The 57,005-nt window shown below is 71.2% G+C and carries 49 protein-coding genes, 1 tRNA gene and 1 pseudogene (2 of these 51 cut by a window edge); 32 read left to right on the top strand and 19 right to left on the bottom strand.

The genetic code is table 11. The annotated features are described in order from the left end of the window. On the top strand, positions 1-1,662 hold the 3' portion of the coding sequence (gene uvrA / locus LY625_RS11475) for an excinuclease ABC subunit UvrA (RefSeq protein WP_233740343.1). Its footprint begins 1,236 nt before the window's first position; the window shows 1,662 of its 2,898 coding nt (coding positions 1,237-2,898); the start codon falls outside the window, past its left edge; it ends in the stop codon at positions 1,660-1,662. Between the two features lie 305 nt (positions 1,663-1,967). After that, positions 1,968-2,342, top strand: coding sequence for a thioesterase family protein (locus LY625_RS11470; RefSeq protein ID WP_233740354.1), 375 nt, complete (start codon positions 1,968-1,970; stop codon positions 2,340-2,342). Between the two features lie 59 nt (positions 2,343-2,401). On the opposite strand, the gene LY625_RS11465 is transcribed toward LY625_RS11470, so the two are convergent. The 5 genes from LY625_RS11465 to LY625_RS11445 form a co-directional block, all read right to left on the bottom strand. Then, positions 2,402-3,499 carry an ABC transporter permease gene (locus LY625_RS11465; RefSeq protein ID WP_233740342.1) on the bottom strand — a complete coding sequence of 366 codons (1,098 nt, stop codon included), beginning with the start codon at positions 3,497-3,499 and terminating at the stop codon, positions 2,402-2,404. Continuing rightward, positions 3,496-4,701 (bottom strand): ABC transporter permease, encoded by a 1,206-nt coding sequence (locus LY625_RS11460; protein ID WP_233740341.1) that lies wholly within the window; start codon positions 4,699-4,701, stop codon positions 3,496-3,498. Before LY625_RS11460 ends, LY625_RS11465 begins: the two co-directional genes overlap by 4 nt. Next, positions 4,683-5,753 (bottom strand): efflux RND transporter periplasmic adaptor subunit, encoded by a 1,071-nt coding sequence (locus tag LY625_RS11455; protein ID WP_233740340.1) that lies wholly within the window; start codon positions 5,751-5,753, stop codon positions 4,683-4,685. The genes LY625_RS11460 and LY625_RS11455 overlap by 19 nt, the downstream gene beginning before the upstream one ends. Next, a complete protein-coding gene (locus tag LY625_RS11450) occupies positions 5,750-7,150 on the bottom strand; it encodes a TolC family protein (RefSeq protein ID WP_233740339.1) in 1,401 nt (466 codons plus the stop codon). Before LY625_RS11450 ends, LY625_RS11455 begins: the two co-directional genes overlap by 4 nt. Positions 7,151-7,270: 120 nt before the next feature. Then, entirely contained in the window at positions 7,271-7,708 is a 438-nt protein-coding gene (locus LY625_RS11445; RefSeq protein WP_233740338.1) for a copper chaperone PCu(A)C, read from the bottom strand. Between the two features lie 37 nt (positions 7,709-7,745). Between LY625_RS11445 and LY625_RS11440 the strand changes: the two genes are divergently transcribed. The 4 genes from LY625_RS11440 (at position 7,746) to LY625_RS11425 (ending at position 11,180) form a co-directional block, all read left to right on the top strand. Then, positions 7,746-9,305: a DUF4139 domain-containing protein gene (locus LY625_RS11440; protein WP_233740337.1), complete on the top strand. Its 1,560-nt coding sequence runs from the start codon at positions 7,746-7,748 to the stop codon at positions 9,303-9,305. Further along, on the top strand, positions 9,302-10,060 hold the full coding sequence (locus tag LY625_RS11435; protein WP_233740336.1) for an enoyl-CoA hydratase/isomerase family protein: 759 nt from the start codon (positions 9,302-9,304) through the stop codon (positions 10,058-10,060). Before LY625_RS11440 ends, LY625_RS11435 begins: the two co-directional genes overlap by 4 nt. 12 nt (positions 10,061-10,072) lie before the next feature. Further along, positions 10,073-10,258: a DUF1289 domain-containing protein gene (locus LY625_RS11430; RefSeq protein WP_233740335.1), complete on the top strand. Its 186-nt coding sequence runs from the start codon at positions 10,073-10,075 to the stop codon at positions 10,256-10,258. Positions 10,259-10,322: 64 nt separating this feature from the next. Further along, the gene (locus LY625_RS11425) at positions 10,323-11,180 is read left to right on the top strand and encodes a sulfurtransferase (RefSeq protein WP_233740334.1); all 858 of its coding nucleotides are present in this window, start codon (positions 10,323-10,325) and stop codon (positions 11,178-11,180) included. A gap of 90 nt (positions 11,181-11,270) precedes the next feature. Here the strand turns inward: LY625_RS11425 and LY625_RS11420 are convergent, their stop codons facing one another. Further along, the gene (locus tag LY625_RS11420; RefSeq protein ID WP_233740333.1) at positions 11,271-11,960 is read right to left on the bottom strand and encodes an FKBP-type peptidyl-prolyl cis-trans isomerase N-terminal domain-containing protein; all 690 of its coding nucleotides are present in this window, start codon (positions 11,958-11,960) and stop codon (positions 11,271-11,273) included. Positions 11,961-12,165: 205 nt separating this feature from the next. Here LY625_RS11420 and LY625_RS11415 point away from each other — a divergent pair, with 205 nt between their 5' ends. The 3 genes from LY625_RS11415 to nth are packed head-to-tail and all read left to right on the top strand — an operon-like array spanning position 12,166 to position 14,044. Further along, complete coding sequence (locus tag LY625_RS11415; RefSeq protein ID WP_233740332.1) at positions 12,166-12,963, top strand: enoyl-CoA hydratase-related protein; 798 nt, start codon at positions 12,166-12,168, stop codon at positions 12,961-12,963. Between the two features lie 17 nt (positions 12,964-12,980). Then, positions 12,981-13,346, top strand: a complete 366-nt coding sequence (locus LY625_RS11410) for a hypothetical protein (protein ID WP_343223487.1) — start codon at positions 12,981-12,983, stop codon at positions 13,344-13,346. 8 nt (positions 13,347-13,354) lie between these two features. Continuing rightward, positions 13,355-14,044, top strand: a complete 690-nt coding sequence (nth, locus tag LY625_RS11405; RefSeq protein ID WP_233740331.1) for an endonuclease III — start codon at positions 13,355-13,357, stop codon at positions 14,042-14,044. Between the two features lie 129 nt (positions 14,045-14,173). Here the strand turns inward: nth and LY625_RS11400 are convergent, their stop codons facing one another. Further along, a complete protein-coding gene (locus tag LY625_RS11400; protein ID WP_233740352.1) occupies positions 14,174-15,025 on the bottom strand; it encodes a 2OG-Fe(II) oxygenase in 852 nt (283 codons plus the stop codon). A gap of 218 nt (positions 15,026-15,243) precedes the next feature. Between LY625_RS11400 and LY625_RS11395 the strand changes: the two genes are divergently transcribed. The 20 genes from LY625_RS11395 to rnt all read left to right on the top strand — a co-directional run bounded on the left by LY625_RS11395 (position 15,244) and on the right by rnt (position 36,577). After that, on the top strand, positions 15,244-16,713 hold the full coding sequence (locus tag LY625_RS11395) for a hypothetical protein (RefSeq protein WP_233740330.1): 1,470 nt from the start codon (positions 15,244-15,246) through the stop codon (positions 16,711-16,713). A gap of 113 nt (positions 16,714-16,826) precedes the next feature. Beyond that, positions 16,827-19,457: a TonB-dependent receptor gene (locus LY625_RS11390; RefSeq protein ID WP_233740329.1), complete on the top strand. Its 2,631-nt coding sequence runs from the start codon at positions 16,827-16,829 to the stop codon at positions 19,455-19,457. 231 nt (positions 19,458-19,688) lie between these two features. Then, on the top strand, positions 19,689-20,492 hold the full coding sequence (locus tag LY625_RS11385) for a type II secretion system protein N (protein WP_233740328.1): 804 nt from the start codon (positions 19,689-19,691) through the stop codon (positions 20,490-20,492). A gap of 71 nt (positions 20,493-20,563) precedes the next feature. Further along, positions 20,564-22,519, top strand: coding sequence for a type II secretion system secretin GspD (gene gspD, locus LY625_RS11380; protein ID WP_233740351.1), 1,956 nt, complete (start codon positions 20,564-20,566; stop codon positions 22,517-22,519). Beyond that, positions 22,516-24,012 carry a type II secretion system ATPase GspE gene (gene gspE, locus LY625_RS11375; RefSeq protein ID WP_233740327.1) on the top strand — a complete coding sequence of 499 codons (1,497 nt, stop codon included), beginning with the start codon at positions 22,516-22,518 and terminating at the stop codon, positions 24,010-24,012. The genes gspD and gspE overlap by 4 nt, the downstream gene beginning before the upstream one ends. Next, complete coding sequence (gene gspF / locus LY625_RS11370; RefSeq protein WP_233740326.1) at positions 24,005-25,204, top strand: type II secretion system inner membrane protein GspF; 1,200 nt, start codon at positions 24,005-24,007, stop codon at positions 25,202-25,204. The genes gspE and gspF overlap by 8 nt, the downstream gene beginning before the upstream one ends. Positions 25,205-25,213: 9 nt before the next feature. Beyond that, the gene (gspG, locus tag LY625_RS11365; protein WP_233740325.1) at positions 25,214-25,675 is read left to right on the top strand and encodes a type II secretion system major pseudopilin GspG; all 462 of its coding nucleotides are present in this window, start codon (positions 25,214-25,216) and stop codon (positions 25,673-25,675) included. Then, a complete protein-coding gene (locus tag LY625_RS11360) occupies positions 25,675-26,124 on the top strand; it encodes a GspH/FimT family pseudopilin (RefSeq protein ID WP_233740324.1) in 450 nt (149 codons plus the stop codon). The genes gspG and LY625_RS11360 overlap by 1 nt, the downstream gene beginning before the upstream one ends. Continuing rightward, on the top strand, positions 26,124-26,480 hold the full coding sequence (gene gspI, locus LY625_RS11355) for a type II secretion system minor pseudopilin GspI (RefSeq protein WP_233740323.1): 357 nt from the start codon (positions 26,124-26,126) through the stop codon (positions 26,478-26,480). The genes LY625_RS11360 and gspI overlap by 1 nt, the downstream gene beginning before the upstream one ends. Then, the gene (gene gspJ, locus LY625_RS11350) at positions 26,477-27,094 is read left to right on the top strand and encodes a type II secretion system minor pseudopilin GspJ (RefSeq protein WP_343223486.1); all 618 of its coding nucleotides are present in this window, start codon (positions 26,477-26,479) and stop codon (positions 27,092-27,094) included. The genes gspI and gspJ overlap by 4 nt, the downstream gene beginning before the upstream one ends. Beyond that, entirely contained in the window at positions 27,091-28,062 is a 972-nt protein-coding gene (gene gspK, locus LY625_RS11345; RefSeq protein WP_233740322.1) for a type II secretion system minor pseudopilin GspK, read from the top strand. Before gspJ ends, gspK begins: the two co-directional genes overlap by 4 nt. Further along, positions 28,044-29,201, top strand: a complete 1,158-nt coding sequence (gspL, locus tag LY625_RS11340; RefSeq protein WP_233740321.1) for a type II secretion system protein GspL — start codon at positions 28,044-28,046, stop codon at positions 29,199-29,201. The genes gspK and gspL overlap by 19 nt, the downstream gene beginning before the upstream one ends. After that, positions 29,198-29,689 carry a type II secretion system protein GspM gene (gspM, locus tag LY625_RS11335; RefSeq protein ID WP_233740320.1) on the top strand — a complete coding sequence of 164 codons (492 nt, stop codon included), beginning with the start codon at positions 29,198-29,200 and terminating at the stop codon, positions 29,687-29,689. The genes gspL and gspM overlap by 4 nt, the downstream gene beginning before the upstream one ends. Before the next feature lie 103 nt (positions 29,690-29,792). Next, positions 29,793-30,926, top strand: coding sequence for a porin (locus LY625_RS11330; RefSeq protein ID WP_233740319.1), 1,134 nt, complete (start codon positions 29,793-29,795; stop codon positions 30,924-30,926). 208 nt (positions 30,927-31,134) lie between these two features. Then, complete coding sequence (gene pstS, locus LY625_RS11325) at positions 31,135-32,208, top strand: phosphate ABC transporter substrate-binding protein PstS (RefSeq protein ID WP_233740318.1); 1,074 nt, start codon at positions 31,135-31,137, stop codon at positions 32,206-32,208. Positions 32,209-32,381: 173 nt separating this feature from the next. Then, positions 32,382-33,338, top strand: a complete 957-nt coding sequence (pstC, locus tag LY625_RS11320) for a phosphate ABC transporter permease subunit PstC (protein WP_233740317.1) — start codon at positions 32,382-32,384, stop codon at positions 33,336-33,338. Beyond that, positions 33,338-34,213, top strand: a complete 876-nt coding sequence (pstA, locus tag LY625_RS11315) for a phosphate ABC transporter permease PstA (protein WP_233740316.1) — start codon at positions 33,338-33,340, stop codon at positions 34,211-34,213. Before pstC ends, pstA begins: the two co-directional genes overlap by 1 nt. A 31-nt stretch (positions 34,214-34,244) precedes the next feature. Then, positions 34,245-35,027 carry a phosphate ABC transporter ATP-binding protein PstB gene (pstB, locus tag LY625_RS11310; protein ID WP_233740315.1) on the top strand — a complete coding sequence of 261 codons (783 nt, stop codon included), beginning with the start codon at positions 34,245-34,247 and terminating at the stop codon, positions 35,025-35,027. Further along, complete coding sequence (gene phoU / locus LY625_RS11305) at positions 35,027-35,731, top strand: phosphate signaling complex protein PhoU (RefSeq protein WP_233740314.1); 705 nt, start codon at positions 35,027-35,029, stop codon at positions 35,729-35,731. The genes pstB and phoU overlap by 1 nt, the downstream gene beginning before the upstream one ends. Positions 35,732-35,911: 180 nt before the next feature. Further along, positions 35,912-36,577, top strand: a complete 666-nt coding sequence (gene rnt / locus LY625_RS11300; RefSeq protein WP_233740313.1) for a ribonuclease T — start codon at positions 35,912-35,914, stop codon at positions 36,575-36,577. Here the strand turns inward: rnt and LY625_RS11295 are convergent. The 4 genes and pseudogenes from LY625_RS11295 to LY625_RS11280 form a co-directional block, all read right to left on the bottom strand. After that, entirely contained in the window at positions 36,537-39,587 is a 3,051-nt protein-coding gene (locus LY625_RS11295) for a ligand-binding sensor domain-containing diguanylate cyclase (protein WP_233740312.1), read from the bottom strand. The two genes, rnt and LY625_RS11295, sit on opposite strands and share 41 nt — an antisense overlap. Before the next feature lie 21 nt (positions 39,588-39,608). Next, entirely contained in the window at positions 39,609-40,367 is a 759-nt protein-coding gene (rlmB, locus tag LY625_RS11290; protein WP_233740311.1) for a 23S rRNA (guanosine(2251)-2'-O)-methyltransferase RlmB, read from the bottom strand. A gap of 55 nt (positions 40,368-40,422) precedes the next feature. Beyond that, positions 40,423-42,666, bottom strand: a pseudogene (gene rnr, locus LY625_RS11285) (ribonuclease R); the annotation flags it as partial. A gap of 193 nt (positions 42,667-42,859) precedes the next feature. Continuing rightward, positions 42,860-42,946, bottom strand: a tRNA-Leu gene (locus tag LY625_RS11280). 214 nt (positions 42,947-43,160) lie between these two features. On the opposite strand from LY625_RS11280, the gene rnk reads away from it, so the two are divergent. Continuing rightward, positions 43,161-43,544 carry a nucleoside diphosphate kinase regulator gene (gene rnk, locus LY625_RS11275; RefSeq protein WP_233740310.1) on the top strand — a complete coding sequence of 128 codons (384 nt, stop codon included), beginning with the start codon at positions 43,161-43,163 and terminating at the stop codon, positions 43,542-43,544. A gap of 24 nt (positions 43,545-43,568) precedes the next feature. Further along, on the top strand, positions 43,569-45,812 hold the full coding sequence (gene parC, locus LY625_RS11270) for a DNA topoisomerase IV subunit A (RefSeq protein ID WP_233740309.1): 2,244 nt from the start codon (positions 43,569-43,571) through the stop codon (positions 45,810-45,812). Between the two features lie 3 nt (positions 45,813-45,815). On the opposite strand, the gene LY625_RS11265 is transcribed toward parC, so the two are convergent. From LY625_RS11265 to asnB, 3 genes are all read right to left on the bottom strand, one after another. Then, a complete protein-coding gene (locus LY625_RS11265) occupies positions 45,816-46,280 on the bottom strand; it encodes a hypothetical protein (RefSeq protein ID WP_233740308.1) in 465 nt (154 codons plus the stop codon). An 82-nt stretch (positions 46,281-46,362) separates the two neighbouring features. Beyond that, positions 46,363-46,833, bottom strand: coding sequence for a hypothetical protein (locus LY625_RS11260; protein ID WP_233740307.1), 471 nt, complete (start codon positions 46,831-46,833; stop codon positions 46,363-46,365). 154 nt (positions 46,834-46,987) lie between these two features. Continuing rightward, the gene (asnB, locus tag LY625_RS11255; protein WP_233740306.1) at positions 46,988-48,706 is read right to left on the bottom strand and encodes an asparagine synthase B; all 1,719 of its coding nucleotides are present in this window, start codon (positions 48,704-48,706) and stop codon (positions 46,988-46,990) included. Positions 48,707-48,909: 203 nt separating this feature from the next. On the opposite strand from asnB, the gene LY625_RS11250 reads away from it, so the two are divergent. Next, entirely contained in the window at positions 48,910-51,180 is a 2,271-nt protein-coding gene (locus tag LY625_RS11250; protein WP_233740305.1) for a M28 family peptidase, read from the top strand. A 69-nt stretch (positions 51,181-51,249) separates the two neighbouring features. Here LY625_RS11250 and dapE read toward each other — a convergent pair whose 3' ends face one another. The 5 genes in view from dapE to map are tightly spaced (each overlapping or abutting the next) and all read right to left on the bottom strand, a layout consistent with a single transcriptional unit that may run on beyond the window. Continuing rightward, on the bottom strand, positions 51,250-52,383 hold the full coding sequence (gene dapE, locus LY625_RS11245) for a succinyl-diaminopimelate desuccinylase (protein WP_233740304.1): 1,134 nt from the start codon (positions 52,381-52,383) through the stop codon (positions 51,250-51,252). Next, positions 52,383-52,742 carry a Spx/MgsR family RNA polymerase-binding regulatory protein gene (locus LY625_RS11240; RefSeq protein WP_233740303.1) on the bottom strand — a complete coding sequence of 120 codons (360 nt, stop codon included), beginning with the start codon at positions 52,740-52,742 and terminating at the stop codon, positions 52,383-52,385. The genes dapE and LY625_RS11240 overlap by 1 nt, the downstream gene beginning before the upstream one ends. Beyond that, a complete protein-coding gene (dapD, locus tag LY625_RS11235) occupies positions 52,739-53,605 on the bottom strand; it encodes a 2,3,4,5-tetrahydropyridine-2,6-dicarboxylate N-succinyltransferase (protein ID WP_233740302.1) in 867 nt (288 codons plus the stop codon). The genes LY625_RS11240 and dapD overlap by 4 nt, the downstream gene beginning before the upstream one ends. Further along, complete coding sequence (gene glnD / locus LY625_RS11230; RefSeq protein WP_233740301.1) at positions 53,602-56,274, bottom strand: [protein-PII] uridylyltransferase; 2,673 nt, start codon at positions 56,272-56,274, stop codon at positions 53,602-53,604. The genes dapD and glnD overlap by 4 nt, the downstream gene beginning before the upstream one ends. After that, positions 56,271-57,005, bottom strand: the 3' portion of a protein-coding gene (gene map, locus LY625_RS11225; protein ID WP_233740300.1) for a type I methionyl aminopeptidase. The gene runs 42 nt beyond the window's last position; 735 of the gene's 777 nt are visible here — the last part of the coding sequence; its start codon lies off the right edge, out of view — the gene reads right to left on this strand; its stop codon occupies positions 56,271-56,273. The genes glnD and map overlap by 4 nt, the downstream gene beginning before the upstream one ends.

Genomic DNA, 57,005 nt, shown 5'->3' with positions numbered 1-57,005 from the left:
GGCACCCGCCTCAACCCGGCCGCGCGCAACGTGTTCGTCGCCGACCGCACCCTGCCCCAGGTGGTCACCCTGCCGGTGGGCCAGTCGCTGGCGCTGTTCCGCGACATGGAACTGCCCGGCTGGCGCGGCGAGGTGGCGGCGCGGATCCTCAAGGAAATCACCGAGCGCCTGCGCTTCCTGGTCGACGTCGGCCTGGACTACCTGACCCTGGAGCGCCGCGCGGAATCGCTGTCCGGCGGCGAGGCCCAGCGCATCCGCCTGGCCAGCCAGATCGGTGCCGGCCTGGTGGGAGTGATGTACGTGCTCGACGAGCCGTCGATCGGCCTGCACCAGCGCGACAACGAGCGCCTGCTGGGGACCCTGGAGCGGCTGCGCGACCTGGGCAACACGGTGATCGTGGTCGAGCACGACGAGGACGCGATCCGCATGGCCGACCACATCGTCGACATCGGCCCCTACGCCGGCGTGCATGGCGGCGAGCTGGTCGCCCAGGGCAGCCTGCAGGACATCCTGGATGCGCCACGTTCGCTGACCGGCGACTACCTGTCCGGCCGCCGCCGCATCGAGGTACCCGCTACCCGCCGTGCGCCGAACCCGGACATGATCCTGAAGCTGCACGGCGCCAGCGGCAACAACCTCAAGGACGTGGACCTGGAGATCCCGGCCGGACTGTTCACCTGCATCACCGGGGTGTCCGGCTCGGGCAAGTCGACGCTGATCAACGACACCCTGTACCCGATCGCCGCCAACGAGCTCAACGGCGCCTCGCGCACGGTTGCCCCGTTCCGCGACGTCGAGGACATCGACCTGTTCGACAAGGTGGTCGACATCGACCAGTCGCCGATCGGCCGCACCCCGCGCTCCAACCCGGCGACCTACACCGGCCTGTTCACTCCGCTGCGCGAGATGTTCGCCCAGGTGCCGGAGGCGCGTGCCCGCGGCTACGGCCCGGGCCGCTTCAGCTTCAACGTGCGCGGCGGCCGCTGCGAGGCCTGCCAGGGCGACGGGCTGATCAAGGTCGAGATGCACTTCCTGCCCGACGTCTACGTGCCCTGCGACGTCTGCGACGGCAAGCGCTACAACCGCGAGACGCTGGAGATCACCTACAAGGGCTACAACATCAGCGACGTGCTGGAGATGACCGTCGAGCAGGGCCTGGAACTGTTCGAGAAGATCCCTTCGATCTCGCGCAAGCTCGAGACGTTGATGGACGTCGGCCTGAGCTACGTGAAGCTGGGCCAGAGCGCGACCACCCTGTCGGGCGGCGAGGCCCAGCGCGTCAAGCTGGCCAAGGAACTGAGCCGCCGCGACACCGGGCGCACCCTGTACATCCTCGACGAGCCGACCACCGGCCTGCACTTCCACGACATCGAGAACCTGCTTGCCGTGCTGCACCGCCTGCGCGACGACGGCAACACCGTGGTGGTGATCGAGCACAACCTGGACGTGATCAAGACCGCCGACTGGATCATCGACCTCGGCCCTGAGGGCGGCCACCGGGGCGGTACCATCATCGCCACCGGCACGCCCGAGCACGTAGCCTCGCTGGACGACTCCTGGACCGGCAGCTTCCTGCGACCGCTGCTGGAGCGCCACAGCCCGGACGCCCAGCCGGCCACCGTCGCCCCTCCCGCCGCCCGCAAGGGCCGCCGCAAGAAGTGAGTCCCATGAGCGAGAACGACAAACCCGCGCAGGACACCCCGGCCGGCACCGCCGCCCGTGATGCCGGCAGCGCCGCGGACACCGGCGCGGCCAGGAAGGCGACCAAGGCCGTCCGCAAGAAGCCGCGCAAGGCCGCGGCGAAGAAGGCGCCGGACAAGCCCACCGGCGATGCCCCGGCCGGCGCCCCTCCCGCGGCTGGCAAGCCGGAGCCGGTGAAGGCGAAGAAACCGCCCGCGAAGAAAAAATCCTCCCCCGGGCCCCGGGCCGCCCCACCGAATCCGCCCCACCCGCTCATCCGTGTTCCGATGCCGGTGCGCTGGCGTGACCTGGACGCCTTCAACCACGTCAACAACTCCAAGTACCTCAGCTACCTGGAGGAGGCGCGGCTGCACTGGATGATGAGCGTGCCCGGGATGGGCATGGACGACCACGTCGCTCCCGTCGTGGCCGCCGCCCAGCTGAATTACCGGCGCCCGATCACCTGGCCCTCGCAGGTGCTGATCGAACTGTTCGTCGAGCGCCTGGGCAACACCAGCCTCACCGTCGGCCACCGGATCGTCGATGCGGAGGACGCCGACGTGATGTATTGCGATGGCCACGTGGTGATGGTCTGGATCGACCGCGACAGCGGCGCGGCCGCGGCACTGCCCGAAGCCGTGCGCGAGGCGTGCACCGCCTAGCATCCGTCGGACCCGACACCCCCACCGACCGAAGCGGGCCGGCTTGCGCCGCCCTGTTGTCACGGTCGATAGCGCCACACTGCCAGTGCGCCGTACAGCACCGCCAGCACGGCCAGGTTCACCAGCTCCGGCGCGGCCTCCGCCAGGCTGGCGCCCATCTGGTTGAGCTTGACCATCGCGTTGATGCCCGGGGTACTCGGCAGCAGCCGCGCGCTCCAGGCCAGCAGGCGCGGCATCGCCTCCACCGGCCAGGGCAGGCTGGACAGGAAGAACATCGGCAGCGAGGTCACCACGATCAGCTGGAAGGCACGCTCGCGGGTGCGGAAGAAGCTGCCCACGAACATCGCGAACCCGACCACCGCGAGCACGAACAAGGCCGCGCCCAGCAACACGCCGGCCGGGTTGCCGCCGCGCGGGTAATCCTGCAGCCAGAACACGAAGCCGCTGAAGTACAGCAGGCCGAGCAGCCCGAACACCGCGAATGCCGCGGCGATGCCCGCCAGCCGCGGCCGGCTGAAGCGCAGCCGGCCCTCGCGCTCGCGGCGCGTGCCCGCCATCACCACCACGCCCAGCCACAGCGTCTGCTGCACGATCAGCGCCGCGACCCCCGGCACGACGTAGCTGCCGTAGCCCTCGGCGGTGTTGAACAGCGGCCGCTCGACCAGGGCCAGCGCCGGGGCCGCGGGCGCCCCGGCGAAGCGCGCCTGCGTGGCCGCCAGTCCACGCGCCTCGGCGGTGATCGCCAGGGCCGCGCCCTGCAGCACCGTACTGGCACGCCCCAGCATCGCGCCGTTGCCCAGCAGCGCCAGCCGCCCCTGCCCGCCGCGCAGGATGTCGCGCTCGAAGCCGGCGTCCACCAGCAGCACCGCCTCGGCGTCGCCCTGCTCCACCGCCACCCGCGCCTCGTCCATCGAGCCGGCCATCCCCGCCACCCGCACCGCGCGCAATGCCTGCAGGCGGCGCACCAGCGCGCGACTGGAGGCGCTGCGGTCCTGGTCGACCACCACCAGCGGCAACTGGCTGGCGACCTGATGGTGGTAGGCGGCCGGATAGAAGAACGAGTACAGCACCACCGCCCCGACCAGGGTGGTCAGCGCCGCGCGGTCGCGGAACACCGCCCGGAAGGTGTCGACGAATGCACGGGCGAAGCCGCTCACCGGCGACCCCAGGCAGCCGGATCGCGCGCCGCGCGGGCATACAGCAGCAGCCCGGCGGCACCGACCAGCACGGTGTACAGCAGCATCGCGAAAACCGGCCGGGCGGAGACCGCGAGTGGCGAGCCGACATCCATCTGCTGCGCCTGCAGTTTCAGGTAGGCGGTGAACGGCAGCAGTTCGCTCCACAACCGCACGAACAGCGATCCGCCGGCGGTCGGGAAAGTCGCGCCCGAGTACGCCAGCGAGGCGCCGGCATACAGCCCGGCCAGCGACAGGGCCGAGGCCATGTTGCGGGTAGCCGCCGCCAGCAGCAGGGCCACCGCGGCGTACGCCAGGTACAGCAGCAGTTGCCCCAGCACCAGCGCGGCGGCGCTGCCGGCGACCCCACCACCGCGGATACCGGCCAGCCAGACCAGGCCAAGGCAGCCGTACAGCGTGAACAGCAGCAGGTACGGCGCCAGCTTGCCGGCCGCCGATGCCAGCAGCCGGCCGTGCCCTGCACCCAGCCAGGCCTGCACCGTGGCGTCGCGCAGCTCGCGGCCGAACGCCCCGACCACCGCCACGCACAGCGCCAGGTGCAGGATCGCCGGGAACAGCAGCGCGAGCAGGAAATGCTCGTAGCTGCGGCCCGGGTTGAACAGCACGCCGGTCTGCGCCGCCACCGGCGCGGCGCGCACGCTGCCGGGCCCGCGCACCGGGGCAACCGCGGTCAGCGCCAGCCGCGCCGAGGTGGCCTGCACCGCGTCGGCGATGTCGCGTCCGGCGGCCTGCCCGGCGACCTGGTAGCTGGCATTGAACCAGCTGAAGACGGTGGCGCTGCCGCCGCGCAGGACGTCCCGTTCGCTGCCGGCGGGGACATGCACCACCGCGTACACCCGCAGCGCCCGGGCATCGGAGAACGCCGCCTCCAGCGACACCGGCCGGGCCGCCACCTCCAGGCCGGGCGAGGCCTGCAGCCGCCGCACCAGCTCGCGGCTGGTCGCACTGTGGTCCAGGTCGACCACCGCAATCGGCAGCCCGCGCGGCACCCCGGCGCTGAACAGCCAGGCCACCAGCACCAGCAGGGCGCACGGGATCCAGGTCGCCAGCGCCAGGTCCCAGGGGCTTCCCAGCAGGAACCGCACCTCGCGTGCGGCCGACGCCAGCAGCGCCTGCACCGGCGTGCCCCCGGCCCCCCGCCCGGTCAGTCCTCCTGCGGCCACGCGAACAGCACGCTCATGCCGGGCCGGAAGCCCTGCACCGGCTGCGACGGCCGGGCGCGCACCTCGAAACTTTTCACGTCGTAGCCGCTGGACTGGCGGGTCGAGCGCCAGGTCGCGTAGTCACCGGCCGGGCTGACCAGGTACACCTCGAACGGCACCCGTTCCAGCTCCAGCGCGGGAATGTCACCGTGCAGGACCCGCCCCGGCACGATGCCGCCGAACTGGTCCTCGCGCAGGTTCAGCGAGACCCAAATCCGGTCGATGTCGACCAGGGTGAAGACCGGATAGCCGGCCGGGACCAGTTCGCCGACCTCCACCAACCGCTCGCCCACCTCGGCGGCGAGCGGCGAGCGGCCCTCGATCTCCGCCTGCGCGGCCTCGACCTCGGCCACCGCGCCCCGGGCCTGCTCGACCTGGGCCTGCGCCGCGGCACGGTCCTCGCTGCGGGCACCGGCGCGGGCCATGTCGTATTGCGCACGGGCCGCGGTGGCCAGCGCGTCGGCGCTGCGCTGCTGGGCGAGCGCCTCGTCGCGCTTCTGGCGGGTCATCACCCCCTCGCGGTAGAGGTTCTCGACCCGGCGGTAAGTCGAGCGGGCCAGTTCGGCTCCGGCCTCCGCGCGGCGCCAGTTGGCCTCGGCGGCACGGATGTCCTCTTCGCGGGCGCCCTCCTCCGCCTTCCCGGCCACCGCACGGGCGGCCTCCAGCGCCGCGGCGGCCTGGCGCCGCTTGGCCGCGACCTCGGGGCTGTCGAGCTCGAACAGCAGCTGGCCGGCCTCGACCCGGTCGCCCTCGCGCACCAGCAGCTTCGCCACCCGGGCGCTGATCTTGGTCGACACGTTGATGCTGTCGGCATCGGCCATCGCCTGCACCATGCCGGGCGGGGAGCGGAAGGCCAGCCACAGCCCGCAGACCACCACCGCGACGGCGATCGCCAGCGCAAGCCAGATCAGGCGGCGCACGCGCGGCGTGGACGCAGGCGGGCGGGGCGGCGGCTGGGACGGCGGCTCGGGCGGCGCCACCGGCTGCGGATCTCCGGGTCGGGTCGTGCTCATTGGTCCAGCACCTTGTCCGCGCGGCGGACGTATTCCTGATATCGGTCCAGCTGGCCACTGACCTCCAGCAGAGTGGCCAGGGCGGTGTCGTACCCGTAGGCCGCATGGGCCCGCTCGACCAGCGCGCCGCCAAGCTGCAGCCGGGCGTCGATCACGTCCAGCGAGGTGGCCTGGCCCTCGCGGAAGGACAGCTCCTGCAGGCGCAGGTTCTCACGTGCCAGGGCGATCGAGCTGTCCAGCAGTTCGTATTGCTGGCGCGCCGACTCCAGCTCGTTGTAGGCCTTGCGCACGCCCATGGCGACCTGGTTGCGGGCCTCGCGCAGCCCGGCCTCGGCCTGGAACTGCTGTTCGCGGGCGGCGTTGACCTGGCGCGGCCGGTTGCTGCCCGACAGGAAGGTGTACTTGATCCCGACCCCGAACGCCCAGTCCGGGTCGGTGAGCATCGCGTCCTCGCGCCTGAGGTCGTATTGGCCGAAGGCATACACCTGCGGCTTGAGCCTGGCCTGCTGGACCCTGAGGGCGGCACCGGCCTGCTCGCCCAGTGCCTGCAAACGCAGGATCTGCGGGTGCTGCGCCAGTGCGGCCTCGCGGAATGCCTCCTGCGGTTCCAGCATGCCGGTGATGACGAACAGCGGAGTACTGGTCGCGACCGGCCGCGGGCTGCGCAGCAGGTCGGCCAACGATGCGCTGATGGTGTCGAGCTGGTTGCGTGCCTGCCGGTAGTCACGCTCGGCCTGGTCGCGGGCGACGGTCGCCTGCAGCCGCTGGGCGCGGGTGGCGAAGCCGGCTTCCTCCAGCCGGATTGCATCATCCAGGTGGCGCTGCAGGCCGTCGCGCACCTCGCGGCGGACCTCCAGGGTCTGCTGCGCCAGCTGCTGGCCGAAGTACATCTGCACCAGTTGCAGCGTCTGGCCCTGCGCCTCCTGCTCGCGTTCGGCATCGGCCTCGCGCACCGCGGCGGCAGCGGCCTGCCGCGCCGCGGGGATCTGGCCGCCGCTGTAGATCGGCACGGTGGCGGTGACGATCGGCCGCAACCGCCAGTCGCGCTCGCGGAAGCGCAGCGGACTCGGGATGCCGAATGCCCCGGCCACCGGAGCCAGCGAGCCCAGCGGCAGGGTCAGGGTCTTCTGGAACTGCATCTGCCGGGTATCCAGGACCAGTTCCGGGAGCCGCAGCGAACGGCTGGCGGCGGCCAGCTCATGCTTGGCCCGGACGTTCGCCTCGGCGGCGGCCAATGCATCCGACTCGCGGCCCAGCAGCAGCCGGGCCTCCTCGAAGCTCAGCGCCTGCGGCAACACATCCTGTGCCGCGGCAACGCACGGCAGCGCACCGCCGAGCAGGCATGCCAGGCCCAACAGGGTCCTGCGTACCGGCCAGCGGCCGGGCGTCCAGGCCATCACTCACCCTCGTCCAGCGGTTCCCCGGCCATCCTAGCCATCACCCGGGCACGCGGCGTGTAGGGCGCATCAGCCGCAGGCGTATTGCGCCGCAATGGCAAACCACGACACGCACGCCGGCTAACGGACTTCCAGGCGCGCGCTCACGGTCGTGCCGTCGGCGAACTCGAAGCCCAGCTCCACCTCATCGCCGGCCACTAACGCACGCACCGGACGCATCAGCATCAGGTGCAGCGCACCCGGCGCGAGCGCCACCGATCCGCCGGCGGGGATCGCCAGCGAACCGACCTCGCGCATGCGCATCATCCCGTCATCCAGGCGCGTCTCGTGCACCTGCACGTCCTCGAAATCCGGGCTGGAGGCGCCGGTCAGCACCATCTCGGAATCGCAGGGGTTGTGCAGCGTGCCGAAGCCGCCGAGCACCGGCATTTCCACCGGCGGAAGGCGGGCCCAGCCGTCCTGGAAGCCGGCGGCGCAGTCATCGGCGGCGGCAACCGGGACCTGGAGCACAAGGGCGAGGCCCAGCGCGGCGGCGAGGTGGTAGCGGGGTCTGCTCATCGGCCTATGATAGCGGCATGTGAATCCGGAGCCGCCGATGACCCGCCCCCTGCCGTTGCTCGCCTTCGCCGTCCTGCTCGCCGCCTGCTCGCAGGAGCCGGACGGGCCACGGGAACAGCCGGCTCCGCCGCAGGCACCGCCCGCCCAGCCAGGTGACAGCGGCAACCATCCGGCAACCGGCGCCACCCGGCTGACGATCTACAGCGGTGACTACGAGGCGCTGCGCGGCGCCGGCGCGATCGGCCAGGGCGGGCCGGGGCATGCGCTGGTGGAGCGGCCGCTGCACTACGCCCTGAAGCAAGGGGCCAATTCGATCTCGGCGACCGGCATTCCGGCCTCGATGGACGTCGAGGCGGCGGTGCTGCGCGCGGTCACCGATGGGGTCAGCGTGGGTTCGCAGCGTTACGTTGCGCCGCTGGCCGACGGTGGCCCCGTCACCGGGCAAATGATCGGCCGGCGAGTGACGGTCGAGCACACGTCCGGCGGGGCCAAGCAGACCGACAGCGGCACCCTGCTGTCGGCCGGCGACGGGCTGGCGCTGGCGCTGGCCGACGGGCGGATCAAGGTTATCCGCGAGTACGACAGCTTCAGCCTCGTCGACGGTGCCCGGACGCTGCCACAGCAGGCCGAGCTGCGCTGGACCGTCGCTGCCGACCGGACGGGGGATGCCGACTTCCTGCTCAGCTACCCGATGGGGGGGCTGGCCTGGCGCGCGGAATACCTGGCGCGGCTGCAACCCGCCGCCGAGGGTTGCCGGCTCGCCCTGGAGGGCGCGGCGCTGGTCGCCAACCAGTCGGGGGTGGGCTTCGCCGATGCCCGGTTGACCCTGGTGGCCGGCTCGCCCAATCGCGCCGGCGGCGGCAGCGTCCCCCAGTTCCTCAAGGCCACCGCCGTGCGCGCGGCCGCGGCACCGGCAGCCGATGCCGCGATGCCGGCCGAGCGCCGCTCCGGCGAATACCGCGCCTATACGCTGGCCGACCCGATCGCGATCGCCAGCGGCACCACCGAGCGGGTGCCGCTGTTCCCGCCGCAGGCCGCGGTGGCCTGCGAGCGCGACTACGTGGTCGATGCCACCAGCGCCAGCTGGCAGCCGCCGCGCCCGATGGTCGATCCCGGCTTCAACGGCCGCACCGGGGAGCTGCCGGTCACCACCGTGGTCGCCTTCGACAACACCGCTGAAGCCGGCCTCGGCCGGGCGCTGCCCGAGGGCCGGGTGCGGGTGCTGGAGGGCAATGACCTGCTGGGCGAGTCGATGCTCGGGCATACCGCCAAGGGCGCGGAGCTGCGGCTGGAGGTGGGGCGTGCCTTCGACCTGCGGGCCGAGCGCGAGGCCACCGGCTTCCGCGTCGATACCCGCGGCCGCAGCATCACCGAGTCGTTCCGGGTCACCCTGGGCAACGGCGGCGAGCGCGATGCCACGGTCCGGGTCATCGAACCGCTGCCCCGCTGGAGCGACTGGCAGTTGCTGGAGTCCAGCGTGGAGCCGGTCCGCCGGGCCGCGCGCGAGGTCGAGTTCCAGGTACCGGTGGCTGCCGGAGACGAGACCGAACTGGAGTACACGGTCCGCTACACCTGGCCGGCGGGGGTGCAGCCATGAGCCTGGTGCAGGTGATCACCCACGGCGAGGTCAGCGAACTGCGGCTCTCGCGGCCACCGGTCAACGCCCTCGATCCGGAACTGTGCCGGGCCCTGCGCGAGGCGGTGGAGACCGCCGTTTCCCACGGCGCGCGGGCGCTGGTGGTTTCAGGCGGGGAGAAGGTGTTCTCCGCCGGGCTGGACGTTCCATACCTGGTGGGGCTGGGCGATGACCGCCAGGCGCTGAGCGAAGCCTGGCTGGCGTTCGTCGGCGCCGCCCGCGCACTGGCCGACTGCCCGGTCCCGGTGGCCGCGGCGATCGGCGGGCACTGCCCCGCCGGCGGCTGCGTGATGGCGCTGTGCTGCGATTTCCGGATCATGGCCGAGGGCGAGTTCCGCATCGGCCTCAACGAGACGCAGGTCGGGCTGGTGGCACCGGAGGGCATCCAGCGCCTGATGCGCCGGGCGGTCGGGGCGCAGCGCGCGGAGCGCCTGCTGGTGGCCGGCGAGATGGTGGATGCGGCAACCGCGCTGCGGCTCGGCCTGGTGGACGAACTGGCGCCGGCCGCAGACGTGACCGCGCGGGCCGTGGCGCGCGTTTCGGCGCTGCTCGCCCTGCCCCGCGAACCGATGTTGCAGACCCGCCGGATCGCCCGCGCCGACGTGGTCGCCGCGCTGGAGCCCGAGCACATCGAGCTGGAGCGCTTCATCGAGTCCTGGTACGCGCCCGACACCCAGGCCGCGCTGCGGCAGCTGGTGGCCCGGCTCGGCAAGTAGCGGCGCAGGACGATGCTCACCCCCTGCACCGGCGTATGCACGATCAACCAGCGCGGCCTGTGCGACGGTTGCCACCGCACGCTCGACGAGATCGCCGGCTGGTCGCAGATGGACCAAGCCCGCCGCGAAGAGCTGATGGACGAAGTCCTGCCCGCCCGCGCCGACACACCACCGGACCCCGCCCGCAGGGTGCAATAGCCGCCCTTGGGCGGCGTATTGCACTACACACCGCCCACGCCACACCCCCACTCCGGAGATCGCCATGGACACCGCCCCGCACTGGCAGACCCTGGTCCAACCCGAAGACCTGGCGGCGGCGCTGGGCCGCGACGACCTGGTCGTGGTCGACGCACGCGCCTCGCTCGCGGACCCGGGCTCGTGCCGGACCGCCTGGGAGCTCGAGCACATTCCCGGCGCACGCTTCGCCGACCTGGACGAAGACCTGACCAAGCACGGACTCGGGGGCGGGCGTCACCCGTGGCCCGACGCGGACGGCTTCACCACGCGGCTGGGGCGCTGGGGCATCAGCCCGCGCCACCAGGTCGTGGCTTATGACAACGGCGACGGCGGGCTGGCGGCGGCGCGCTTCTGGTTCCTGATGCGGGCGCTGGGCCACGTCCGCGTGGCGGTGCTGGATGGCGGCTGGCAGCGCTGGAAGGCGCTCGGCCTGCCGGTGTCCGCGGACGCCCCGCCGAACGCGGCGGCCGACTATCCCGGCCGGTTCGATGCGCAGCGGCTGCTGGACGCCGGGCAGGTGCAGGCGCACCTGGACGCGGGCGGGATGCTGGTGGATGCCCGTGCACCCGAGCGCTTCCGCGGCGAGGTCGAGCCGATGGACACCGCCGCCGGCCATGTCCCGGGCGCGGTGAACCGCCCCTATGCGCGGAACCTGCAGGACGGGCGGTTCAAGTCGCCGGACCAGCTGCGCGCGGAATTCGGTGAATTGCTGGGCGACCGCGATCCCGACGAGGTCGTGGTGATGTGCGGCTCGGCCGTGACCGCCTGCCACCACTTGCTGGCGATGGAACACGCGGGACTGCCGGGCGCGCGGCTGTTCACCGGCTCGTGGAGCGGGTGGATCGAAGACCCTGCCCGGCCGGTGGCAACCGGCGAGGCGTAGCCAACAAAAAAACCACGGCACACCTGCATGTACAGGTATGCCGTGGCCTGTGGTGTGGTGCAATACGGCGGCTTTGCCGCCTGTTGCACCCTACTGGACGCTGGCGAGCTTGATTTCGAACTGGACGGCGACGTTGGGCGGGAAGCCGGTGCGGGGGTCGGCGCCATAGGCCTGCTCGGGGGCCAGGGTGATTTCCCACTTCGAGCCGGCAGGCATCTGCAGCAGGGCCTCGCGCATGGCGGCGAGCTCGATCTGCGACATCGGCATGGCCGGGGTCGCGCGCGCCTGGGCAGCCTCGCCTTCCGGACGCTGGCCCCACGGGAACGGACCGGCGATCTCCAGCGTCACGGTGCTGTTGGCGGTCGGCTTGGCACCGTTGCCGGTCTCGATGATGCGGTACTGGGCACCACCGGGCAGCGACTGCACGCCGGACTTGCCGCGGTTCTCGGCGATGAACGCGTCGCTGCGGGTCTTGTTCTCCGTGGCGGCCTGCTCCCACTCGGCGCGGGCCTTGGCCTGCTGGCGCTGCTGCATGTTCTGCACCGCGGTGCGCAGCTGCTCGACCGGCACCGCCGGATCCCGCTTGGCGAAGCCGTCCTGCAGGCCCTTGGCGATGGCGTTCACGTCGAGGCTCTCGCCGGTCTCGATCGCGTTGCGGCCCAGGTCGTATCCCAGCGCGTAGCTGAGCTGGCCCTTTTCAGTTGAGGTGTCCTGGGCAAGCGCGGGGCCGGAAACCAGGGTAGTGGCCGCCAGGGCGACCGCGATCAGACGCAACTTCATTCGATGAAACCTCCGGGTTGTGCGTTGTGCGGCAGCCGTCCCCTGCACCCTGCGTGCCGGCGGACGGTTCCGGACGGACGCGCTAGGATAACGAGGGCCCTTTACGGCCGCCACATGCCGGACTGTGACACGTCGCCGGCGGCAAAGTTCCCGGCCGTCGCCGATCGCGGCGGCTCCTTCATCCAGCAGCAGGATTTTTTGCTCCATGACCGAAGCCAAGCAGCCCGAGTCCCCGGTGCTGGTCGCCGACCGCGGCGCCGTCCGGGTGATCACCGTCAACCGTCCCGACAAGCTGAACGCGCTGAACGCCGCCACCCTGGATGCGCTCGCCGACGCCTTCGACGCCGCCGCCGGCGATGAGTCGGTGCGCTGCGTGGTGCTCACCGGCGCCGGCCCGAAGGCCTTCGTGGCCGGCGCCGACATCGCCGAGATGAACACCCTGGCGCCGGTACAGGGGCGCGACTTCTCGCTGCGCGGCCAGCGCCTGATGCGCCGGATCGAGACCCTGCCCAAGCCGGTCGTCGCGATGGTCAATGGCTTCGCCCTTGGCGGCGGGCTGGAACTGGCGATGTGCTGCCACCTGCGGATCGCCGGCGACAACGCAAAGCTCGGCCAGCCGGAAGTGAACCTGGGGTTGATCCCCGGTTTCGGCGGTACCCAGCGCCTGCTGCGACTGGCCGGCCGCGCCGCCACGCTGGAACTGTGCCTGCTGGGCGCGCCGGTCGATGCGCAGCGCGCGCGTGAGCTGGGCATCGTCAACCGGGTGGTCGCCGCGGCGGAACTGGAGGAGGAGACGATGAAGATCGCCGCCCAGCTCGCCGATTCCGCGCCGCTGGCGCTGCGCGGCGTGCTGGACTGCGTCAACGTGGGCGGCGAGTGCGGGATCGAGGAAGGCCTGCAGTACGAGACCGCGCAGTTCGGCCTGATGTTCTCCACCGGGGACATGCGCGAGGGCACGACGGCCTTCCTGGAACGGCGCAAGCCGGCGTTCCAGGGACACTGACGGCCGGGCACCCGCCGATGCATCCCACCAGGGCCGACGGCATGCCCTGCCGCTGTGGCTGCACCGCGGCGACGGCGCCGGTGCATGCGGTCGCCAACGCCTTGGCGGTCGACGACCTCGACCACGCGCTGGACATGGGCCTGCTGGAACTTGCGCCCTGTCCGCTGTGCACGCCGGCGTGCCGGCAGTCGGTGCTCGACGCGGCCGCTGCCCGGCGCTTCGCCCTCGCCGCCCGCGAGCGCTACCGCGCCCGTGAGGCCCGGCTGGTGCACCGCGCCGCCGAACGCGCCGCCCGCCGCAAGCCGCCCGCACCCACCGCGCTGCCCTCAGCGGCCGCCGCCGCCCTCGCCCGCGCGAAGGCCAAGGCCGCACGGCGCCCGTAACGCGCGACATGCTTCCCGGGCCTCCAGCGAAAAAACGCGCGCCGCGCTCCCGCCTCACCCGGGCGGAGATCGCCGAGATGTTCTCCCGGCTGCGCGCGCTCAACCCGAAACCGGCCACCGAGCTGGAGTTCTCCACCCCGTACGAGCTGCTGGTGGCGGTGGCCCTGTCGGCGCAATCGACCGACGTCGGCGTCAACAAGGCCACCCGCCGGCTGTTCCCGGTGGCCAACACCCCGGCGCAGATCGCCGCACTGGGTGTCGAGCGCCTCAAGCCCTACATCGCGACCATCGGCCTGTACAACACCAAGGCGGCCAACGTGGTGGCGGCAGCCGAGCAGTTGCTCGAGCACCACGACGGCCAGGTGCCGCGCAGCCGCGAGGCGCTGGAGGCGCTGCCGGGGGTCGGGCGCAAGACCGCCAACGTGGTGCTGAATACCGCCTTCGGCGAGCCGACGATGGCGGTCGACACGCATATCTTCCGGGTCTCCAACCGCACGGGGCTGGCGCCGGGGAAAACCGTCCGCGCGGTGGAGGACCTGCTGGTGCGGGTGATCCCCGACGAGTACCTGCGTGATGCCCACCACTGGCTGATCCTGCATGGGCGGTACACCTGCAAGGCGCGGGTGCCGGATTGCCCGCATTGCCCGGTGCGGGACATCTGCCGGTATCCCGACAAGACGCCGGGGGAGCCCGGATAGTCAGGGCGAGTGGTCCTTCGGGGCCTTCACGGGGGAGCCGGTTGTCGTGGAGGACGGGCCGCCCTCCTGCGCACATGTGTTCTTAGAGTCGGGCGGCCCGTCCTCCACGACAACCGGCTCACGACGCGACTACCGGAAAGGGCGTTCGCGGAGCCATTTGGTGGCGACCCATTTCTCGCCTTCCAGCACCGGCGAGCCGGCGTGCAGGGTACGGGTCATGGCGTGGGGACGGTCGTAGCTGAAGAACACGGCGTTGCCCTTTACCGCGGGCACTTCGAAGCCGACGTCGGGGAAGCTGGTGGAGCCGCCGCGCGCGGGGGTGTTGAGGTACATCACCAGGGAGGCCACGCGCTGGCCGCCGCGTGACAGGGCGGCGTCGGCGCCCGGGGCATCGGGGTCGAACCAGTCGTAGTGCGGGCGGTACTCGGCGGCGGGGCCGTAGTGCAGGACCTGCAGGGTCTCGCCGTTCTCCAGCGGCCAGTCCAGCAACGTGGCGATGCGCCGCTCGACGCGCGCCAGCAGTGCATCGCCGCCGGACGGCAGGTGGATGCCCTGGCTGGTGCGCGAAGCGTGCAGCTCGTCCTCCCCGGTCTCGGCGTTGAAGGTCGCCGAGGGCTTCAACCTGCTGCGCGCGCTCTCGACCAGGGCGTCGCACTCGCCGGCCGACAGCAACCCGCCGAAGACCACGAGCCGCGGCACCTGAAGGTTGCCCAGCACCTGGACGCGGCGGCCGTCGACTTCCAGCTCGGAGCAACCGTTGAAACCCAGCGGCACCGGCACGGGGACTGGCAGGGGCAGGCCGTTTTCACGGGCGTGCTCGGCGACCACCCGCTCCAGTGCCGTGGCGACGGCGTCGGCGGCGGTGTCCTGCTCCCAGCCGGCCTCGAGCAACGGCTGCAGGATCGCTTCGGCCGGTCGCCCGGCGGCGGCCTGGTCGACGATCCAGCGGGTCAGTTCGGGCGTGATCGCCTGGGTGTGCATGCGCTCGATGCTACTGCCGGCCAGTGACATTTTCATTGCCCGGTGCCGCCCGGCACGCACGATCGGCCCCTGCCATGAAACGCACACATCGCTGAAAGGTTCCGGTCACACCAGGAGCCTACAAATCTCCGTCGTGATCCACGCAGCCGGATCCCGGGCGTCGCCCAGGGCCGGCCATGTGCATCCATCAACCTGACCACTCGGAGAGAGAGTTGCCCATGGCTTCCCGGAGCACTGCGAAAAACCTTCTGATGGCGCTTGGCGCGGCAGCCGCGCTCAGCGCCTGCGGCGGCGGCGCCGACCGTGTCGCTTCGCCTGGCGAGGGTGCGTTCCCGCCCGCCCCCGCCCCGGCGCCCCCGCCTCCGCCTGCTCCCAGCCCGGCGCCGCCGCCGGCCAGCGCGTGCCCGGAGGGCTTCTCCGACGTGGGCACCATCGCCGGCCAGACCAATTGCCGGATCCCGGCGCTGGTGGTCGAAGACACCACCATCCCGTATGTCGAGGGCGTGCTGTACTCGCTCAATGGCTACACCCGGGTGGGCGAGGACCTCGGAGGCGACGCCGGGAACCCGGCCGCCAACCAGCGTTCGGCCACCCTGACCATCGAGCCGGGCGTGACCCTGTTCGGCTCCAGCGGCCAGGACGCGCTGGTGATCAACCGCGGCTCGAAGCTCGAGGCGGTGGGCGCCGTCGACGCGCCGATCGTGATGACCAGCCGCCAGAGCGTGGAAGGCTCCACCAACGAGGACTCGATCGGCCAGTGGGGTGGCCTGGTGCTGCTCGGCCGCGCGCCGATCGCCAACTGCACTGGCGGCATCACGCCCGGCGCCGCCGAGTGCGAGGCCGAGGTCGAAGGTGTCAGCGGCGCCTACTACGGCGGCAACGATGCCAACGACAGCACCGGCACCCTGCGCTATGTGCGGGTGATGCACTCCGGCTTCGAGGTCCTGCCGGACGTCGAGCTCAACGGCATCACCCTGGCCGGCCTGGGCGATGGCACCACCGTCGAGTACGTGCAGGTGCACAACAGCTCCGACGACGGTTTCGAGTGGTTCGGCGGCACGGTCAACAGCCGCTACCTGCTGGCCACCGGCAACGACGACGACAGCTTCGACACCGACACCGGCTTCACCGGCGCGGTGCAGTTCGGCGTGATCGTGCAGCGGGGCCAGAGCGCCGGCTCGGGCGACCGCGGCGACCGCATGGCCGAGCAGAGCGCGGCCGGCTCCACCGCCCTTGTCGCCAACCCGAAGATGGTCAACGTGACCTTCGTCGGCGCGCCGGCGCACGACAACGCGATCGTCGCCAACTCGGGCACCCACGTGGAGTACTACAACGCGGTGGTGAGCGGTTCCAGCCACTGCATCGAAATCGTCGACCCAGGCACCCAGGCCACCTTCGAGTCGGTGTTCTTCTCCTGTGAAGCGCCGTTCGCCGGCGACGTGGGCGTCGCCCAGGGCTTGTTCGACGCCGGCAGCAACAACGTCGCCGAGGGCACCTCGACCCTGACCGACAGCATCGTCAACGGTGCCAATGAGTCGGGCGTCACGGCCGCCGACCTGTCGGAAGTCAACGCCCGCGTGGGTGGCTTCCTGCAGCAGGTGGACTACATCGGCGCGGTCAAGGACGCCGACGACACCTGGTGGCAAGGCGGCTGGAGCTGCGGCCTGCCGGGCACCCCGTCCTGCTGAGTCCGGTCGGCGCCCGCGCCAGCACCCGGGGCGGGCCCTTGCCGCCCCCGTCGCCGCCGCGGTTTCCCCGCGGCGGCGGCGCTTCCGACATCCGACTTTCGAAGGTCCGCATCATGAAGCTCTCCGCCTCCCGCACGGGCTTGTTCATAGCCATCTCGGCGCTGCTCGCCCCGCTCGCCGCGGGCGCCCAGGACGGCGGCACCGCCGTGCCGGCCACTGCCCAGGCGTCTGCCCCCTCCGCCACCGACCTGGACGCGGTCAGCATCACCGGCCGCTACATCCCCGCCCCCATGCTCTCCAGCGCACAGGTGCTCTCGCACATCAGCCGCGAGGACATCGAGCGCGAAGGCGCCAGCACCGCCGCCGAGGCACTCAACCGCGTTCCCGGCCTGAGCGTCAGCCAAGGCAAATACGTGTTCGTCCGCGGCCTCAACGAGCGCTACTCGCAGGCGCTGCTGGACGGCACCCCGCTGCCCAGCCCCGAACCGCTCAAGCGGGTGGTGCCGCTGGACCTGTTCCCAACCAACGTGCTGGACACCATCGAGGTCCAGAAAACCTATTCCGCGCGCTTCCCCGGCGAGTTCGGCGGCGGCGTGATCAACCTCACCAGCGCCGTTGTGCCCGACGAGCCGTTCTTGGAGCTGTCGGCCGGCATGGGTGGCAACAGCGAGACCACCAGCAAGCCGGGCCTGACCTACTACGGCGGCGGCGACTCGGACTTCTTCGGCTATGACGACGGCACCCGCAAGGTCCGCACGCCGCTGAAGGAGGCGATGGCGAGCGGCAACCTGGTCGTCGAGGGCGCCAACTTCAGCGAAGACCAGATGAAGGCGATCGGCCGCAGCATGGTCAACGCCCCCATCAACCTGCTGCAGACCAGCGACGACATCAACCCCGACTACAGCTACGGCATCGACATGGGCACCGGTGTCGACATGGGCGGCGCGCGGCTGGGCGTGGTGGCCACCGCCGGCCTGTCCAACAGCTGGCAGACCCAGGACGGCGTCAGCGAGTACGGCGAGGGCCGCACCGGCCGCGCCGAGGTGCTCGGCTCCCAGGAATACCTGTCGACCACCAACCAGGCCACCGTCAATGCGCTGGCTGCGGTCAACCTGCAGTGGGACCGCCACCGGGTCGGCGTTGGCACCATGTACGTGCACGACACCGAGAAGGAGGCCCGCAGCAGCGAGGGCTACAGCTACCAGGCCGGCCAGGTGCGGCGCCATGACACCACCCGCTGGGTGGAGCGCGAGCTGGTGAACACCCAGATGACCGGCGAGCACCACTTCGGCGAATACGACGACCTGGATATCGAGTGGCGCGCCGCGCACGCCAGGGCCAGCCGCGAGAGCCCCTACGAGCGCGAGATCGGCTATTTCGAGGACGACTTCGGGTTCTGGAACCACCTCAACAACCGCACCAGCTTCGGCGATGTCAACGAGCGCATCGACAGTTTCGGCCTCGACGCGAGCTGGCGGCTGCCGATCGAGCGCGAGTTGACCCTGCGCGCCGGCTACGCCTGGTCGGAGACCGAGCGCGACGCCACGGGACGCGACTTCAGCTTCATCGTCAGCGATACCGCCCCGTTCCACACCGGTTACCGTCCGGACTACCTGTTCTCCGACTACAACATAAGCCAGGGCTACATCGAGCTGCGCGAAAACACCGGTGCCAACGGTGCCTCCGCCTACCAGGCGGGCATGGAGACCAACGCGTTTTACCTCGAGGCCGAGGGCGCGATCAGCGAGAACCTGCGCTACACCCTGGGTGCCCGCTACGAGGACGCCGACCAGTGGGTCTCGCCGGTCGACCTGTTCAACGCCGGCGCCGTGTTGCCGGGCACCCGCAACGAACAGGACTACGTGCTGCCGGCGCTGTCGCTGACCTGGACCCTGGACGAGTCCAGCCAGCTGCGCTTCGCCGCCTCGCAGACCATCGCCCGGCCGCAGTTCCGCGAGCTCTCGCCGCTGCAGTACATGGACCTGGACCTGGACCGGCTCACCATCGGCAACCCGTACCTGGTCGACACCGAGCTGACCAACCTGGACGTGCGCTATGAGCGCTACTTCACCGACGGCGGCCACTTCAGCGTCGGCGCCTTCGCCAAGGAACTGGACAACCCGATCGAGACCGTGGTGTCGGATGACGTCTCGTTCCTGCGCCAGAGCTTCGTCAATGCCCCGTCGGCCACGCTGTACGGCGTCGAGTTCGACTACCGGCAGTACTTCGACCACGGCATGGACTGGCTGGGCGATACCCGGGTGTTCCTGGGTGCCAACTACACCTGGTCGGACTCGGAGACCGAGTCGTTCGGCGGTGACCAGGTGACCCTGTACAACGGCACCCGCCTGCCGGCCGAGCTGGTGGTCGTCGACGGCGACCGCATGCAGGGACAGTCCGAGCACCTGGCCAACCTGCAGTTCGGCCTGGAATCGTCCACCGGCGACCAGGCGACCCTGCTGGTCGGCCATGCCAGCGACCGCATCGCCGCCCGCGGCACCTTTGACGCCAATGGCGTGCAGCGCCAGCCGGCACTCATCCAGGACCCGGGCACCAGCGTCGACCTGGTGCTGCGCAAGAACCTGCCGGCCTGGTGGGGCCACGAGTTGCAGGTGACCTTCGAGGCACGCAACCTGCTCGGCGAGGAGTACCACGAGTACCAGGAGCTGGGCGGCGGCCGCATCGACGTCAACCGCTATGACCTGGGGCGTGCGTTCTCGGTTTCGTTGAAGGCGTCGTTCTGACGGAGGGTGGGCTTCGGCGGGGTTGAGGGTGACAAGCCGGCCGCGCCCCCGCCGAGCCACCGCTTTACTCGTTCCTCACTCCTCTCCACTCGTTCCTCGCTCCAAGTCCATGGATCCCCGCGTACGCGGGGATGACGGGAACCCGCCTGGAATGACGGCGGTGTTGCAACTGACACGAAACGGTCAACTCCGCGCCTCACCCTTGTCGGCGTCCTGCAACGCAAGCGCCCGATGCCCACCCTGTCCCTCCCCGCCGCACTGTCCGGCCTGTCCTGGCCACGCTGGCTGTCCCGCGTCGCCGAGGTGGTGCTGGGCCTGGTGATCCTGGGCCTGCTGGGAAGGATCGCCTGGGCGTTCCTGCCCACGCCTGCCATGGACGTCGGCGCTGGCGCAGCCAGTGCGCAGCCGCCTTCGCCACTCCCCGTCGCCGACCTGTTCTACCGTCGCGGCGGTACCGCAATGGCCTCCGCCGGCGACGCCGCTGGGCTGTCACTGCATGGTGTGCGCAGCGGGGCCGATGCTTCGGCGATCCTGTCCGGCGACGACGGCATCCAGCGCGCGTGGCCCGTCGGCTCCGAACCGCTTCCCGGCGTGGAGCTGGTGCAGGTCGGCGCCGACCACGTGGTGCTCACGCGCGGTGGATCGCCGCTGCGCCTAGCACTGGCGCCACGACCGGCACTGGCGACCCGCAACGCAGTCAACCGGTCGCCGGCCCCGGCGACTACCCCTGTCGCCAGCACGATGGCGTCCCCTGCTTCTCCACTCGCGTCCGCCCCGCGCCCCCCCGCACCCGTCGTCCAAGCGGCCAGTCCGGGCACCGAAACGGGCTACCGCCTCGGGGAGGAAGCCGGCCAGCTCCCGCTGCGCCTGGCCGGGCTGCGCCCCGGCGACGAGATCCTCAGCATCAACGGCCAGTCGGTCGCCGGACAGGACGCGGAGGCGCTGCGCGCCCGCCTGGCCGGGCAGACCCGCTTCGAGCTGCGCTACCGCCGTGACGGCGAGCTGCGCACCACCCGTGTAGGGCTGCCTCGATGAACCCCATGCCCCAATCTCCACGCCCGTCCGCCCGCGGCAAGCGCCTGCTGGCCACGCTGCTCGTCGCCGTCATGGCGGCGACCCCGACTGCTGCGCCACTCGCCCAGGAGCCTGCCACCGGTGCCGCGGCGCCGGCAATGGACCTGCGCGGCGCCGACCTGCGCGCCTTCATCCAGGACGTCGCGCGCACCACCAGCACCACCTTCATCGTCGATCCCTCGGTGCAGGGCACGGTGGACTACAGCAGCGACCACCCGCCCAGCGGCCAGGAGCTGCTCGGCGTGCTGCTGGCGATCCTGCGCAGCAACGGGCTGATCGCGGTACCTGCCGGTCCGGCGACCTGGCGCGTGGTTCCCGATGACACCGGGGCACAACACCCGCGCTCGGCCGGTGGGGCGTCAGGCTTCGCCACCACCTTCATCCCGCTGGCACGGATCGATGCGCGCATCGCCGCCGAGACCCTCAAGCCGCTGGTCGGCCGTGGCGGCGTGGTGCTCGCCTCGCCCCAGGGCAACGGCCTGCTGGTGGCCGACTACGGCGACAACATCGCCCGGATCCGCAGCCTGGTGGCGCAGATCGACAGCGACCAGGCAACCATCGACACCGTGACCCTGCGCAACAGCTCCGCGCGCGAGGTCGCCGCCACGGTGCGCGGCCTGTTCGGCGTCGGCGGCGAAGGGGCCGGCCAGGTGCTGTCGATCCTACCGGTGGAAGGCAGCAACTCGGTGGTGGTGCGTGGCGATCCGGCGGTGATCGGCCGCGTGGTGCAGATGATCCTGGAACTCGACCGCCGCGCCGAGCGCAGCGGCAACGTCCGGGTGGTCGAGCTGCAGCACGCCAGCGCCGAGCAGCTGCTGCCAGTACTGCAGGAGCTGGTCGGCCAGGCCGGCCCGACCGGCAGCGAGCCCGCCGCGACGGCGACCGCCGACGGCGCCCAGGTGATCGGCGCCGGCACCGGCCGCCAGCCGGTGATCGTCCGCGCCCCCGGAAGCAATGCGCTGATCATCAACGCCGACCCCGACATCCAGCGCACCCTGGTCGATGTCATCACCCAGCTCGACACCCGCCGCGAGCAGGTGCTGGTGGAGGCGATCGTGGTCGAGATCTCCGACGATGCCGCGCGCGAGCTGGGCGTGCAGATCGCCGCCGCGGGCGAGGACGGCGACATTCCGTTCATGGCCACGCAGTTCCGTGGCGACGGCCCCGGCATCACCGAGCTGGCCGGCGCGGCGCTGGTCGACGGCGACGACGACTCCGAGCTGGCGCGGCTGGCGCGCAACGCCGCCGCGCAGTCGCTGCTCGGCCTGTCCGGTGGGCTGGCGGGGATCGCCGGCCGCAGCGGCGACCTGGTGTTTGGCCTGATCCTCAACGCGGTGCGCAGCGACAACGGCTCGCACCTGCTGTCGACCCCGTCGATCCTGACCCTGGACAACGAGTCGGCGCGGATCCTGGTCGGCCAAGAGATCCCGGTCACCTCCGGCGAGGTGCTGGGCGATTCCAACTCCAATCCGTTCCGCACCATCGACCGCCAGGACGTGGGCATCCAGCTGGAGGTCACCCCGCAGATCAATGCCGGCGGCGGCATCACCCTGCAGTTGCGCCAGGAGGTGTCCTCGGTCGCCGGCCCCGTCGCCGCCGACTTCAGCGAGCTGATCCTCAACAAGCGCGAGATCGAGACCCGGGTGCTGGTCGACGACGGCGCGATCGTGGTGCTGGGCGGACTGCTGGACCAGCAGGACCGCCGTTCCACCGACAAGGTGCCGCTGCTGGGCGACATCCCGGGGTTGGGCCGGCTGTTCCGCAACGACGCCTCGTCCAGCGAGCGCACCAACCTGATGGTGTTTCTGCGCCCGACCGTCATCCGCGACGCCGCCGATGCGCAACGCTCCACCGCTCCGCGCTTCGACTACATGCGCGATGCGCAGCTGCGCCTGCTGGGCGACGATCCGGGGCAGCGCGAGGCGGCGCTGGACGCACTGGTGCGCGACTACCTGCAAAGCACCCCGCCGGTGGCACCAGAGCCGTGAACCTGCCCTACCCGTTCGCCCGCAACCACGGGGTACTGCTGCTGGAGCTGCCCGCGGACACCACGCAGCCGGCGCGGGTCGGCCTGCGCGAGGGCGGCGACCCGCAGGCGCTGCTGGAGCTGCGCCGCGCTGTTGGCCGCCCGCTGGACGTCGAGGACCTCGACCGCGCCGGCTTCGACCGCCGGCTGTCGCAGCTGTACGCCGATCAGGACCTGGCCGGCACCGCGAACTCCGACGCGCTGGATGCCACGATCGACCTGGGCGGGCTGGCCGGCGACATCCCGCCCGCCGCCGACCTGCTGGATACCAGCGATGACGCCCCGGTGATCCGGCTGATCAACGGGATCATCGCCGAGGGCGTGCGCCGCGGCGCCTCCGACATCCACATCGAACCCTTCGAGTCGCGCCTCGGAGTGCGCCTGCGGGTGGACGGAGTGATGCATGAAGTGGCCACGCTGCCGGCGCGCATCGCCCCGCTGCTGGTCTCCCGGGTAAAGGTGATGGCTCGGCTGGACATCGCCGAGCGGCGGATCCCGCAGGACGGCCGCATCACCGTCGCCATGGGCACCCGCAGCCTGGACGTGCGCGTGTCCACCCTGCCCGCCCGCGGCGGCGAGCGGGTGGTGCTGCGGCTGCTGGACAAGGACCAGGGCAGCCTCGGCCTGGACCGGCTGGGCATGCCGCCGGCGGTCTGCGGGGCCTTCGGCGCCGCCCTGGGCGTACCCAACGGCATCGTCCTGGTGACCGGCCCGACCGGCTCGGGCAAGACCACCACGCTGTATGCCGGACTCGGGCTGCTCAACGACGGCAGCCGCAACATCCTTACGGTCGAGGACCCGGTCGAGTACGCGATCGAGGGCATCGGCCAGACCCAGGTCAACGCCCGTGTCGGCATGACCTTCGCCGCCGGGCTGCGGGCGATCCTGCGCCAGGACCCGGACGTGGTGATGATCGGCGAGATCCGCGATGCCGAGACCGCGCAGATTGCGGTGCAGGCGGCGCTGACCGGCCATCTGGTGCTGTCGACCGTGCACACCAACGATGCGGTCGGGGCGATCACCCGGCTGCGCGACATGGGCATCGAGCCCTTCCTGCTGGCCAGCACGGTGCGGCTGGTGCTGGCGCAGCGGCTGGTGCGCCGGCTGTGCCCACACTGCCGCCAACCGCATGAGTCCGATGCGCTGGCCCGCCAGCTGTTTGGCGCCGATGCCGGCCCGGTCCATCGCGCCGCCGGTTGCCCGCAGTGCAACCACACCGGCCACGCCGGCCGGATCGGGCTGTACGAAGCGGTGCGCGTCGACGAACCGCTGCGCCGGTTGATCGGCGGCAACGCCGACGAGGACGCGCTGGCGGAGCTCGCCTTCGCCCACGCCGAGCCGCTGTCGGCCGCTGCCCGCGCCGCGGTGCTGCGTGGTGACACCACGGTGGAGGAAGTGCTGCGGGTGACCCGCAATGACGCCACGGCCGTGGACACCGGGGCGGCCTATGGCTGACTTCGACTACGCCGCCCTGGACCCGCGCGGGCGCACCGTCGTCGGGGTGATCGCCGCCGACGGCGCCGGCGCCGCACGCCAGGCACTGGAACGCCGCCGGCTGGTGCCGCTGCGGGTCGAGCCGGCGACGCCGCGGCGCGGGGCACGTCCGCCCGGGCGGATCGGCACCGGCGACCTGTCGCTGGTGACCCGCCAGCTGGCCAGCCTGGTCGCCTCCATGACCTTGGAGGAGGCCCTGCATACCGTGGGCAGCCAGGCTGGCAAGCGGGCGATACGCGAGACGCTGCTGGCGGTGCATGCCCACGTGGTGGAAGGCTTCCGCCTGTCGGAGGCGATGGCCCGGACGCCACGTTCGTTCCCCGCGCTGTACCGGGCGATGGTCGCCGCCGGCGAAGGCACCGGCGCGCTGCCGGCGATCCTGGAGCGCCTGGCCGACCTGCTCGAGCGCGAGCAGCAGGTGCGCAGCCAGCTGACCACCGCGCTGGCCTACCCGGCCGCGCTGGCACTGACCGCAGTCGGCGTGGTGCTGGCGCTGATGGCCTTCGTGGTGCCACGGGTGGTCGAGCAGTTCGATTCGATGGGCCGCGAGCTGCCGTGGCTGACCCGCTTCGTGGTCGCCCTGTCGGAGCTGATCGGCACCTGGGGGTTACCGCTGCTCGGCCTTCTGGTGCTCGCCGGCGTGGCCGCCGCACGGGTGCTGCGACAGCCCGGCCCGCGGCTGCGCTTCGACACCGCGCTGCTGCGCTTGCCACTGCTGGGCCGGTTGCTGCGCGAGACCCACGCCGCCCGCATGGCGCGAACCCTGGCGATCATGCTCGAAAGTGGCCTGCCGGTGATGGAGGGCCTGGCAATCACCGCCCGCACGGTCGGCAACCGCCGCCTGCGCCTGGCCACCGAGTCGATGGCCGGGGCGGTCCGCGAGGGCGGCAGCCTGTCGGCGGCGATGCGCCGTGCCGGGGTGTTTCCGCCGACCCTGCTGTACATGGCCGCCAGCGGCGAGGACACCGGTCGCCCGGGTCCGATGCTCGAGCGCGCCGCCGACTACCTGGAGCGCGAGTTCCACACCTTCACCCGCGCGGCGATGAGCCTGCTGGAGCCGGCGATCATCGTCGTGCTGGGCGGCGTGGTGGCGGTGATCGTGCTCTCGATCCTGCTCCCGATCCTGCAGTTCAACACCCTGGTCCTTGGTTGAGGTATCGCCATGCACGCTCCCCGCTTCCGCTCCCTTAGCTGCTCCCTGCCCCGGCGCACCGCCGGCTTCACCCTGGTCGAACTGATGGTGGTCGTGGTGATCATCGGCCTGCTGGCCACGGTGATCGCGATCAACGTCATGCCCAGCCAGGACCGCGCCATGGCCGAGAAGGCCCGCGCCGACATCTCGGTGCTGGAACAGGCCGTGGAGACCTACCGGCTGGAGAACCTCACCTACCCGACCACCGAACAGGGCCTGGCGGCATTGCGCCAGGCGCCGTCCGGCCTGGCGCGGCCGGAGCGCTACCGTACCGGCGGCTACGTCCGCCGGCTGCCGGACGATCCGTGGGGGAACTCCTACCAGTACCGCCGCCCCGGGCGCGACGGACTGCCGTTCGAGGTGTTCTCGTTCGCCGCCGACGGTGCCGAGGGCGGCGAGGCCGACGGCATCGACATCGGCAACTGGAACTGATGGCGCGGCGTCCGGCCCCCCATTCCGGATTCACCCTGGTCGAAATGATGGTCACCACATTCCTGATCGCCCTGCTTGCCGCCACGGTGGTGCTCACCCTGCCGGCCTCCCGCGCCCTGCCGCGCGAGGTCGACCGTTTCGCCACGCGGCTGGACCACGCGCGCGACGAGGCGATCATCGGCATGCGCGCGGTCCGGGTGGTGGTCGACCAGGCCGGCTACCGCTTCGAGCGGCAGCACCTTGGCCAATGGGAGCCACTGGTCGAAGGTCCGTTCGACCCGGTGCCCTGGGCCGACGGGACCCGGCCGGAACTGGTTTCCGACGAACCGCTGAGCTTCATCTTCGACCTCCAGGGCGGGGCCGGCGGCGCCGGCAGCCTGGCCCTGTCCGACGGCGCCCGGCGCCTGCGGGTGGCGGTCGATCCGGACGGCGAGGTCCACGTCGAGTGATGCGCGCGGCCGGGTTCACGCTGCTGGAGCTGCTGGTGGCACTGGCGGTGTTCGCGCTGCTGGTGCTGGCCCTGCTGCACCTGGCCGGCCAGGCCACGCGCACCGCGGCGCTGCTTGAAGAGCAGTGGCTGGCCGACGTGGTCGCCGGGAACCTTGCGGTCGCCGCCACGCTGGCACCGGCTGCCGACCTGCGCGCGGGCGATGGCAGCACGGCCCTGGCGGGACGCGAATGGGCGTGGCAGCGCGAGGTCGAGCCCGCGGACACGGGCGCGTTCGTGCGCGTGGAACTGCGGGTGCGACGTGCCGGCTCGCCCCAGGTGCTGGCCGGGGCCGAGCTGCTCCGGGACGCGCGGTGAGCCGGCCAGCCGCCCACTGCGGCTTCACCCTGGTGGAGATGCTGGTCGCGCTGGTGGTGTTCGCCCTTTTGGGAGTGGCCGCCACCACGGTGCTGGCATGGACCGCAGACAGCCGGGAAGTCGTGGCGGAGCACAGTGCCCGCCTGGCCGAGCTCCAGCGGGCGCGGGTACTGTTGCAGGGCGACCTGTCGCAGCTGGCACCACGCCGGGTGCGCAGCCGTGACGGCACGCCGGCGCGCGACGCCTTCCTCGGCGCGACCCACCGCTCCGGCGCAGGCAGCGGTCCGCAGCCGCTGATGGCGTTCGTCCGCCGCGGCTGGGGCAACCCCGACGCGTCCGCACGTGCCTCGCTGCAGTACGTGGAGTACCGGCTGGTCGACGGCCGGCTGGAACGCGCGACACGGTCCGCGCTGGATGGCGCAGTGACCGGCGACCCGCGCCCGGTACTCACCGGCATCACCGACGCGAGCATCGAATACCACCACCGTGGCGAGTGGAACCACGGCTGGGCCGGCGGCGTGGCCGAGCTTCCCACCGCGGTCCGGCTGGTGCTGCAGCTGGAGGACCTTGGCCGGCTGGAGCAGTTGTTCCTGGTGACCGGGGAAGCGGCATGAACCGCCGGCGCCAGGACGGGGTCGCGCTGCTCACCGTGCTGCTGCTGGCCGCGGTGATGAGCGCGCTGCTGGTGGTGCTGCTCGACGACATCCGCTTCGGCGTGCGTCGCAGCGGCAACACGCGGGCGATGGAGCAGGCGCGCTGGCATGCGCTGTCGGCCGAGACGCTGGCCCGTGGCCGGATTGCCACCGCCCGGCTCGCCGACGTCCCCGGCGGCGCGGGGCAGTACCTGGGCCAGCCACTGGTGTTCCCGCTGGAGGCCGGGGCGGTACGGGTCCGGATCCACGACGCGGGCAACTGCTTCAACCTCAACAGCGTGGTGGAAGGCGCGCCTGAACAGTGGCGCCGCAGCGCGGCCGGTGCGGCCGAGTTCACCGTGCTGCTGGAAACACTGGGTTTCGGCCCGGCCCGCGCCGGCGCCCTCGGTGATGCCCTGGTGGACTGGATCGACAGCGACCCCGTCGCCTCGCCCGCCGGTGCCGAGGACATCGCCTATACCCTGCGCCGGCCCGGTTACCGGACCGCCGGCCACCTGCTGGCCGAGCCTTCGGAACTGCGCGCCATCACCGGCTTCGACCCGACCGCCTACCAGCGCCTGCGCCCATACGTGTGTGCGCTGCCAGTGGCCGCGCCTGCCCGGCTCAACGCCGACACCCTGATCGAACACGATGCACCGGTGCTGGTGGCGCTCACCGGGGGCGCCCTGCCGCTGGCCGCGGCGCGGGAGCTGCTGCGCCAACCCCCGGCGGGCGGCTGGCAGGATCGCGAAGCCTTCTGGACCCGCCCGGCGCTGGCACGTCTTGCACTGCCGGACGCCGTGCGCGACCGGATTTCCCTGCACACGAGCTGGTACGGCCTGAACGTGGAGGTCGAGCATGCCGGCGCCCAGCTGGTGATGACCGCCCTGCTGGAAGACCAGGGCGGCACCGCCCGCCTGGTGGCACGACGATGGACGCACGAGGAGTGAGCGTGGAGCACGACTGCCTGCTGGTGAAGCTGCCCACCGTGGCCGGCGACCGGGTCGCCTGGTGGCGGACCGCGCCCGGCGGCGGCTTCGAACACGGCGAGGGCCCGCCCCCGGAGCCCCCCGTCCCACGCGGCAACCAGGACGCCCGACGGCGCCAGGTGGTGCTGGCGGTTCCCGGCGTGGACTGCACCGTCCGCTGGCTGGAGCTGCGCGCCCACACCACGGTGCAGGCCGCCGCCGCCGCCCGCGCCCTGCTCGCGGGGCAGTTGGCGGTGGATCCGGAAGGGCTGCATGTCGCGGTTGCCGCGGACGGCAGGGACCGTTGGCTTGTCGTCGCCGTGGACCCGCCCCGGATGGACGACTGGCTGGAGCAGGCCCGGCTCCTTGGCCTCCAGCCGGATTGCCTGGTTCCCGCGCCGTTGCTCCTGCCGTTGCCGGCCGGTCGCGACGCCCCTGAGGTCACGGTGGTCCGGGGACAGGAACAGAAACAGGACCAGGACCAGGACCATTGGCTGGTGCGCGGCGACGGCGTGGCATTCGCCGCCGAACCCGCACTGGCCGCGCAGTTGCTGGCTGCATACCAGCAGGTGCCGCTCGCCGATCCGGGCGCAGCGATGGCCGCCGCTACGGCGAATCCACCGGTAAACCTGCGCCAGGGCCGTTACGCCCTGCGCAACCCGGCCGCCGGCGGCACTCCCAACTGGCGCCGAACCCGGCGACTGGCGGTGGCCACGCTGGCATTGGCCCTGCTGTCCCCTGCCCTTCTGGCCGCGGCCCACCACTGGCAAGCCGCGCGCCTGGAGCGCCAGGCCGCCCACGAAGCCGCCAACGCGCTTCCTACCCCCGACAACGCGATAACCACCCTGCGCACCCACCTCGCGGCGACCCGCACGACCACCGACTTCGGCAACGCCATGGCCGCCCTCCTGTCCGCCATCGAACAGTCACCAGCGACCTCGCTCGACGCACTGTCCTGGCACGACGGCCTGCTGTCGGCGACCGTGGAGCACGCCGGTGGCACCAGCCTGCAGCCGCTCGCCGCCGCCCTGCCGGCCGCCGGCTTCCAGCTGGCAGAGCACGAGACCTCGCTGCAGTCCGGCATCGCGCACACCCGGGTCAGCCTGGAGCCGGCGCCATGAGCGGGCGGCCACAGGAGTGGTGGCGGGCCCGCGCGCCCCGCGAGCGGCTGATGCTCTCGGTGATGTTCCTTGCGGTCTCCGCATTCGTCGGCTGGTTCGCGGTCCTCGCGCCCTTGGGCAGGCTGGCCGATGACGCCGCCGGCCGCCACGCCGCAGCCACCGCCCTGCTGGCCGAGGTACGGGCGGCGCGGGCAGAGCTGGCGGCCTTCGCGGCGGCCCGTCCGCAACATGATCCGGGGACACCGTTCGATGCCCTGCTGGCACGCACCGCCGGGGGTGCCGGGGTCGCCGTGTCGAGCCAGCGCCGCGACGGTGACCGGCTGACGGTCGGCATCGATGCGGTCGCCGCACCGGTCCTGATCGGCTGGCTGGACGCCCTGTCGCGACAATACGGCGTGGCCCCGACCGCGATGGAAGTCGGCGAGCGCAACGGTAGCCTGCACGCGGAGCTGGCGTTCACCGGACCGGAGACTGCCATCGATCCGTAACCGTAGCGAAACCCGGGGGTCATCACGGCGCAGTAATGTCATGCCATTGAAATATGGCGGCTTTACCGTGCGCGCATTGCCACGCCAAAGACATACGCCTGTCGTGAAAAGCACCCCCTCGCTCCTCGCCGTCGCCCTGCTGATCGCAGCCGCCCCTGCTGCCCACGGCTTTGAGCTCGGCGAGTTCGCCGGCTCGCAGGTCAGCTTCGAGGGCCTGCTGCAATCCGACCATTACTGGTACGACACCGACCGCGCACTGCTGGACGGCGATCCGGGGGACGGCCATGACAGCGACCACGGCATCCGCCGCGCCGAGCTGGTGCTCAAGGGCAAGGGCTCGAACGGCCTGGACTGGGTCGTGGGCTATGACGTCGAGGCGGAAAGCTGGCTGGACGTGAATGCCGGCTTCGACCTGGGCGGCGGCCACCAGCTGCGCGTCGGACAGTTCAAGCAGCCCAGCGGGCTGGAAGAACTGTCATCGGCGAAGAACAACGACTTCATCTCCAAGGCCGCGGCCACCAACGCCTTCGCGCTCAGCCGCCGGCTTGGGGCGAGCTACGGTTACGCCGGCAACGACTGGTCGGTCACCGCCAGCGCCTTCGGCCGCCACCTGACCTCCGGCGGCGCGCATGGTGCCGGCCACGCGATCCGCGGCACCTGGGCGCCGATCAACACCAACGGCCAGGTGCTCCACCTTGGCCTGTCCTACCTCAACCACGACACCGACGCCGACCAGTGGCGGCTGCGGGTGCGCCCGCAAGCCGACATGGCCGGCGACCGGCTGGTCGACACCGGGTCGTTCCATGACGCCGACCGGGTGGGCACCACCGGCGTGGAGGCGTTCTGGACCCGTGGCCCGCTCAAGCTGCAGGGCGAGTACCTGCAGTCGCGGGTGGACCGCATGGCCGGCGCCGACTACCAGGCCGACGGCGGCTACCTGAGCGCGCTCTACAACCTCAGTGGCGAAGGCTGGTCCTATCGCAACGGAGTCCCGGGCACCGCGTCGCCGGCCGATCCGGCGCGCGGCATGTGGCAGCTCGGCCTGCGCCTGGACCGCGTCGACCTGGACGATACGGGCGTCGACGGCGGCCGGATGGACGCGGCCACCCTGGGCGTGAACTGGTACTGGCGGCAGAACTTCAAGCTGGCACTGAACTGGTCGAGCATCGACAGCGAGCGCGCGGGTATCCCCGACGACCCGTCCGTGGTCGCCGTCCGCGCCCAGATGCACTGGTAAGCAGTGCCGGCGTCACCGCGCAGCAACCCGCCTGTCATGTCCCTCCGCTTCAATAAGTCCCGCGCATGCAGCGCATCTCTCCATATCCCACGTTCGGCGCGCCCGCAGGGGCGCGCTCTTTTTTCGTGCGTGTCATGAGCGCGTAACAAAAACATCATTTCATTGACGCGGCCGGCCATGGCCGCCCTTTCCTTCCCGGAGCACCCCGATGAACAAGACGCCGATCCGCATCGCCGTTCTTTCCCTGTCCCTGGCGCTCGGCCTGGCCGCGTGCTCGGGCGGCAACCAGCCAGGCAACGACAACGCCGCCACCGGCGACAAGGTCACCGCGCAGATCACCGGCGCCGGTGCGACCTTCATCTTCCCGCTGATCTCCAAGTGGTCGGCGGACTACAACGCCGCCACCGGCAACATGGTCAATTACCAGTCGATCGGCTCCGGCGGCGGCATCGCCCAGATCAAGGCCGGCACGGTGGACTTCGGTTCCTCCGACGAGCCGCTGTCCAGCGAAGAGCTCGCGGAAGCCGGCCTCATCCAGTTCCCGTCGGCGATCGGCGGCGTGGTGCCGGTGGTCAACCTCGAAGGCGTTGGCGGCGGCGAGATCCGCCTCAACGGCGAGGTGCTGGCCAACATCTACCTGACCGACATCACCCGGTGGAACGACCCGGCGATCGCCGCGCTCAACCCGGACCTGTCGCTGCCGGACACCAAGATCAACCTGGTGCACCGCTCCGACGGCTCGGGCACCACCTTCAACTTCACCAACTACCTGAGCAAGGTCAGCCTGTCCTGGAGTGACCGCATCGGCCAGGGCAAGCAGATCCAGTGGGTGGACGGCGTCGGTGGCAAGGGCAACGAGGGCGTGGCGTCGTACGTGCAGCAGATCGACGGCGCGATCGGCTACGTCGAGCTGGCCTACGCGATCCAGAACGACATGGCCTACGCCAGCCTCGAGAACGCCGCCGGCAACTACGTGCTGCCGAGCCTGGAGTCCTTCCAGGCTGCCGCCGCGACCGCCGACTGGGCCAACTCCGAGGACTTCAATCTGGTGATCACCAATGCCCCGGGCGCCGATGCCTGGCCGATCACCGCCGCCAACTTCATCCTGGTGCACAAGCAGCCGACCGATCCCAAGCGTACCGCCGATGCGATGGCGTTCTTCGAGTGGGCTTTGGACAACGGCCAAGGCCAGGCCGAGGAGCTGCATTACGTGCCGCTGCCCACCGAGCTGGTCGCACAGATCAAGGGTTACTGGGACGCCGAGCTCGCGACCGCGGAATGACCCGCAAGGCGCAATAGCCGGCCACCGGCCGGCGTATTGCGCCGGATCGCCACAGCCGCGACAGACCCAACCCGCAACCGACCGCCGCCCCGCTTGTACCCCGGGACCTGGAACGGTCGCCAATCCGGCGCAATACGCCGCTTTGCGGCCATTGCGCCCTACGGTGATTTGAGATGAGCGTCGTCCATCTTCCCGCTCCACGTGACCGCGCCGATGCACGGAACGACCGGATGTTCCGGTACTTCCTCATCGGCACCGTCATCTTCGTGCTGCTGGCGCTGGCCGGGGCGATGCTGTCGATGCTGTGGGGCGGGCGCCAGGCGCTGCAGCTCACCGGCCTGGACTTCTTCTTCAGCGCGGACTGGAACCCGGTGGAAAACCGCTACGGGGCGCTGGTGCCGATCTACGGCACCCTCGTCACCGCGATCATCGCGATGATCATCGCGGTGCCGGTCAGCTACGGCATCGCCTTCTTCCTCACCGAGGTGGCGCCGCGCTGGCTGCGCACCCCGGTCGGCACCGCCATCGAGCTGCTGGCGGGCATCCCCTCGATCATCTACGGCATGTGGGGCCTGTTCGTGCTCGTGCCGGTGATGACGAGGCACGTCACCCCCTGGGCCAACGAGCACCTGGGCACGCTGCCGCTGATCGGGCCGATGTTCCAGGGTCCGCCGATCGGCATCGGCATGCTCACCGCCGGGATCGTGCTGGCGATCATGGTCGTGCCCTTCATCGCCGCGACCATGCGCGAGGTGTTCCTGACCGTCCCGACCCGGCTGAAGGAGTCGGCCTACGCGCTGGGCTCCACCCGCTGGGAGGTCAGCTGGGACATCGTGCTGCCCTACACCCGCTCGGCGGTGATCGGCGGCGTGTTCCTGGGCCTGGGACGGGCGCTGGGCGAGACCATGGCGGTGGCCTTCGTGATCGGCAACTCGACCCGCTTCACCGCCTCGCTGCTGGAGCCGTCGACCACCATCGCCGCGCTGATCGCCAATGACTTCGGCGAGGCGACCGAGACCTACCGTTCGGCGCTGCTGTTGCTGGGCTTCGTGCTGTTCATCGTCACCTTCCTGGTGCTGGCGGCCGCCCGCTTCATGCTCGCCCGGCTCAAGCGCAGGGAGGGCAACTGATGGCCACCGCGAGCCGTGACGTCGCCGAGGGGCTGTACCGCCGGCGCAAGCTCAAGAACGTCCTGGCGCTGGTGCTGTCCTGCGCCGCGGCGGTGTTCGGCCTGGTGTTCCTGGGCTGGATCCTGTGGACCCTGGTCTCCCGCGGCATCGGTGCGATCAGTCCCATGCTGTTCACCCACGACACCCCGCCGCCGATGGTCGAAGGCGGCCTGCGCAACGCCTTCTTCGGCAGCGCGGTGATGTGCCTGATGGCGATCGGCATCGGTACCCCGCTGGGCATCGCCGCCGGCACCTGGCTGGCCGAGTACGGCCGCAACACCCGGCTGGGCACCTCGGTGCGCTTCGTCAACGACATCCTGCTGTCGGCGCCGTCGATCGTGCTCGGCCTGTTCGTGTACACGTTGATCGTGATGCAGGCCGGCGGCAGCTTTTCCGCGGTGGCCGGTGCGGTGTCGCTGGCCTTCATCGTGCTTCCAGTGGTGCTGCGCACCACCGACGAGATGCTGCGGCTGGTGCCGGCGCAGATGCGCGAGGCGGCGCTGTCGCTGGGCGTGCCGCAGTGGAAGGTCACCGTCCAGGTGCTCTACCGCTCGGCCCTGCCCGGCATCGTCACCGGCGTGCTGCTGGCGCTGGCCCGGATCAGCGGCGAGACCGCGCCGCTGCTGTTCACCGCTTTCGGCAACCAGTACTGGAGCACCGATGTCACCGGTCCGATGGCCAGCGTGCCGGTCGTCATGTACCAGTACGCCGGCAGCCCCTACACCAGCTGGCAGGACCTGGCCTGGGCCGGCGCCCTGGTGCTGACCTTCTTCGTCCTGCTGACCAGCCTGTCCGCCCGCTTCATCGTCAACCGCCACCGGGTCAGCCATGACTGACGCCCCCCTTCACGACTCCCGGGCACCCGCCATGGACAACACACCCGATTTCGCATCGCTGCCGGTCAAGATCGCCGCCAGCGGACTGGACTTCCACTACAACGACTTCCACGCGCTCAAGGGCATCGACCTGGAGATCCCGGAGAAGCGGGTGACCGCGCTGATCGGTCCGTCGGGCTGTGGCAAGTCGACCCTGCTGCGGGTGTTCAACCGCATCTACGCGCTGTACCCGGGCCTGCGCGCCAGCGGGAAGGTGCTGCTGGACGGCGAGGACATCCTGGACCCCGGCTACGCGCTCAACCGGCTGCGCAGCAAGGTCGGCATGGTGTTCCAGAAGCCGGTGCCGTTCCCGATGACCATCTACGAGAACATCGCCTACGCGATCCGGCACCACGAGAAGCTCTCGAAGGCGGAAATGAACGACCGCGTCGAGCAGGCCCTGCGCCAGGGCGCGCTGTGGGACGAGGTCAAGGACAAGCTCGGCCAGAGCGCACTGGGCCTGTCCGGTGGCCAGCAGCAACGGCTGTGCATCGCCCGGGCGGTCGCCCTGCGGCCACAGGTGCTGCTGCTGGACGAACCGACCTCGGCCCTGGACCCGATCTCCACCAGCCGCATCGAGCAGCTTGTCGCCGGCCTGAAGGACGAGTACACGATCGTCATCGTGACCCACAACATGCAGCAGGCAGCCCGGGTTTCGGACTACACCGCCTTCATGTACCTGGGCGACCTGGTCGAGCACGGCGTGACCGAAACCATCTTCTCCAACCCTTCGGTGCAGCAGACCGAGGACTACATCACCGGGAGGTTCGGCTGATGACGACCCCGCACGAGCACATCGTCACCGGCTTCGACGACGAGCAGCGCAGGCTCACCGCCGAGATCGTCCGCATGGGCGAAATGGCCGCCGCGCAACTGGAGGCCGCGCTGGACGTGGTGGCCCGGCGCGATGACCGCACCGCCGCGCGCGTGGTGGCCAACGACGACGCCATCGACGCACTCGAGCAGGAGGTCAGCCAGGACGTGGTCCGCCTCGCCCTGCGCGGGCCACTGGCCCGCGACCTGCGGGTGATCCTGGCGGCCCTGCGGATCGCCGCGGCCATCGAACGCATCGGCGACTACGCCGCCAACATCGCCAAGCGCTCCGCCGCCCTGGCGCTGGCCCCGCCGCTGCCGCAGGTCGAGGCCTTGTGCGCCCTGGGCACCGAAGCGGCGGCGCTGACCCGCCACGCCATCGCCGCCTACCGCGATGCCGACACCGGCGCCGCCCGGCGCGTGCGCGAGGCCGACGCCCGGATCGACGCCGCCTACAGCACCCTGTACCGCGAACTGGTGGAGGCCATCGAGCACGAGCCGCGCATCGCCACGTCCGCCACCCACCTGATGTTCATGGCCAAGAACATCGAGCGCATCGGCGATCACGCCACCAGCGTGGCGGAGAACGTCATGTACCTGGTCAGCGGCGAGGACGACCTGCCGCCGCGGGAGAAACGGGACGACAGCCCTTCGCTCGCGCCGTAGGGCGAGGAACGAGTGAAGGCACACCCGTCGTTCCCGCGAATGCGGGAACCCATGGACGTCCCCGCCTTTCGCGGATGATGGCAGCCCGTAGGACCGGACGAATGCCGGAACCCGCCCTTGCCTTTACTCGTTCCTCGTTCCTCTTCACTCGTTTCTCGCTTCCTGTAGTCTTTCCGGCCCATGGAAACCCCCGCCCCCACCCCGCCGACGCCGCAGGAACAGCCCGCCGTCGCCTCCCCGCTGGCGACCCGCTTCCGCGGGTACCTGCCGGTGGTGGTGGACGTGGAAACCGGGGGATTCGACTGGAACCGGCACGCGCTGCTGGAGATCGCGGTGCTGCCGCTGGACCTGGACGGGAACGGCCTGCTGGTTCCCGGCGAGACCACCAGCGCCCACCTGGAGCCGGCGCCGGGCCTGGAGATCGATCCCAAGTCGCTGGAGATCACCGGGATCATCCTGGATCACCCGTTCCGCTTCGCCAAGCCGGAGAAGGCGGCACTGGACCATGTGTTCGCGCCGGTGCGCGCGGCCTGCCGCAAGCACGGGTGCCAGCGGGCGATCCTGGTCGGGCACAACGCGCATTTCGACCTGAACTTCCTCAACGCGGCGATCGCCAGGACGGCGCACAAGCGCAGCCCGTTCCATCCCTTCAGCGTGTTCGACACGGTGACCCTGGCCGGCGTGGCCTACGGCCAGACGGTGCTGGCGCGGGCGGTGCAGGCAGCCGGGTTCGAGTGGGACCCCAACGAAGCACACTCGGCGGTCTACGACACCGAACGCACCGCCGAGCTGTTCTGCCGGATCGTCAACGCCTGGCCGGCTCCCCCTGCCGCCCCGGCCCGGTGACCCCCTCGCACAGCCGGTCGCGCCCGCCACTCTTGGCCAGGTAAAGCGCCTCGTCGGCGCGCCGCTGCAGGTGTGCCGGGGTCGCATCCCCGGGGTGCAGCACCGCCGAGCCGGCGCTCACGGTGACCTGCAGTCCGGCGATCCCGCCCCAGTCGCGACGCGCCGCCAGCCGGTCGCGCAGGCGTGCATACAGCGCGGCCGCGTCGCTCCCGGCGGCGTCCACCAGCGCCAGGGCGAACTCCTCGCCCCCGATGCGCGCCGCCAGGTCGCAAGCGCGGGTGTTGCCCGCCAGCAGCTGCCCCATCTCGCGCAGCACCGCATCGCCCGCGGCGTGGGTGTGGGCGTCGTTGATCGACTTGAAGTGGTCGATGTCCAGCAACAGCAGCGACAGCGCGGAACCGCCCCGGCGTGCGCGCGCGAACTCGCGCTGCAGGAACTCGTCGAAGCAGCGGCGATTGCCCAGGCCGGTAAGCGCGTCCTCGCGCGCCTGGCGCTCGAAGGCCTCGGACTGCTCGCGCAACTGCTGGAGCAGCGCGTTCTTTTCCGCGTCGGCCGCCAGCAGCTGTTCGGTCTGCGCGGTGAGTGCCTCGGTCCGCCGCTCGACCTGCCGCGCCAGGCGCAGGTTGGCGCGCCGCAGCCGCCGGATCCGCAGCCTGGACAGCCCCGCCAGCAGGACCAGCGCCGCGGCGCCGCCCAGCAGCCGCACCCAGGTGCGCTGCCACCAGAGCGGCTCGATGCTGAAGCGCCAGGTGGCCTCCCTGCTCCAGTCGCCCCCCGGGTGCGCCGCCGCCACCCGCAGTACGTAGGTGCCCGGCGGCAGGCCGATGAAGTCCACGCTGCGCTGGCGGCCGTGCTCGATCCAGCGATCGTCCAGGCCATCCAGCCGGGTGCGGTAGCGGATCCGGTCCGAGGCGAGGAAGCTCAGGCCCACGTAGGACACCGACAGCCGGCTGCCACCCTCCAGCCGCTCGCCATCGCGCCACGGGTGCCGCTCGCCGTCCAGCAGCACCGCGTCGATGACCGGCCGGGGCGGCTGCCGATGGGCGAAGCCGGCCCAGCGCTGCGGATCGACCGCACTCACGCCGCCCGCGGTCGCGACCCAGACCGAGCCGTCGTGCCGGAGGATCGCCGAGGGCGCCGAGCTGCCGTTGCCCTGTGCGCTGCTCATGCCGTCGGATTCGTCGTGGCGCTCCGGCTGCACCCGTTCGAGCGTGCCGTCGGCGACCTGGTCGAGCGCCGCCATGGCGACCCGCAGCACGCCGCGGTTGCTGCTGATCCAGGCGTTGCCCAGCCGGTCCGGCACCAGCTGGAAGACCGTGTCCACCGGCAGGCCGTGTTCGAGCCCAACGCGCCGGACCTCCTCCCCGCGCACCCGGTACAGGCCGCGGTCGGTGCTGATCCACACCGCGTCGCCGACCTGGCGGAAGCCGAAGACGGTGCGGGCGCCGCCGGAATGCTCCAGGTCCAGAGTCCGCACCGTGCCGTCGCGCAGCACGCTCGCGCCCTCCACCGAACCGATCCACAGCGCCCCGTCGATGACCTGCAGTGCGGTCACCAGGCCGTCCGGCAGGCCGGGTACCCGTGGCCACTCCAGCCGCCCGTCCACCAGGCGTACCGGCCCGTGCAGCGTCGCCGCCCAGACCCCGCCCCGGCCGTCGGGTGCCAGCGCCCGCACATGTCCGGGAAGTGCGTCCCCGTCCGCGCCGTAGCGGCGGACGACCTGTCCGTCGCGCAGTTCGAACACGCGCCCGGCGTAGGTCCCGACCCACAGCCGGCCGTCCGCCGCTTCGGCAAGGCTCAGCACCGAGGGCTGTACGCCCGGCTGCAGCGGAACCTGCGCGATCCGCCCCGCGGCGTCCATCCGGTCGAGCCCGCCGGTGCTGCCCATCCACAGCGAGCCGCCGCTGTCCTCCAGTAGCGCGCGCACGTAGTCGGCGGCCAATCCGTCGCGGCGGGTCACCCGCGTGAACAGGGTCTCCCGGTAGCGGAACAGGCCGCCGTTCGCGCCTGCCCAGATGCTGCCTTCGGTGTCCTCCAGCAACGAGACGATCCGGCCCGGCGGCCGGGCCTGGTCGGCCGGCGGGCTCTCCGCGCCGCGCGGCCCCAGCCGGAGCAGCCCGCGGCTCTCGCTGCCCACCCACAGGTTGCCCTGCCGGTCCTGCAACAACGCGGTCAGCATGCCGTGCCCGGAAACCCGGTGCATGCGCCGCCGGCGGCCGTCCTGCAGCAGGTGGATGCCGTCGCCGGCCACCAGCCAGAGCGCCCCGTCCGGCGCCCGGTACGGCCAGGCCAGCCCCTCGTCCATCCCGAACCCGGCCGGCGCCCGGACGATCGCCCCGGAGGGCTCGCGCACCATCAGCCCGTCCAGCCCGCCGATCCACAGCCGGCCGTCGCCATCGAACGCCATCCGCGGGAAGCTCGCCTGGAGCGGAACTCCCGGAGGCGGCGGGAAGTACTCGAAGCTCCCGTCCTGCGCCAGGCATCCCAGGCCGTGCCCTTCGAACAGCAGCCACAGCCGGCCTTCGGCATCCATGGTCATGGCATGGACCAGCACCTTCGGCCAGCGGCCTTCGCTGGTCCAGAACCGCCACTGCCCGTCCGCCGCGCGGCGCCCGAGGTTGCCGCGCGAATCGCTGGTCCACAGCGCGCCCGAGGGGTCCACGTACAGTGCGCCCACGCCGTTGTCGGGCAGTGCCGGATCGCCGCTGCCGCGGCCGTAGACGGTGAACTCCAGCCCGTCATAGCGCACCAGCCCTTCCCAGGTGGCGAACCACAGATACCCGTCCGGGGTCTGGGCGAGGTCACGCAGCGAGTTGTGCGGCAGGCCCTCGCGTGAGGTCCAGCGGTCGACCAGGTAGTCGCGCAGCGGCAGCGGCGCGGCGGTCGCAGCGGTCGCGGCGATGGCCGGCGCGACCTGCGCCAGCAGCAGGACCAGGCCCAGCACCCAGCACGCGAGCCGGCCAGGGGCGTACCGCGCCGGACCGGGCAGGACTTCGGAACGGCGGCTCATGGGCGTGGGTGGGGCGGGTGGTCAGGCCTGGAAACGTTGCCGTACGGCCTCGAACAGCACCACGCCGGCGGCCACCGAGACGTTGAGGCTCTCGACCGCGCCGTCGCCGGCGCCCGGCATCGGGATCGACGCCAGGCCGTCGCAGTTCTCCCGGGTCAGCCGGCGCAGGCCTTCGCCCTCGCCCCCCAGGACCAGTCCGACGTTGCCGCGCAGGTCCAGGCCATAGAGCGGGTCGCCGGCATCGCCGGCCAGGCCGTACAGCCACACGCCCATCTTCTGCAGGTCGCGCATCGTGCGCGAGAGGTTGGTCACCGGCACCACGGCGATCCGGTCGGCGGCGCCGGCGGAGGTCTTGCGCACGGTGGCGTTGACCTGGACCGACTTGTCCTTCGGGATCACCACCGCGGTCACCCCGGCGGCGGCGGCGCTGCGCAGGCAGGCGCCGAGGTTGTGCGGGTCCTGGACGCCGTCCAGCAGCAGCACCAGCGCGCGGCCTTCAGCGGCGGCGACCAGGCCCTCCAGTTCGTTCTCGTTCCAGGTCGGGGCCGCGGCGTAACGGGCCACCACGCCCTGGTGGCGCAGGTTGCCGGCAACGCCCTCGATCGCCTGTTTCGCCACCCGGCGCACGTCGATGTCACGGCGCAGCGCCTGGGCCTCGATCTCCGCCAGCCGCGGGTTCTTCGCGCCCGCCTCGAGCAGCACCTCGCGCACGTTGCCGGCGTCGTGCTCGACCGCGGAGGCCACGGCATTGATGCCGGCGATCCATTGTTTCGTGCTCATGGGGGGAATTGTAGGGTGCGACAGCCGCCGGTGGCGGCTGTCGCACCCTACGTGGTCAATATTCCTGTTTGGGGCGTTTGGCCGGCTTGCCGCGCTCGGGTGGGGCCTTGGGGGCCGTCGCGCCTTCGTCCTCGCGGACCAGGCGGAAGTCGATCTTGCGCTCCTCGACGCTGGCCTTGAGGACGATGATCGACACCCGGTCGCCAAGGCGGTACTGGCGCCCGTGGCGTTCCCCGCTCAGCGTCTTGCGGATCGGATCGAACGAGTAGTAGTCGTGCGGCAACTGGGTGACGTGGACCAGGCCGTTGACCTTGGAGCCGTCGAGCTCGACGAACAGGCCGAAGCTGGTCACCCCGCTGATCACGCCATCGAACTCGCCACCGACATGCTGCTCCATCCAGGCGGCGCGGTAGCGGTCGTCGACCTCGCGCTCGGCGTCCTCGGCACGGCGCGCGCGCTCGGAACACTGCAGCGCGAGTTGGGCCATGTCGCTGGGCGAGTAGCGGAACTTCTCCGGGCGCTTGCCGGTGAGCGCGTGCTTGATCGCCCGGTGCACCAGCAGGTCGGCGTAGCGGCGGATCGGCGAGGTGAAGTGCGCGTAGGCTTCCAGCGCCAGGCCGAAGTGGCCGACATTCTCGGGCTGGTAGACCGCCAGTGACTGGCTGCGCAGCATCACCGACTCGATCAGGGTGGAATCGGCGCGCTCGCGGATCCCGCGCAGCAGCTGGGTGTAGTCGCGCGGCTGCACCTTGGCCCAAGGCGGCATGCGCAGCTTGAACTCCTTGAGGAACTCCAGCAGGTCCGCGTACTTCTGCTCCGGCGGGCGGTCGTGGATGCGGAACGGCGCCGGGACTTCCTTCTCGATCAGGTATTTCGCCGCCTCCACGTTGGCCGCGATCATGCACTCCTCGATCAGCTTGTGGGCGTCGTTGCGCACGATCATCCCGGCCTGGGTGACCTCGCCCTTGCTGCCGAGGACGAAGCGGACCTCGCTGGATTCGAACTCGATCGCGCCGCGCTTCTCGCGCGCCTTGCGCAGCACCTGGTAGAGCTGGTGCAGCCGCTGGACCTGCGGCAACACCGGCCCGATCATTTCCAGCGCCTCACCGCGCTGCTCGTCGGTGACGTCGCCGCCGACCGCGTTCCAGACCTGGGTGTAGGTCAGCCGCGCGTGCGAGTGCATTACCGCCTCGTAGAACCTCGAGCCGGTCACCCGGCCCTGGCGGTCGACCTGCATGTCGCAGACGAAGCACAGCCGGTCGACCTTCGGCTTGAGCGAGCAGATCCCGTTGGACAGGGTCTCGGGCAGCATCGGAACCACGAAACCGGGGAAGTACACCGAGGTCGCGCGCTTCTGCGCCTCCTCGTCCAGCGGGTGCCCGGGGCACACGTAATGGGAGACATCGGCGATCGCGACCACCAGGCGGAAGCCGTCGCGGTTGGTCTCGCAGTACACCGCGTCGTCGAAGTCCTTGGCGTCCTCGCCGTCGATGGTCACCAGCGGCAGGTCGCGGATGTCCACGCGGCCGGCGATCTCCGCCTCCTCGACCCGGTGCGGCAGCGCGGTGGCCTCGTCGAGCACCGGCTGCGGGAACTCGTGCGGGATGTCGTGGCCATGGATCGCCGCCTGCACCGCCAGCGAGGCGGTCAGCCGGTCGCCCAGCACGGTCAGGATCCGGCCCAGCGGGGCACGGCGCGGTTCGGGCGCGCGGGTGATCTCGCAGACCACCAGCTGGCCGTCGCGGGCCTCGCCGCGGTGCTCGGGCGGGATCAGGATGTTGCGCTGGATGCGGGCATCGTCGGGCTCGACGTAGCTCACCCCGTCCTCGAGCACGAAGCGGCCGATCATCCGGCTCAGGCGCCGCTCGAGCACCTCGACGATCGCACCCTCGCGGCGGCCGCGCCGGTCCACGCCGGTGACGTGGGCGAGCACGCGGTCGCCGTGCATCACCTTGCGCATCTCGAACGGCGGCAGGAACAGGTCGTCGCCGCCGGGGCCGTCGTCGGGGCGCAGGAAGCCGAAGCCGTCGGGGTTGGCGATCACGCTGCCGGAGATCAGGTCGACCCGGCGCGCCGGCACCAGCCCGCCGCGGCGGTTCTGGTGCAGCTGGCCGTCGCGGAGCATGGCCCGCAGGCGTGCGCCGAGGGCATTGAAGCGCTCGCCATCGGCCAGGCCCAGTTGCGCGGCCAGCGCATCGGGGTCCATCGGACCGTCGGAATCGGCGAGCGTCTGCAGGATCAGCTCGCGGCTGGCGATCGGGTTCTCGTAGCGGGCGGCCTCGCGGGCGGCGTGGGGATCGGCGGCGGCCTTGCCGCCGGTCTTCGTGCGTGGCGTGCCGGCACCGGCTCCGCGCTTGTTACGGGTCTTTGTCATGCGCGGATGGTACAGCGCATCCGTCAACGGACCGTGGCCCGGCCCGGGACCCGGGCAACAAAAAACCCCGCCGGAGCGGGGTCTTGTGCGTCCGACATGGTAGTCGTCGGACAATGTCTGGTGCCCAGGAGAGGACTCGAACCTCCACGGAGTTGCCCCCGCTAGCACCTGAAGCTAGTGCGTCTACCAATTCCGCCACCTGGGCCCTGCAGCCGCCATGCAGCGGTGCGAGGCCGCGCATGATGCGGCGTGCGGCCGTGCTTGTCAACACATTGCGTGTACATCCATCCGTATTGCCGGCCGGCGGTTTGCCCGCTAACGTCGGATGGCGATATTCCTGCCCGCGGGCGACGTACACGTGCGTCGCCCGCGTCGTTCCCAGCCTTCGTGGCCGCCCGAGCGCGGCCGGAGCCCCCTGCATGAACACCCCGCCCCGCCCGCCGCTGGTGATCTCCCGCATCGATTGCGAGCGCCTGGAGGCGCTGCTGGAAAAGCGGCTGCCGCCGGGCCTGGACGTCGATGCGCTGCGCGACGAGCTGGCCCGCGCCGAAGTGCTCGAGCCCGGCGACATGCCCGGCGACGTGATCACCATGAATTCCACCGCGCGCTTCGTCGACGAGGCCAACGGCGCAGAGCACGAGATCACCCTGGTCTATCCGCACGAGATGGATGGCAGCAGCGGCAAGGTCTCGATCCTGGCCCCGGTGGGCAGCGCGCTGCTGGGACTGCACGTGGGTGACCGCATCGAGTGGCCGGCACCCGGCGCCCGCCGGCTGACCCTGCGCGTCCTTTCCATCAAGTAACCACCTCCAGGTACCCGTTTCCGCATGACCGAGTCCGTACGCTCCGACTTCCACGGCTTCGAGCAGATCCCGCTGCGCGAGTACGCCGAACGCGCCTACCTTGATTATTCGATGTACGTGGTGCTGGACCGCGCCCTGCCGTTCATCGGCGACGGGCTCAAGCCGGTGCAGCGCCGGATCATCTACTCGATGACCGAGCTGGGCCTGGGCGCGGGCGCCAAGCCGAAAAAGTCCGCGCGCACCATCGGCGACGTGATCGGCAAGTACCACCCGCACGGCGACAGCGCCTGCTACGAGGCGATGGTGCTCATGGCCCAGCCGTTCTCGTACCGCTATCCGCTGATCGAGGGCCAGGGCAACTTCGGCTCCTCCGACGATCCCAAGTCGTTCGCGGCGATGCGCTACACCGAGTCGCGCCTGGCGCCGATCTCCGAGGTGCTGCTGGGCGAGCTGGCACACGGGACGGTGGACTGGGTGCCGAACTTCGACGGCACCCTGGAGGAGCCCTCGTGGATGCCGGCGCGGCTGCCGCACCTGCTGCTCAACGGCACCACCGGGATCGCAGTGGGCATGGCCACCGATGTCCCGCCGCACAACCTGTCGGAGGTGGTCAGCGCCTGCGTGCGGCTGCTCGACGACCCGGAGGCGACCACCGCCGACCTGTGCGAGCACGTGCGCGGCCCGGACTACCCGACCGAGGCGGAGATCATCACCCCGGCCGCCGACCTGCTGCGCATGTACGAGACCGGCCACGGCAGCGTGCGCGCCCGCGCCACCTGGGAACGCGACGGCCAGAACATCGTGGTCGGCGCCCTGCCCCACCAGGTCTCGCCGGGCAAGGTGATCGAGCAGGTCGCCGCCCAGATGCGGGCCAAGAAGCTGCCGTGGCTGGAGGACATCCGCGACGAGTCCGACCATGCCAACCCGACCCGGATCGTGCTGGTGCCGCGCTCCAGCCGGGTCGATGCCGAGCAGCTGATGGGCCACCTGCTGGCGACCACCGACCTGGAGCGCAGCTACCGGGTCAACCTCAACGTGATCGGCCTGGATGGCCGGCCGCAGGTCAAGGGCCTGCGCGCCTTCCTGGGCGAATGGCTGCAGTTCCGCGCCGACACCGTCACCCGCCGCCTGACCCACCGCCTGGAAAAGGTCGAGCGCCGGCTGCACCTGCTGGAAGGCCTGCTGGTCGCCTTCCTCAACCTCGACGAGGTGATCCGCATCATCCGCAGCGAGGACGAGCCGCGTCCGGTGCTGATGGAGCGTTTCGCCCTGAGCGGGGAACAGACCGACTACATCCTCGAGACCCGCCTGCGCCAGCTGGCACGGCTGGAGGAAATGAAGATCCGCGGCGAACAGGCCGAGCTGGAGTCCGAACGCGAGACCCTCACCGCCACCCTGGGCAGCAAGGCGAAGCTCAAGCGGCTGATCAAGGAAGAACTGCTGGCCGATGCGAAGAAGTTCGGCGACGCCCGCCGCTCGCCGCTGGTCGCCCGCGGCGCCGCGCAGGCGCTTTCGGAAACCGAGCTGACCCCGAGCGAGCCGATGACCGTGATCCTCAGCCGCAAGGGCTGGGTGCGCGCGGCCAAGGGGCACGACGTGGACGCGGCCTCGCTCAACTATCGCGAGGGCGATGCGCTGCTGGCCGCCGGCCCGGCCCGCAGCAACCAGCAGGTGGCGTTCCTGGACTCCACCGGGCGCAGCTACTCGACCCTGGTCCACGGGCTGCCCGGCGCCCGCGGCAACGGCGAACCGCTGACCGGGCGCTTCTCGCCGGCCGCCGGCGCCTCCTTCGAGGCCCTGGCCAGCGGCACCGACGCCGACCGTTTCGTGCTCGCCTCCAGCCACGGCTACGGCTTCGTGACCCGCTTCGCCAACCTCACCAGCCGCAACAAGGCCGGCAAGGCGATGCTGACCCTGACCCCGGGGGCGGCGGTGCTGCAGCCGGTGCCGGTGGCCTCGGTGGAGGGCGACCGCGTCGTGGTCGCCACCACCGCCGGCCACCTGCTGGCCTTCCCGGTCAGCGAACTGCCGGAACTGGACAAGGGCAAGGGCAACAAGCTGATCAACATCCCCAAGGCCAGGCTGGGGACCGAACGGGTGGTCGCCGTGGCGGTGGTGCCGGAAGGCGCGAGCCTGCAGGTCATGTCCGGCGCGCGGACCATGACCTTGGCCTGGAAGGACCTGGAGAACTACCTGGGCGCCCGGGCCAGCCGCGGCGGGTTGTTGCCGCGGGGGTGGCAGAAGGTGGAAGGGTTGGCGGTCGGCTGAGGATTACTCCAGGACGTAGGATCCACCGGTCCAGCGGAGCAGCTCGTACTCGCCGCATTCCAGGCACTTGTACCAGCGCACGCCGCCTTGCACCGGCAGCAGTGCGCTGAAACCTGCGCTGCCGGACTGCACGAAGTGCCGCAGCAGCCGGCCCCCACGGGAAATGGCGAGGAATCGTCCGCGGCCCCCGTCCTGGGCCTCGTACGTTCCCACGAAAACGTCTTCGACGACGCCATCCAGATCCAGATCCTGGCTGGTGACGAAGTAAAGCCCCGCATCCCGCAGGGCCGCGAGCCCGGCCGGAGCGACATGCAAGGCGAGCTCCTCCTCGCCAAGCCCGCTTGCTGCCGCCCAGCCGGGATCAAACTCCCCGACCGGGATCCCACGGACCTCGCCATCCACGGGATCCAGCTCCAGGTCATACCACCAGGCGACGGCGGGCTGCGCGCCACCGCCGTCGGCGGACACTTGCTGCGCTGCAGGAGAGGCACATGAAGCCAGCGCCCATGCCAGGACAGCCGCGGCGGCGGCCGTTTGCAGAACGCGAAAGCTACCAGTCCACATGCCAGTGCCTCCCGCCTGCCGCATGGGGCTCACGCAATACCGTTGCGCCAAGCTCGATGATCCGCACCTCGATCTGGTCCAGTTCGCGTGCCGAACCCATCGGCCAGCTGATGTCGCGCGCGCTGTCGGACAAATGGTTCGACACGAGCGCCCCACGCGCGCGGGCTTCATGGATCAGCCGCTCGAACTCGTCCACCGTCTGCTGCTCGGTTGCGCGCGGACTGCGCTGATACCACTCGTCCATCTCGATGATGTGGCGCGCCGTGCGATAGGTCCCCAGGAACTCCAGTCGGTTCGCGCGGATGCGTTGCGCCATCAATTCCGCCTGACGCCGCACCGTCCGGGCCCGGCCGGTGATGCGGATCCCGGCCCGGGGAAACTCGCGCTGGATGATCAGGACCAGCTGATCGATGTTGGCGGGACGTCGTTCCGCCACCGCCTGGGCAGCCTGCTGCATTTCCTCACCCTCCGTGGTTGGCGCCACCTGCGCCGCGTTACTTCCCTGTGAGCCAGCCGTACATGGCTGCCCTTGGGCGAACCTATCACGTGTGGGTGTCGGGCGCCTTGGCGGACAACTACTGGCGGGACTGGATCCCGGCGCCCGTACTGCCTCACGTGGCGTGGTGCACCCCCGCCACCGCACGGCCGGAGGGGTCCGCCAGGGCCTCGAACGCCGCATCCCAGGCGATCGCCACCGGTGACGAGCAGGCGATCGACTTGCCGCCCGGTACGGTGCGAGCGCAGGCTTCGCCGGGGAAGTGGCGCTCGAAGACATGCCGGTACAGGTAGGCCTCCCGGGTCATCGGCGGGTTCACCGGGAAGCGGCTGGCGGCGAAGGCGAACTCGCGGCCGCCGACCCGGGTTTCGGCGTATTCCTTCAGTCCCTCGATCCAGCCGTAGCCCACGCCATCGCTGAACTGCTCCTTCTGGCGCCAGAGGATCGGGTCCGGGAGGTAGCCGTCGAAGGCTTCGCGCAGGACGGCTTTCTCGACGGGTCGCGGGTCCGTGCCGGAGCTGATCCCGCTGGTGGCCGTGGCGGACCGCGGCCGCACCATCTTGGCGGCGGCATCCATGCGCATGGCCACCTCCAGGAACTCCAGGTCCAGGAACGGCACCCGCGCCTCGACGCCCCAGGCCATCATCGACTTGTTGGCGCGCAGGCAGTCGTACTGGTGCAGGGCGTCGAGCTTGCGCACCAGTTCCTCGTGGAACTGGCGGGCGCCGGGCGCCTTGTGGAAGTACAGGTAGCCGCCGAAGATCTCGTCGCTGCCCTCGCCCGACAGCACCATCTTCACCCCCATCGCGCGGATCCGCCGGGCCAGCAGGTACATCGGGGTGGAGGCACGGACGGTGGTGACGTCGTAGCTCTCGATGTGGCGGATCACCTCCGGCAGCGCGTCCAGGCCCTCCTGCAGGGTGTAGGTGAAACCGTGGTGCACCGTGCCCAGGGCGTCGGCGGCGACCTGCGCGGCGGCCAGGTCGGGGGAGCCTTCCAGGCCGATCGCGAAGGAATGCAGCCGCGGCCACCAGGCCTCGGCGCGGTCGTCCTCCTCGATGCGCCGACGGGCGAAGCGCGCCGCGCACGCGGCCACCAGCGAGGAGTCCAGGCCGCCCGACAGCAGCACGCCGTAGGGCACGTCGCTCATCAGCTGCCGGTGCACCGCGGCCTCGAAGGCCGCGCGCAATTCATCCGGCGCGACCTGCACGCCCGCGGTGGTGTCGTAGTCACGCCAAGGGCGCTGCCAGTACCGCACCAGCCGGTCGCCGTCGCTGTCGTAGTAATGCCCGGGCGGGAATTGGGCGATGTCATAGCAGATGCCGGCCAGCGCCTTCATCTCCGAGGCCACGCACATGCGTCCGCTTCCGTCGCGGCCCCAGTACAGTGGGACGACGCCCATCGGGTCGCGGGCGACCAGCCACCGGCGCCGCGGGCGGTCCCACAGGGCGAAGGCGAAGATGCCGTTGAGCCGCCGCAGCCACTCGCCCGGGTCATCGCCCCGGGCATGCAGCGCATTGATCACCTCGCAGTCGGAGGCGGTCTGGAACTCCCAGGGATCGGCCAACTCCCCGCGCAGCGCGCGGTGGTTGTAGATCTCGCCGTTGACCGCCAGCACCAGGTCGCCGTCGGCCGAGCACAGCGGCTGGGCGCCACCGGCCGGGTCGACGATCGCCAACCGCTCGTGGACCAGGATCGCGCCGTCGTCGGCGTGCACGCCGCTCCAGTCGGGCCCGCGGTGGCGCTGGCGCTGCGACAGATCGAGCGCCTGCCGGCGCAGGCCGGCAACATCGTCACCGGGCTGCAGTCCGAAGATTCCGAGGATCGAGCACATTGCCGCGGCTCCTCACACGCCCGCCCGGACCGGCGGCACGTATCGCCCCCCGCTGACTCCAACGCAGCGATACCGGGGAACCGGCCAGTGATGAATCGACAACAATGACCAGCAGGACGACAGTGATTTTCCATCGGGGTACTTGCCTGACCGATATAGTCGGTCGCGACGCCCGGAACCCGGGCCATCAATTCGATCACAGCATGCGCAGCCAGGACTCATACGCGTTAGCGCGCTCCTCCTCTCCGCTCGCGCTCCTTGCCTTGCCGTTGCTGTTCCTGCTCGCCGGTTGGTTCGGCGTGGCCGGCACCCGGGCGCCCCCGGCGGCGGGACCCGATGCGCCACAGACGGAATTCTCCGCTGCGCGGGCGATGGACGCGCTGGCGCGGATCCTCGGCGACGAGGCGCCCCACCCCACCGGCAGTGCCGCGAACGCCGCGGTGCGCGAGCGGGTCGTCGCCGAATTGCGGGGATTGGGCCTGGACCCCGAAGTCCGCCGCCGCTTCACCTGCGGGGCCTTGGCCTGCGCCACCGTGGACAATGTGCTGGCCCGGGTTCCCGGGGCCAGCCCGGCGGACGCCCTGCTGCTTTCGGCGCACTACGACTCGGTCGCCGCCGGGCCTGGCGCGGGCGACGACGGTGCCGGGGTGGCCGCGATCCTGGAGGCCGCCCGCGCGCTGCTCGCCGGTCCGCCACTGGCGCGCGACACCTGGCTGCTGTTCAACGACGGCGAGGAACTCGGGCTGCTGGGGGCCCACGCCTTCGTCCGCGAGCCCGAGTTCGCCCGCATCGCCCACGTGGTCAACCTGGAGGCGCGCGGCACCACCGGGCCGAGCCTGCTGATCGAGACCCAGGACGGCAACGCGGCGATCGCCCGGTTGGCGGGCCGGGTCCTGCGGCACCCGGCCGGCTCCTCGCTGGAGTACGAGGTCTACCGCACCCTGCCCAACGACACCGACTTCACCGTCTACCGCCGCGAGGGGCTGGCCGGGCTCAACTTCGCCTGGGCCGAAGGGGCCGCCCGCTACCACACGCCGCTGGACAACCTGGCGCACCTGGACCCGCGATCGCTGCAGCACCATGGTGGGCATGTGCTGTCGCTGGCACGGGCTTTCGCCGACGCGCCGGCGCCGGTGGCCGCCAAGGGCGATGCGGTGTTCGTGGCCCTGCCCGGCGGGATCATGCCCGGCTGGCCGGTGGCCTGGAACGCGGTGCTGCTGGCAGCCGGCCTGCTGGGCTGGCTCGCCTGGGGCTGGCGCCTGCACCGCGCCGGCGGCATGCGCCTGCCGCACCTGGTGGCTGCGGCGGTCCTGTCCGTGCTTGCGCTGGCCGCGCTGGTGCTGCTGTCCGTGGTGGCGCATGCGTTGCTGCGCCACATGGGCGCGATGCCGGCGGCGTGGACGGCGCAGGGCGGCGTGCTGGTGGCCTGCTTCCTGGTGTTGGCACCGGGGCTGCTGGTGCCGGCAGGCCGGGCCATCGGCCGCGCCTGCGGGACGGAGGCCCTGGCGCTCGCCTCGCTGGTCCCGCTGGTGCTGGTCGCGCTGGCGGCAACCCTGTGGATGCCCGGCGCCGCCCACCTGGGCCTGCTGCCGCTGCTGGCGGCCGTGCTGCCGGCGCAGCTGGCACCCCGCCACGTCATAGCGTCGGCGGGCCTGGCCGCGGTGGCGGCGGCGGTGCTGTACGCACCCTATGCACTCGGCAGTTACGACGCGCTCGGCCACGAAGGCCTGCTCGCGACGCCGTTGCTGGCCGGCATCGCGCTGTTGCCGCTGTTGCCGGCGCTGGTCGATGGCGTACGGACGGCACGGGTGCTGGCAATCGCGGCCTGGGCGGCGGTCGCGGCACTGGCCCTGGTGGCGCTTTCCCTGCCGGCCTTCGACGCCCATGTGCCGCGGCAGGTGAACCTGCTCCAGGTGGACGACGGCAACGGCGCGCGGGTGTTCGTGGCACCGCGTGCGGTGCTGCCGGTGGAGTTCCGCCACGACGCCGGACTGGCGGACGGCTACCGCCCGCTATTTCCCTGGGGCGGCGGCAGTGCGATCCCGGGTCCGGCGGCCCCCCGGCTGCCATCGCCGGTGGTCACCGCCGAATCGCACCAGGAGCCGGGGGGTCACCCGCGCGCGCGGGTGCGGGTGCGGTCGGTCCGGGGCGCCGGGGAAATCGTGCTGGTGGTTCCCGGGACGATCGGGCTGTCCGGCCTGCGCGTGGACGGCGAACCGCTCGCACATCCGCCGCGCCACGCCGATCCCGCGCGCTGGAGCCAGCTGCGGGTCATCAGCGACAACCCGGACGGGGTGCTGTTCGAGTTCGACGCGCCCGCGGCTCCCGCCACCCTCTACGCCTTCGACCGCGACCCGGGCCTGTCCGCGGAACTGGACCCGATCCGCCACACCCGCGATGCCATCGGAATGCCGGTCGGCAACGGCGACGCCAGCCTCGCCCTCACCCCCATCCCCCTGCTCCCGCAACCGTAGCCGTAGCCGTAGCCGTAGCCGTAGCCGTAGCCGGGTAAGCAAAGCGCACCCGGGAAGATTCCAGCGCGCCTACCTCACCAGCATCCCCCGCACCATCTCCAGGTAAAGCCCCGGCAACCGTTCCAGGTCCGCCACCGCCACGTTCTCGTCCACCTTGTGGATGCTGGCATTCACCGGCCCCACTTCGATGCATTGCGCGCCCAGCGGGGCGATGAACCGCGCATCCGAGGTCCCGCCGCCGGTGCTCTCCTCGGGCGGTGCGCCCGCATATCCGGCCAGCACCTCGCGCGCGGTGGCCCGCAGCGGGCCCTCGGGGGTGTAGTACGGCTCTCCGCTGCGGTGCCAGTCGAGCGTGAACTCCAGGCCGTGCCCATGCAGCACCTGCTCGCATTCGGCGACCAGCCGGTCGGCGTCCCAGTGCGGGTTGTAGCGCAGGTTGAACACCACCCGAAGCTCGCCGGGGATGACATTGCTGGCACCGGTACCCGCCTCGATGTTGCTCATCTGCAGGCTGGTCGGCGGGAAGCTTTCGTAACCGTCGTCCCAGCGCCGCGAGGCCAGCTCGTGCAGCGCCGGCAGTGCCTGGTGGATCGGGTTGCGCGCCTGCTCCGGGTAGGCGACGTGGCCCTGGATGCCCCGCACCCGCAGGGTGCCGGTCAGGCTGCCACGGCGGCCGACCCGCAACAGATCGCCCAGCCGGGCGGTCGAGGACGGCTCGCCGGTGATGCACCAGTCGATGCGCTCGCCGCGCCCGGCGAACGTGCGGGCAACCCGCCGGACCCCGTCGATCGCGTCGCCCTCCTCGTCGGAGGTCAGCAGCAGCGCCAGCCGGCCGGGGTGATCCGGATGCCCGGCGACGAAGCGCTCGGCGGCCAGCACGAACGCGGCCACGCTGCCCTTCATGTCCGCCGCCCCGCGCCCGTACAGCACGCCGCCGCGGACCTCGGGTTCGAATGGATCACTCGTCCAGTCCTCCCGGGGGCCGGGCGGTACCACGTCGGTATGCCCGAGCAGCAGGAGCGTGGGCCCGGACGGGTCGCCATGGGTCGCAAACAGGTTGTCGACGGCGCCGAAGCGCATGCGCTCGCAGGCAAACCCCGCCCGCTCCAGCCGTGCGGCAACGAGCGCCTGGCACCCCGCGTCGTCCGGTGTCACCGACCGGCGCCGGATCAGTTCCTTCGCAAGCTCGAGGACGTCCGGCATCAGTCCTTGCCGAACCGCTTCTTGAAGCCGTTGTCGCTGAAGCCCTGGGTGACCTCGCCGTCACCGGTCACTACCACCGGCCGCCGGACCAGTTGCGGGTACTCGCGCAGCAGCAGCTTCCACTCCGCGTCCGAGCCCGGCGTCTTGCGGTGCGCCGGCAGCTGCCGCCAGGTCGTCGAGGACCTGTTGACCATCGCGTCCCAGCCGCCGAGTTTGTCCTTCCACTCGACCAGCTCTTCCGGGCTGCGCGGGTCGTCGCGGTAGTCGATGAATTCGTGCTCGACCCCGAAACGATCGAGCCATTTGCGTGCCTTGCGACAGGTGTCGCAATTCTTGAGCCCGTAGAGGGTGGTGGTCACGATGCCAGCCCCCGCAGCAGCTCGTTGACCGAGGTTTTCTCGCGCGTGCGCGCATCCACCCGCTTGACGATCACCGCGCAATACAGCGAGTGCGAGCCGTCGGCCGCCGGCAGCTGCCCGGACACCACCACGCTGTAAGGCGGCACGTAGCCGTAGCTGACCTGGCCGGTGGTGCGGTCGTAGATCCGCGTGCTCTGGCCGAGGAACACCCCCATGCCGATCACGCTGTGGTGGCCGACCACCACGCCTTCCACGACTTCGGAACGTGCGCCGATGAAGCAGTGGTCCTCGATGATCGTGGGCGTCGCCTGCAGCGGCTCGAGCACCCCGCCGATGCCGGCGCCGCCGGAGATGTGGCAGTGGGCGCCGACCTGGGCGCAGGAGCCGACCGTCGCCCAGGTGTCGACCATCGTGCCCTCGCCGACGTAGGCACCGATATTGGTGAAACTGGGCATCAGCACCACGTCCTGGCCGATGTACGCGCCACGGCGCACGATCGCGCCCGGGACCACCCGTGCGCCCAGCTGGCGGAAAGCAGCCTCGTCGAAAGCCGCGAAGCGCGCCGGGACCTTGTCCCAGAACGGTGCCGGATCGGCCTCGACCAGCTCCATGTCCTGGGTGCGGAAGTACAGCAGGACCGCCTTCTTCAGCCACTCGTTGACCTTCCAGCCACCGTTGCCGTCGGGTTCGGCGATGCGCAGCGCACCACTCTCCAGGCCCTCGATCGCCTGCTCGACCGCCGGCCGGGTGGAGTGCTCGATCTCGTCGACGGTCAGGCCGGCGCGGCGTTCGAACGCGCCCTCGATCACCAGTTGCAACTCGTTGGCGGGCTCCGCGCCGGGCGCGGCTGGGGGCGGACTCATCGGTTTTCTCCTTCAAGGCAGGCCAGCAGCGCATCGCACAGTGCCTGTCGTTGTTGCCCGTCCAGCGGCCGGTCATGGCCCTGGTCGTCGGTGGCAGTGATCTGGAAGACGTCCTCGGCGCGCTCGCCGAAGGTCGCGATTCGGGCATCGTGGACCCGCAGGCGCTGCTGGCGCAGCACGTCGGCGACCTCGGCCAGCAACCCGGGGCGGTCGGTGGCGACCAGGCTGAGCAGGGTGCGGCCACCGGTGGCGTCATCGAAGCCGATCCGCGGGACGATGCGGAAATGCTTCAGGTGGCGCGGCAGCGTGCGGCGCGCCGGACGCACGCGCTCCAGCGGCCCGTCCAGGGCGCGGACCAGCCGCGCCTCGACCTCGGCAGCGTGCGGCGGCGGGCGCTCCGGATCGTTGGGCACCACCTCGAAGGTGTCGAATACGGTGCGGCCCGGCCCATCGAGTGCGCGCGCCTGCTGGATCGCCAGTCCGCCGCGGTCCAGGGTCGCGACGATCGCCGCGAACAGACCGTCGCGGTCCGGCCCGTGCACGAAGACCTCCAGTGCGCCGGGCTGGGCGGAGACCTGGCGCACCGCGACCCGCGTGGCGCCGTCCGCCAGGCCGTGCAGCGAAGCCGCCTGCCAGGCCAGCTGGTCGGGACGGCCGCGCTGGAAGCCGGCCTGGGGGGTGCGCGCAAGCAGCGGCTCGATCACCGCATCGTCCAGGCCGCGTTCGCGCAGCAGCCCGCGTACCGCCTGGCGGGCCTCGTCGGCACGCTCCTCAGCGGCGATCGGGTTCTCCAGGCCGCGGCGCAGCGCCAGTCGGGTGGCGGTGTACAGGTCGGCCAGCAACCGGTCCTTCCAAGCGTTCCACAGCCTGGGCGAGGTGCCGGCGATGTCGGCGCAGGTCAGCAGGTAGAGGTGGTCCAGCCGCTCGCGGTCGGCGACTTCGCTGGCAAAGCGGTGGATCACGTCCGGATCGGCGATGTCCTGCTTCTGCGCAGTCATCGACATCAGCAGGTGGCGCAGCACCAGCCATTCCACCAGCGCGGTGTCGGCCTCGCCCAGGCCCATGGCGGTGCAGAACGCACGGGCCTCGCCGGCGCCGAGCTCGGAATGGTCGCCGCCGCGCCCCTTGGCGATGTCGTGGAACAGGCCCGCCAGCAACAGCAGTTCCGGCTTGCGCAGGCGCGGCCAGACCTGGTGCGCCATGGCGAAACGCGGATCCGGGCCGGGCTGGCCGAACGAGGCGATGTTGCGCAGCACCGCCAGCGTGTGCTGGTCGACCGTATAGACATGGAACAGGTCGAACTGCATCCGTCCGGACACCCGCTGGAAGGCCGGGATCCAGCGTCCGAGCACGCCGAGCCGCGCCATGCGGGTCAGGCTGCGCACTGGCTGAGGACCGCGCAGCAGTTCCACGAAATCGCGCCGCAGCCCGTTGTCGGCGGAGGCGTAGTCGGGCACCTCCGGCAGTGCCTCGGCCAGCGCGCGCGCGGTATGCGAATGCAGGCCCTTGAGCTCGCCGCGGGCGGCCCAGGCGGAAAACAGCGCCAGCACCTCGGCGGGCGAACGCGGCCAGCCGGCATCACGGGCGGCAAGGTAGCCGCGGCGCAGTTCGAACAGCCGGTCCAGCGGCTCGGGTTCGGCTTCGCCTTCCAGTTGCTCCTCGAACCGCTGCAGCAGGCGCTCGCCGATCCGCTGGACCAGCGAGGCGTTGCGGTAGAAGCCCTGCATCATCTGTTCGACCGCCAGGGTGCCGCCCTGGTCCTGGAAGCCCAGCCGTGCGGCAAGGCGCTTCTGGTAGTCGAAGCGCAGCCGCTCCTCGCGGCGGCCGGCGACCAGGTGCAGGCCATAGCGCAGCCGCGCCAGGGCGCGACGTTCGCGCTCCAGTGTTTCCATCTCGTCGGCGCCCAGCTGGCCGAAGGCGACCAGCGACTCCAGGTCGGCGGTGCCGATGGTTCGCAGGCTCATCCAGTTGAGGGTCTGCACGTCGCGCAGCCCGCCGGGGCCTTCCTTCAGGTGCGGCTCCAGGTTGTCGGCGGTGTCGTCGAAACGCTCGTGCCGCTCCAGCAACTCCTGGCGCTTGGCGTGGAAGAACTCGCGCGGCGGCCAGACCACCCTCGGCGAGGTGGCCGCCTGCAGCTCGCGCCGCTCATGCTCGTTGGCCGCCAGCGGACGTGCCTCCAGCAGCGAGGTCAGCACCGTCAGGTCGGCGGCGGCCTCGGTGCACTGGTCCAGCGACCGGACCGCATGGCCGACCGGCAGGCCGCAGTCCCACAGCAGGGCGAAAAAGCGCCCCAGCGCCTCGGCATGCAGTCGCGAGGGCTCCGGCTCGGCCAATACCAGCAGGTCGATGTCGGAGAACGGGTACAGCTCGCCGCGCCCGTAGCCGCCGACCGCGAACAGGGCCAGGTCGGCCTCCGACGGGATAGCCCGCTGCCAGGCACCCTGCACCAGCAGGTCGACCTCGGCGGCGCGCTCGGCCAGCAAGCGGTCGATGTCCTCGCCCTCGTCGAAGCGTGCGGCAAAGCCCGCGTCCGCAATCGCCAGCTGTTCACGCGCGCCGGCGGCCCAGGCCGCGTCCTGCTCCTGGCGCGCGCGCCTGGCGTGGTCGGGGTCGGGACCGTGGCCCCCCGTGCTGTCACCACCCGAGCTGGCCGGGCCCCGCGCGGTCATAGGTCGTTGTCGTCGCCCGGGGTGCGGGTGAGGATCTCGACGCCGTCGGCGGTGACCACCACCGTGTGCTCCCACTGCGCCGAGAGCGAACGGTCCTTGGTCACCACGGTCCAGCCATCGGGGAGCACCCGGGTGTGGCGCTTGCCGGCATTGATCATCGGCTCGATGGTGAAGGTCATTCCCTCCTGCAGCACGAGCCCCTCGCCCGGCCGGCCGTAATGCAGCACCTGCGGCTCGTCGTGGTAGACCTTGCCGATGCCGTGGCCGCAGTACTCGCGCACCACGCTGAAGCGCTCGGACTCCGCGTACTGCTGGATCGCGTGGCCGACGTCACCCAGCGTCGCGCCGGGCCTGACCACGCGGATCCCGCGGAACATCGCCTCGCGGGTGACGTCCACCAGCCGCCTCGCCAGCACCGAAGGCTCGCCGGCGTAGTACATGCGGCTGGTGTCGCCGTGCCACCCGTCCTTGATCACGGTGACATCGATGTTGACGATGTCGCCGTCCTTCAGGACCTTGGACCCGTTGGGGATCCCGTGGCAGATGACGTTGTTGACCGAGGTGCACACAGTCCTGGGGAAGCCGCGGTAGCCGACGTTCGCCGGAATCGCGTCCTGGACGTTGACGATGTGGTCGTGGCAGATGCGGTCCAGCTCCTCGGTGCTCACGCCCGGCTTCACGTGCGGGGCGACGACCTGGAGCACCTCGGCGGCCAGGCGGCCGGCGATGCG

The sequence above is a fragment of the Lysobacter sp. GX 14042 genome, assembly GCF_021390425.1.
GTDB lineage: Bacteria > Pseudomonadota > Gammaproteobacteria > Xanthomonadales > Xanthomonadaceae > Novilysobacter.
The sequence above is the reverse complement of the archived record's forward strand: the minus strand, read 5'-3'. Positions and strand labels throughout refer to the sequence as shown.

Bases quoted from the DNA above. Each gene is read 5' to 3' on its own strand.
- LY625_RS11470 (WP_233740354.1), top strand. From the start codon at position 1,968: ATGCCGGTGCGCTGGCGTGACCTGGACGCCTTCAACCACGTCAACAAC.
- LY625_RS11455 (WP_233740340.1), bottom strand. From the start codon at position 5,753: ATGAGCACGACCCGACCCGGAGATCCGCAGCCGGTGGCGCCGCCCGAG.
- LY625_RS11450 (WP_233740339.1), bottom strand. From the start codon at position 7,150: ATGGCCTGGACGCCCGGCCGCTGGCCGGTACGCAGGACCCTGTTGGGC.
- LY625_RS11445 (WP_233740338.1), bottom strand. From the start codon at position 7,708: ATGAGCAGACCCCGCTACCACCTCGCCGCCGCGCTGGGCCTCGCCCTT.
- LY625_RS11440 (WP_233740337.1), top strand. From the start codon at position 7,746: ATGACCCGCCCCCTGCCGTTGCTCGCCTTCGCCGTCCTGCTCGCCGCC.
- LY625_RS11435 (WP_233740336.1), top strand. From the start codon at position 9,302: ATGAGCCTGGTGCAGGTGATCACCCACGGCGAGGTCAGCGAACTGCGG.
- LY625_RS11430 (WP_233740335.1), top strand. From the start codon at position 10,073: ATGCTCACCCCCTGCACCGGCGTATGCACGATCAACCAGCGCGGCCTG.
- LY625_RS11425 (WP_233740334.1), top strand. From the start codon at position 10,323: ATGGACACCGCCCCGCACTGGCAGACCCTGGTCCAACCCGAAGACCTG.
- LY625_RS11420 (WP_233740333.1), bottom strand. From the start codon at position 11,960: ATGAAGTTGCGTCTGATCGCGGTCGCCCTGGCGGCCACTACCCTGGTT.
- LY625_RS11415 (WP_233740332.1), top strand. From the start codon at position 12,166: ATGACCGAAGCCAAGCAGCCCGAGTCCCCGGTGCTGGTCGCCGACCGC.
- LY625_RS11410 (WP_343223487.1), top strand. From the start codon at position 12,981: ATGCATCCCACCAGGGCCGACGGCATGCCCTGCCGCTGTGGCTGCACC.
- nth (WP_233740331.1), top strand. From the start codon at position 13,355: ATGCTTCCCGGGCCTCCAGCGAAAAAACGCGCGCCGCGCTCCCGCCTC.
- LY625_RS11400 (WP_233740352.1), bottom strand. From the start codon at position 15,025: ATGCACACCCAGGCGATCACGCCCGAACTGACCCGCTGGATCGTCGAC.
- LY625_RS11395 (WP_233740330.1), top strand. From the start codon at position 15,244: ATGGCTTCCCGGAGCACTGCGAAAAACCTTCTGATGGCGCTTGGCGCG.
- LY625_RS11390 (WP_233740329.1), top strand. From the start codon at position 16,827: ATGAAGCTCTCCGCCTCCCGCACGGGCTTGTTCATAGCCATCTCGGCG.
- LY625_RS11385 (WP_233740328.1), top strand. From the start codon at position 19,689: ATGCCCACCCTGTCCCTCCCCGCCGCACTGTCCGGCCTGTCCTGGCCA.
- gspD (WP_233740351.1), top strand. From the start codon at position 20,564: ATGGCGGCGACCCCGACTGCTGCGCCACTCGCCCAGGAGCCTGCCACC.
- gspF (WP_233740326.1), top strand. From the start codon at position 24,005: ATGGCTGACTTCGACTACGCCGCCCTGGACCCGCGCGGGCGCACCGTC.
- gspG (WP_233740325.1), top strand. From the start codon at position 25,214: ATGCACGCTCCCCGCTTCCGCTCCCTTAGCTGCTCCCTGCCCCGGCGC.
- LY625_RS11360 (WP_233740324.1), top strand. From the start codon at position 25,675: ATGGCGCGGCGTCCGGCCCCCCATTCCGGATTCACCCTGGTCGAAATG.
- gspI (WP_233740323.1), top strand. From the start codon at position 26,124: ATGCGCGCGGCCGGGTTCACGCTGCTGGAGCTGCTGGTGGCACTGGCG.
- gspK (WP_233740322.1), top strand. From the start codon at position 27,091: ATGAACCGCCGGCGCCAGGACGGGGTCGCGCTGCTCACCGTGCTGCTG.
- gspL (WP_233740321.1), top strand. From the start codon at position 28,044: ATGGACGCACGAGGAGTGAGCGTGGAGCACGACTGCCTGCTGGTGAAG.
- gspM (WP_233740320.1), top strand. From the start codon at position 29,198: ATGAGCGGGCGGCCACAGGAGTGGTGGCGGGCCCGCGCGCCCCGCGAG.
- pstS (WP_233740318.1), top strand. From the start codon at position 31,135: ATGAACAAGACGCCGATCCGCATCGCCGTTCTTTCCCTGTCCCTGGCG.
- pstC (WP_233740317.1), top strand. From the start codon at position 32,382: ATGAGCGTCGTCCATCTTCCCGCTCCACGTGACCGCGCCGATGCACGG.
- pstA (WP_233740316.1), top strand. From the start codon at position 33,338: ATGGCCACCGCGAGCCGTGACGTCGCCGAGGGGCTGTACCGCCGGCGC.
- pstB (WP_233740315.1), top strand. From the start codon at position 34,245: ATGGACAACACACCCGATTTCGCATCGCTGCCGGTCAAGATCGCCGCC.
- phoU (WP_233740314.1), top strand. From the start codon at position 35,027: ATGACGACCCCGCACGAGCACATCGTCACCGGCTTCGACGACGAGCAG.
- rnt (WP_233740313.1), top strand. From the start codon at position 35,912: ATGGAAACCCCCGCCCCCACCCCGCCGACGCCGCAGGAACAGCCCGCC.
- LY625_RS11295 (WP_233740312.1), bottom strand. From the start codon at position 39,587: ATGAGCCGCCGTTCCGAAGTCCTGCCCGGTCCGGCGCGGTACGCCCCT.
- rlmB (WP_233740311.1), bottom strand. From the start codon at position 40,367: ATGAGCACGAAACAATGGATCGCCGGCATCAATGCCGTGGCCTCCGCG.
- rnk (WP_233740310.1), top strand. From the start codon at position 43,161: ATGAACACCCCGCCCCGCCCGCCGCTGGTGATCTCCCGCATCGATTGC.
- parC (WP_233740309.1), top strand. From the start codon at position 43,569: ATGACCGAGTCCGTACGCTCCGACTTCCACGGCTTCGAGCAGATCCCG.
- LY625_RS11260 (WP_233740307.1), bottom strand. From the start codon at position 46,833: ATGCAGCAGGCTGCCCAGGCGGTGGCGGAACGACGTCCCGCCAACATC.
- asnB (WP_233740306.1), bottom strand. From the start codon at position 48,706: ATGTGCTCGATCCTCGGAATCTTCGGACTGCAGCCCGGTGACGATGTT.
- LY625_RS11250 (WP_233740305.1), top strand. From the start codon at position 48,910: ATGCGCAGCCAGGACTCATACGCGTTAGCGCGCTCCTCCTCTCCGCTC.
- dapE (WP_233740304.1), bottom strand. From the start codon at position 52,383: ATGCCGGACGTCCTCGAGCTTGCGAAGGAACTGATCCGGCGCCGGTCG.
- dapD (WP_233740302.1), bottom strand. From the start codon at position 53,605: ATGAGTCCGCCCCCAGCCGCGCCCGGCGCGGAGCCCGCCAACGAGTTG.
- glnD (WP_233740301.1), bottom strand. From the start codon at position 56,274: ATGACCGCGCGGGGCCCGGCCAGCTCGGGTGGTGACAGCACGGGGGGC.